This window comes from Virgibacillus profundi (assembly GCF_002287375.1).
Lineage (GTDB): Bacteria > Bacillota > Bacilli > Bacillales > Amphibacillaceae > Virgibacillus_K > Virgibacillus_K profundi.
This window is the reverse complement of record NZ_NPOA01000011.1, coordinates 1-57671: the sequence shown is the minus strand read 5'-3', so window position 1 is coordinate 57671 and position 57671 is coordinate 1. Positions and strand designations below refer to the sequence as shown.

The following is a 57671-nucleotide window of genomic DNA, read 5'->3' as shown; positions in this document are numbered from 1 at the left end:
CGCTGGCGCAAATATTACTTGGTATGATAGTTGGTATTTTTAAGTTTTTTCGGGATAAAATATGCAGCTGTGGCAGAAAGAAAAGCAATAAGTAATGTTAGTAAAAACGAATTATGATTACTTATCATAACAGTTTCCTGAGATAGATTAGCACTCATATTCCACGCCTCTGTTATATCCGGAGTATATGTATATGTTAGAATAATTCCGGACAAAATCTGGAATAATGAAAATATAAATATAAAACTAACAGCAAAAATAATATACTTTTTCACTTATGACCCTCCCCTGTCTTTTTGTTCTTATATTTTTCGTCCGTATTGGAAAGAAAAAAGTTTCACTATAAGGCCTAAATTGCTCACATTACGCACAAATATTCAGATATCTACTGAATACCAATAAATAGAGACCAAATCATTATACGATTTGGTCTCTATTTTCTATAGGATTTAGAATGTTTCTCCACCACATATTAGATTTTCATAATTTTAACTTTCTTTATTTGATATCCATCCATTTCATCAATAGTGTATTGATGCCCATCAAATTCAATGGATGTACCTTCCTTGGCATCCAGATTATTTGTAAATACCCAGCCGCCGATTGTATCAATTTCCTCATCTATTAATTCTGTTCCCAACAGATCATTGATATCATCTAAATGAACTCTTCCTGATACAATTGTTGTGTTTTCATTAACTTCCTCAATCATAGGAACTTCATTATCATCAAATTCATCACGGATATCACCAACAATTTCTTCCAGTATATCCTCAACGGTGATCAGGCCCGCAGTTCCACCATATTCATCATTAACGATTGCCATATGGATTCGTTCCTTTTGCATTTTTAAAAGAACCTTTTTTATGGGCGTTGCTTCGGATATATGAAGAATTGGTCTGATATAATCCTCAATTGCTGCATTTTTATCTTTAAGATGGCTAGTAAAAATTTCCTTCAAATTTACGAGTCCAATAATATTATCCTTATCCTCATCAGCTACAGGATATCTGGTAAACTGACCCTCGAGGATTACGTCAAGATTTGTATCAAAACTATCTTCTTTGGAAAAATAAATCATCTCAGTGCGTGGAACCATTATTTCTCTTGCTACACGCTCATCAAAATCGAAAATATTATTTACATACATCATCTCTGACTGATTAATTTCTCCACTCTTATAGCTATCAGCAAGAATCAAACGAAGCTCTTCTTCACTATGTGATTCTTCATGTCCGCTCATCGGCTTTAACCCAACGGAACGTGATAAAAGTCGAGCAGAACCGTTTAAGAACCAGATAAATGGGAAAAGCAGCCGGTAAAACCATATAAGTGGTCTGGCAGTCCAAAGTGTAACCTGTTCTGCCTTTTGAATTGCCAATGTCTTGGGAGCAAGTTCTCCGACAACAACATGTAGAAAAGTTGCAATCAAGAACGATATAGCAATTGAAATCGTTGTTACAAATGCACTGCTAAATCCAAATTGTCCGATGATCGGATGAAGCATTTTTTCAAAAGTTGGCTCAGCAAGACGCCCAATTCCAAGTGCTGTAATGGTAATCCCCAACTGGCATGCAGATAAGTATTCATCCAGATGTGTGACAACCTGTTTGGCATAAACGGCGGATTTCTTTCCGTTTTCTATGTGTGGTTCAAGTTGTGTACTCCGTATTTTCACAATCGCAAATTCGGCCATTACGAAAAAAGCGGTCATCATTATCAGTACAGCAACTGCAAATAAATTAATTATGGTACCTATGTCCAATTAAGATCCCCATGTCTATGACATAAGGATTTCACCTCCTATTTTTTTGAAAATCCAGTCATCAAAATAAACGCTCTATTCGTTGATGATTCTAGTTCAATTGTAAAAATATACTTTGAATCAAAATTGAATCGTCCATATAGTTTTACCTTCCCATTAGAACCACCCACTTCCCTAAACTAATTATATAGTATATAAAATCTTGAGTCTATATTTAGAGGAATATTATTAATAATATTTGATTTCAAGGACATGAATGTCTATTACTAATCATATTATTTTAAGTAAGCTTTTGGGACAAGGTGGGTATTTAGGTGATCAAAAAAATATGTTCTATACTGGGTGGAAGTGTTTTTATTGCAATAGGAATAAATTATTTTGTTATACCAAATCATTTATTGGATGGTGGCATCATCGGGCTGGGACTAATAGGTAAATATGCATTTGGATTTAAACCAGGATTAACAATTATATTATTAAGCATTCCTTTATATATGATTGCTTTCTATTATAATCGAACCTATTTTTACAATGGCATCCACGGACTGTTAGTATCCTCCTTTTTAATCGATTTATTTCAGCCAATTTCTTATTGGTATCCAGCCCCAATATTCGTCAGTTCACTAATAGGCGGTATTTTCATCGGTACAGGCGTTGGCATGATGCTTTTATCTGAAACAAGTACTGGTGGAACTGATCTGATAGCGTTATTGTTATCCAGACTAACTGCAGTTAATGCAGGTATTTATATTTTTATGATCGATTGTATGATTCTATTATTGGGTTGGTCCTTCATTCCTGAAGCTACCTTTATCTACTCCTGCATTATGGTTGGAATAATAGGTTTGACCACATCAACGATAATTAAACTATATGGAAAAAAGCAGCTAAAAGAATAATCTTTTAGCTGCCGAGATTTTATTTTTCATCTTTACCTTTATTAAATTCCTTTTTCACTAATCGTATGAACGCTACTACCATGATTAGCAGTATTACTGTAAACGGTAAGGCCGATATTAATGAGGCGGTTTGCAATGCTTCCAGTCCACCCGCCAGAAGTAGCACGACGGCAATTGCTGTAATTAAAACACCCCAAGTAATTTTTACAAATAGAGCGGGATTCAAACTACCTATGGGAGTCATACTACCCAAAATATAAGTTGCAGAGTCCGCTGATGTTACTAGGAAAGTAAATATCAGAAATATAGACAACAGTGATAAAATGTTCGGAAAAGGTAAATCAACAAAGGTTTCAAATAATGCTACTGCAATATCTGCATTAACAGCTTCTGCTATAGCTGTTCCGTTATTTAAATCACTGAATAATGTTGTACCGCCAAATGCTGCACACTGCAACCCTTATTTATTCCAAAGTCTATTTACCATACTTGTACCAGGAAATCCACATTCCTAAATTATTCCAGAATAAGATTAGAGGAAAAGACGAAAAATGTCAAACCTTCATTAGGTTACTTTAAATACAAAGTCTAAGACGGAATCTAATAATACCGGGGGTAATGTGGTGCTTTTTGACTTAATTAAATCTTTTGATAATTTCATCGTAGGTTGGATTAAGCTTTGCACATGAAAAAATCCATCCTAAATTTAGGATGGATTTTTAGCTTTTATAATTAATTAACGTACGCGACGTACATGTCCTGCAAAATGATCATTCCAATAACCGGAAGTCATGTCTGCCACTGCCAACCCTGTAGAATTCTGTGATCCGATAAATTTACCGCCACCAACATAAATTCCAACATGACCATTCGTTTTATATGTGTTAAAGAACACAAGATCTCCTGGCTGAATGTTGCTGTAGGATACTTGAGATCCTATACCGGATAAACCGGATGTACTTGATGGAATGGAAATACCTGCTTGTCCGAAAGCCCATGACACGAATCCGGAACAATCAAATCCACTAGGTGTTTTTCCAGCCCAGACATATGGTACTCCAAGATATTGATATCCGGCATTAATAGCCGTGCTTATATTACCGCTGCCACTGGAAACAACTGGTTTTGCTGATGCTTTTTTACTTTCTTTTTTGCTTAAAGTTGTTAGATTACTATTTGAATTATTTGAAGATGCTTGAGCAACCGATGGTGCCGGACTAGTTGCAGTAGCAATACTTTGTTTTACTTCCGACTCAAGTGATGCCAGATTACTATCTTCAATTTGTAACTCTTCTGTTAATGCAAGCAAATCTTTTTCTTTTGTTTTTAAGGTTGATTTCTTTTTTTCATTTTGTTCTTTTTGTTCCATGATAGTTGCTTGCATACCTTCAAGTTCTACCTTCATTTCTTTCAATTCATCAAGTTTCGCAATTACTTCATTTTGTTTTGCTTCTACTTCTTTTTTATCTTCTTCCTGTTTTTCCATTAATGCTGTATCTGATGCAGCAATTTTATTTACCGCTGTTACACGACTGATAAAGTCACCAAAGCTCTTAGCACCGAACACTACTTCCAGGTAACTAATATTCCCACCACTTTTTTGATAGGAAACAATTCTCTCTTTTAAAATATCGTAACGTTTTTCTATAGCTTCTTCTAGTTTAACAATATTTTCTTCCAGTAAATCGACTTCTTTTTGCGTATCAGAAATATTATTTTCTGTATCAGTCATCATTTTTTCATTTTCTTTCAAGGCTCCATCTACACGATCGATTTCCTTATTCAATTCTTCCAGGTCTATTAAAATATCAGCAATTTCGCCCTCGGCTTCTGATAGATTCGCTTTAATATCTGAACGTTCATTTTCAATTTGTGTTTGTTTATTATGTAAGTCGTCTAATGTATCTGCATGGGTTGTTGTTCCAAAAAAGGTACTGCCTAAACCTACCACTGTAACTGTGGCCATCGTAACTAATGTTTTTTTCAACTTTTCGTTCCCCGCTTTCCTTCACAACTGCTATATTTTTCTCTATGTATATTTCATGGTATCATTTAATTTTGCAGTTCAGTGATATGTATATATTTTATAATATGTACCCTATCAATCTAGGACAATTGTAGTATAACATTGAAAAGTTTCACCCATGTTAGAGTAATATTACAATTATATTTCAATAATGACATTAAACCCCTTTTTTCATTAAAAAGTTCATCATCGTAGTGGAAGATATTATACTTTTTTGGTGAATAATAGGCTACTTATGATAAGTTGCGAATTAGTCGACCCCAGTTAATCCCTTTAGAGCGGTGGTAGACGAAGGTTCGCTTCAGGTAATCCGGGTTATTGTTGGAAATTATAGCTATTTGGACATAATGTATAGAGTGGGAGGTGCGGTTTTTTTGAAGAAATTTGATTTATTTGGGGGACGTGTTGTAAAAACGGGGGTTTCCATTTTTCTTACGGCATGGATTTGTGAGTTACTGAATTGGCCCCCGGTCTTCGCCGTAATCACGGCAATTGTAACATTGGAGCCGACTGTTGCCGATTCAATTAAAAAAGGATTCGTCCGTTTTCCGGCATCTGCCATTGGCTCAGCCTATGCTGTTTTCTTTATTTCTATTTTCGGAAATTCTCCACTTACGTATACACTTGCAGCTGTATTAACAATTGCAACATGCTTTAGACTAAAATTACATGCCGGACTACTTGTCGCTACACTTACTGCTGTAGCAATGGTAGAGGTAATTCACAGCAATTATTTAATTTCATTTTTTATTCGACTTGGAACAACAACTGTCGGACTCCTCGTATCAACAGGAGTCAATATGTTTGTTTTACCACCTGATTATACTACCGACATCATAAAGAACATTCAAGGGATAAGTAAAAAAACAGGATCAGCTGTTGAAAAAGTATTTCGTGATATTCTAAAAGATAATCATGAGCACGATGTTGCAGAAAAAGAAATGATTAAACAACTGGATGAAAGAATTTATCAAACGGAAACATTAATTCGTTTTCAAAAAGACGAATCAAAATTCCATCCGCTTGTTGGAAGTGAAAAACAGCAATTCAGCTATGCCCAGGATCAATTGATGAATTTACGTTTAATCAATTATCATATTGACAATTTAATTAATACACCACTAAAAACCATTTCATGGACAAAAAACGAAAAAGAAATAATTTTACTTGCTGTAAAGGATTTAGCGGAGAGTCTGCAAAAACCGGCATACTATAACCCCGAAGAACATAAGCAGCAATTAAAACAATTAACAGAAATTTTTTGGGAAGATAATGAAAGTATTATTAGAAAACTTGGCATTCGCCAATCCTTTGGGCGATGCCTTAGTTGCACTTATGCAGAAAGAAATTTGGATACAATTTCTTTACTGCCTAAAAATAATGAGAAGCATCCGACTAATTTCATACCTGAATTGATTGTCTTGTATGAATTATTGTCGATTTATAATCTTGTCGAAAAGTTTTATGGAAAATAAAAAATAAGGCTATCCCATAGACGTTTGACCTTCGTCTATAGGACAGTCTTATTTTATTAGATCATGCTTAAACGCATAAATAACAGCCTGTGTACGATCCTGTACTTCCAGTTTTCCTAAAATATTGCTCACATGGACCTTCACTGTTTTAAGTGCAATAAATAATTCATCTGCAATTTCCTGATTTGTTTTACCCTGTGCCACAAGCATTAAAATTTCCATTTCTCTTTCTGTTAATTGGTCATGCAGGTTTACTTCTGGTTGCTTACGCATTCGATTCATTATTTTCCCTGTTACTTCTGGCTCTAAAATGGATTGTCCTTCATGGGTGGAACGAATTGCTTTTGCTATTTCACTGGCTTTTGAAGTTTTCAGCATATAGCTCGTTGCACCAGCTTCCAAGGCTGGATATACTTTTTCATCATCCAGAAAGCTTGTGACTATTATGATCTTAGCCTCTGGCCACTGTTCAATGATTTGCCTGGTTGCTTCAATTCCGTCCATTTTTTTCATCACCAGATCCATAAGTATGATATCCGGTTTTAATGATAATGCCATTTCCACGGCAGGTCCTCCATCATCAGCTTCTGCTATAACATCAATATCAGGTTGCGCTGACAAATAGGAAGAAACACCGATTCGCACCATTTCATGATCATCTGCAAATAAAACTTTAATCAATCGCCTCATCCTCTTTCTTCAGGTTAGGTACCTTAACTTCCAAACGTGTACCTTCATTTGGTAAACTGATCACCTTAAATACTCCACCAACTTCATAAGCTCTCTCACGCATATTTTGCATACCATAGGAGCCTGTTTTAACTTTTTCTATATCAAATCCGATTCCGTTATCGACTGTTCTTAAAATTACCGTATCATCCCTTTCGATTAACATCACATGAAAGGAGGTTGCATCGGCATGTCTCAGTGTATTTGAGACAGATTCCTGCAAGATTCTAAAAAGCTGATCTTCCACCCCTTTATCCACTGTAAAAGGTTCAACCTTCCAGTCAATATCCATGGGCACCTTTTGGGTAAGCTCAACCAATAATTCCTGGACACCCTCCTGCAGTGATTTTCCCTTTAGTGCCACAGGGCGCAGGTGGAGCAATAATGCACGCATTTCAAGCTGTGACTGATGAATCATTTTTTCCACCATTAACAGCTGCTTTTTCATACCTGCATCCTTCGGTGGATTTGATTCATTAATTGCTGACATCATCATGGATGCAGCGAATAACTGCTGGCTAACAGAGTCATGTAATTCCCGTGCAAGTCTATTTCTTTCCTGAACGACAATTTCCTGTAGACTTTTTTCACGTTCATTTGCCCTCTCTGTAGCTAAACGTTGCGCATTTTCCGTTTGTAATCTAATTTTTTCCTGTATTTGCTCTAAATAGTTTTGAATATTGTCCAGTTCTTTATATGTTTCATCATCTGTTGTTAATTTTTGTCCTTTAATGATTTCATCCATTTGTTTTTCAATTCGATGCAATCGCTGGCGCCAATAAACTCCTGTGACGATGCCTACAATAAGTCCTGCAGATAGGGGGACAATTATAACCACTAATAAAAAAGGAATTTCTCCAATTTTATATGCCAATACGCTTGACCAGTCATCCCCTAGGAATAAGGCTAATGTTATTCCGACCATTGTTATTGAAATCATAATGCTGAATAATACTGCGGTAAATACCTGACGCAAAATTGTATTCATATCCGCTTCACCTCGATATCTCCGGATAACAATGACGTAATAATTTTTACCCGTGGTAAAGCCGAATCATATTTTTCTGTTTGGTAAAATAGTGATTGATTCATCAATTTCCAATTTTGTTCACCCAAAATATGTGCACGGCCAAAGATGGAACTGTGGTGAATACTCACTTCCACCTCGTATGGTACGTATATTTCAATGTTTCCAACAAGATGACGAATAGAAATCACGGCAGTATCATTGGGAAGAACCGTATTACTTAAATCTATTACCCGATCACCAAATGCTCCATGTATATTAACATCCCGCCATTGATAGGCTGTATCTTCCGTCTTTTGATCATCAAAAATTTTATGATCAAATAATGGTTTCACCTGTACAACCGGATCAATAATAACTTCCTGGTCGATTGAAAGAGTCGGTTTTATAAATTCTGCTTCTTTTTTTGATTTAGAGTAGTTAATGATAAATAAAACAATTGCTGCAATGATTAGAAAACGTACGGCAAGCATATTTAATACAGCAAATACCGCACCAACTACACCGAGCCAGAAAACAATTTTACCCCATAGGCGATTAAACTTTTTCCAGCCAACATAAATAAGAATTCCTGAAAACAAGGCCGATGCAATCATGCCACCATGGAAAAATGCAAGCTCAATAACAAAGAGGATCACTCCAATTATCAATATCCAGTTTAATGTATCTGTGTTTAATCGCTTGAACATAAGAATGATCCTCCTTTCTTTTTTATGTAAAACAGACGCAATTAAATGCGCCTGTAAATTATAACATTATTTAATTTTTTTCTGTAGAAATTTAACAAGTTAAGCCTGGTTTCCTTTTTCATTCATTTCTTTTTCCAGTTTCGCAATCTTGCTATCGAAGGTGCTGCGATAGAAAGAACTGTTCACTTTATACTCCAATCCTTCGATATATTGCTCCATTTCAGCAAACTTAGAGAATGGCTTGTCAGATGCTTCCTCAACTACTTTATTAATTTGATGATTTGCATGGGCAATGTTTTCACGTCCCATTAATTCCATACGACGCAGGTGCATGTCCTTCAATTTATGTTTCATATCTTCATATTTTTGTTCTAGCAATTCAAGTTGCTCCACCGCTTCTTCACGTGAAGCTTTCATCCGATCTGCTCGAACCTGATATTCCTCATGTTCCTTCACAGCAAATTCATGCATTTGCTCTTCTCCTGCTTTTTCCGCAATTTCAGCTTGTTTCAGGCGCTTGTCAGCAAGATCCTGTGCTTTATGGTATTCTCTCGTAAATTCATCTTTCAGTTTATACTGACGATCAACCAGCTTTCTTACTTTTTCTTTTTCCTGCTCACTTTGACGTAAATAGTGATTTAAGGCTGCGATCGGGTTTTTTTGTTCTTTTCTATCCATCATTTCATGAAGATCACCTGAAATGGATTCTTTCATACGTGTAAATACGTTAGTCATTTGTATCTCTCTCCTTTTAATTAATTATTTATTTCTGCCCACTGACGTTCAAAGTTTTTAAATGGGTCATCATCATCCATTTCATATACAACTGGATCACTATCATCCTTTTTCCAGCTTGTAAAAATTAAATACAATACATATGCTGCAGCAACACCTATCACGGCAAATATGTTAGAAAAAGTAATGCTGAGAACAATCAATCCTAATATGACCCAGCCGATTTTCCCAGAAGTTGAATCACTTTTTACGAATTTCTTGAAAATCACATACAGTAACCAGATGCTGAGGCCTAACAGGATCATTGGTCCGAGGTTGGCCAACAAAATGAACAGGGCGATTAACCCTCCAACAAACAACATGAATTTTTTCATTTATTCCGCCTCCTTTCTTTATCTTGATTCCATCTTACCTGGAAAACGAAGACGCAGTAATGAGCCTGAGTTATATTTTGTACTAGGCCTTGGGGCTTATTGGGGTGTAGGTACGGTATCTCTATTGGAAGTTTTGTACCTGATTTTGATTCGTTTGGTCGTAAAGATGCGTGCTATGCGACCGTTTGCTTCTCATTTTTGTTAGTTCGGGCGTAGAGAGAAAGTCTATTGGACAGTTCGAGCTTGGCTTTAGGCAGTTTTGTCCTTGAGAAGCTCTATTGGACAGTTCGTACTTGGATTAAGTCTGTTTTGTCCTTGAGAGCTCTAAGTTCTGCGTGATTTTTCCGATCCCTATCTTGTGTCGCAATTTATATCCAATTTGATGTTTATAAAGCAACTAAAATTACATATGTGCCTACATTTACAAAAAGAGGCTTAAATTTCTATTAACACTTAGCAGGGATAATATGATTTATGTCGAATCTTTTAAGAATAGGGGTGAGAAAATGAGAGCATTACTAGTTATTGATGTACAAAATGGAATTGTTGAATTTGGTGATTTTAATGAAGAAATATCTTTAATGGAGAAAGTAATTCAGGATTTCAAGGAAAATGATGAGCCAGTAATTTTCATTCGGCATTTGGATGATGAGAAAGAAAGCCCGCTTTATAAAAAAGGTGATGGCTCAGAACTGCATAATTCGCTTAGCCAATACCCTGATCATGTGATTGAAAAGCAGACACCGAGTGCTTTTTTCAAAACAGAGCTCAGTTCGTTACTTGAAGAATTGGAAGTGGATCATCTTTTTATAACAGGATTTAATACAGAATTCTGCTGTCAGTTCACAGCTATTGCAGCATATGACCGCGGCTTTAAAGTAACATTTATTGAAGATGCTACCGGAACTGTTAATAATGATGAAACATATGAGATGAAGGGACTGGATATTAGAGATTTTGTTGGCACGGTACTGCATTGGTCTGATGTGATTGAAGTATTGGATTTTGAGGAATATGAGGACGAATATTAGAAAACTAAGTATCTGTTAAAAGAACTCCAGAAAGCGTATTTGCTTTCTTAGAAACCCTTGTACTCTGTAGCACAAGCATCCTGAGCAATGCAATAGAAAGAGAAAAATATTTTCGTCTGCTATCGCATTTGCTCCGAAGTATTACTTATGCACTTATTTTATGGCGAATAAAAAGAATCCATTTTTAAAAAAGATTGATAGGGATTCGAAAGTGTATGCATCAAAGACTATCCTATGAATCTCAGATGGATAGTCTTTCTCGTGTGCCCGGATTAACCTTTAATTGCGGACCACCATTTGATCTTTCCTTACTTATTAATCTTCCTTTATAAAAAGGAGAACATCTCCACGAACTACTTTGTCACCAACTTTCACAGTTAATTTCTCGACTATTCCGCTTATCCCAATCAGAATTTGCTTCACATCTCCCTGTTCTGCTCGAATCATTACTAACAATTGCTGTTCTCGAACTTTTTCTACTGATTCGACATTGATACTTTCCACACGTCCTTTAATTGGGCTTGTAATAATTTGTCCATAACCCCAGCGTCTTGGGAATACTTCATAGTCCATCTTAAATTCATCTCCTTTATTTAATCCATTTTTCAAAGAGTTTATAACTTTTTTGTCTTGTTCGATGCAGGTCTAAAAATTCTTCATGTAGATAAAGACAGAAAATTTCAAGATACATGTAAAATATCCATTCTTAACCAAACAGCTATTAAAAATGAACTCATCAGTGAGTCTGAATTGTAAAACTTGGTCAAGTTTTTGTGTATATGCTTCAGTACTTTCACCAACAATTATCAATCAATTCTATATTTACTGTGTATTAGTAATTATAAATCTTCTGATCAATCTAAACAATATATAATTTGCATTAAATTAATCTGATTTTGATAAGTATTGGGATGATAGGAATGGTACTGCGTCAATTACGCTATTTTATGGAAGTGGCAGAACGGGAACAGTTTCCTAGGCATCTGCCAATTTTACATGTTGCCCAATCAGCAATAAGCAGGCAAAATGCCAACCTGGAGTGCTAGCTTGAAGTCGAATTATTCGAGCGTGAAGAAAAAATATTAACAAACCCATTACTTCCTGTTCTATCCTTCCTTCTACACTATAACTCCTTATTAGCTCACTATCTCTATCCAATAAAACCATAATATTCAAAAAACATTGTCCAAATAAAAAGACCTCGTTATCGATCGCCTTGCAATCCGACAGTTAACACAATTAGAAACGAACTACTATTAGCTAATTTAGTAAAAAAAACAATTTTTATCCCTTATGTCCACTAACATTTCTATTACCCGTGTATTTTGATCCTCAATAGTATTCAATCTTTTTTCACGCAGTCCAGGGTGTCTACAAATTTAAAAAAATAAAAGGATGTTTCCGCAAAGTGAATAACTTTTACAGCAACATCCTTTTATTTGATTTCCTTTTCTTTTGTTCAAAGTTTAAATATTCTTAGCTTTTTCACTGGTGGAGCTGATCAGACTTAAGAATTTTTAAATAACGCTTTAAATTTCAAGACAATTTTCATAAATTCTTCATAGGAGGAATAATGTTTATTCCTCTGATTATACCATTTTCGGATCGTTTCCATTAACCAAAACGGAACTGATTTTCCATCAATAATGTGATAATGCTCTTCATACGCCTTTTTTAAATGCTCCCATCGAAAATCATTACCTGGCTGTATATATTCCGAAACATCCAATATTTTTGCTCTTCCGTTTTGCAGCAAAATATTTTTCAAATGGATATCACGGGGATTTAACCCCTTTTCACGCACATATTCCCTAGCATGCTCCACGTCTTTTATAACCTGCTCTGGAATATGAACGCCTTGTAGCAGGCAATCAAAGAGCGTTTTTCCTTCCTCATAATTTAATACAAGGAAATTATCGTAAGAAGCAAAACATGTGGAGAAGAACGCTGATTCTCCTAACATATTATAAACTTTTGATTCTGCTTTTAGTTTGGTTAATTTATCTTCCGCATATAATTTAAATGCATAATCAGGAGCGAGAAAAGATTGAAATACTGCTGCATCTGTCCCAACACCAATGAACTTTAGACTTTCATGATCCCCATAAATGGTTACAGGTTCATTGTTGCGGTTTGAATTAATGCTAATTTGAGAAAGTGAATCAATTGCTGCATCCCATTCGTTTTCCATAATTTCCTCCCTTCGTTCACATTCATTGCATTACTTTATCAGTGCTCCATTAAATGGAGGATTGTTCTAATGATTTAAGCTTTATTCTAAATTCATTATGTCATAATATACAAAATTTGTAATAAGAAAGTTCTTTACTGTTGTTCCACAAGCGTGCTTCGTTAATGTAATAGATGTTTTATCTAACTTTTTTATGAATTATACGACTATATTATTTTTTACACAACTTTATTGTCACTATTCTGCTTCGTTTATAGCAAAAAACCCATAAAAAAGGATAGCTCCCACAATTTCGAAGCTATCCTCACTCTATTAATCCGCCTGCATTCCGCCATCAACATTATACAGCGAGCCATTAACAAATGATGCATTGTCCGAGGCAAGGAAAAGAACAACCTGTGCAACCTCGTCTGGTGCACCGAAGCGTCCAGCAGGGATTCCCTGTTTAATTGCTTCTCCGGATTGTTCCGGTTCACCTGGTGTAATATTGTTTTGGATGTCGGCAAGCATTTGTGTATCGATTGCTGCTGGTGCGACCGCATTTACACGAATTCCATTACCCGCAGCTTCAAGAGCAGCTGTTTTTGTAAGTCCGGCTACCCCATGCTTCGAGGCAATATAGCCCGCCATACCAGCTGAACCTATATAGGCCGCGTTTGATGCTGTGTTGATGATGCTGCCATTACCCTGGGCCTCCATTTGCCTAATTACGTGCTTCAGCCCAAGGAATACTCCTGTCACGTTAATACTCAGGGTTTGCTCGAATTTTTCTTTATCCAAATCTTTAATCATTTCAAACGGACCATTGACCCCTGCATTGTTGAAGAAAACATCAATCTTTCCAAATTTATCTACTGTCTCTTTTACATAATTTTTTACATCATCTTCATCAGTGACGTTTGCTTGTACAACATGGATACGGTCTTCGTTAGCATTCAAAGTATTTTTAGCATTATCCAGAGCTTCCTGATTAATATCTACCAGTACCACTTTCGCTTCATTGTCTAAAAATAGCTGTGCAGTTGATTTGCCAATACCGCCAGCACCTCCAGTAATAAGTACTACCTTGTCTCTCATTTCATTTCCTCCTTTTTGTAATCAACTTACATTTTGTAATCACTTATTATTTTACTGTGATTTCTTTTAATTATCAAACTATTTGATTGGTTATTGTTACACTGTGGACATTGGGGATTATTACAAATAGATATCAGGAAGGAGAAAGATTCGGTTATTCCTACTTGCAATAGATTCAAGTACTATTCCCGTAACATAATTGAAAAATGTAAGTTGACTAATTGTTTGCCTCCCAAGAGACGTGTCATCACCAATAAGAAGATTCTGAACATGCCGATGAAATGTTTGCTGTATTTCCAATGTACACTTGCCATAAATGGGCTTGTTAGTTTAATTTTAAAGCAATAGATATTTCAGCTAGTTGACGTATTTGATGTTGGAATACAAAAGCATTATATGTTAATAAATGGAATGAAAATTTTATTGCTTTTCCGGGTTTGTGGTTAGTGAATATTTATTTCCACGAGCCACATATCACTTCTAATATCAACGATCTAAACCTATAAAGAATAAATATTCTCTAAAAGTGATTCAATTGCAGCTAGCCCAACTTTTGTCTCCGTCTGATCTTCTACATCAATAGCTGCAATCAGCTTATTTATATTGTCATGTAATCCTTCATACTCTGTCTCATCACCCAGTAATTGAAGTTTCCACTTATTATCTGAATACATATTTTTCAATTTACTAGCCTCTTCCGATAATAATACCCAGTTGGTCTTTTCCAACTGATTCTCCATTGCGGTAATATGCTCAAAGAAATAGTCACCACCAATTCGATTTGTACAACCGGAAAGAATTACTAATATTAACAAGAAAAAAACACTTCTTTTCATCATATTTAATATCTCCTCCTAAATCATGAATGTTTATCTTATTTTATCCAATAATAAAAAAAAGATTTCTTACTTGTATTTTCAATGAACTGGGGGAATTTGTTATGCCTGAATATTTATTAACATTGATTCGTTCAATCGGTGCTTTTATTTTATTATTGATTATGGCTCGCATCATGGGGAAAAAGCAGATTTCTCAGCTAACTTTCTTTGATTATTGTGTTGGAATTACCATTGGTTCTATTGCTGCTAGTATGTCAGTTGATCAAAATATCAAAATATCAAACGGCGTCGTTTCATTGATTATATGGGGGATCTTTCCAATTACTTTATCGATTATTGGGCTAAAATCAAGACTGTTTACTCGTATTACGGATGGTAAACCATCAATAATGATTAAAAATGGCGAGGTATTAGAGAAAAGCCTGAAGAAAAGTCAAATTACAATTAATGAATTAATGCTTTTATTAAGAGAGAACAACGTCTTTAAAGTATCCGATGTTGAAATGGCGGTACTTGAAACGAATGGACAGTTAAGTGTGATGAAGAAGACGGACCAGCAACCAATCACTCCCAAGATATTAGGTTTAGCTGTGGAAGAAGAACATAGTCCAACAATCGTGATTGTAGATGGAAAAGTCCTTGATAAAAATCTATCGACATTGGGATATTCGAAACAATGGTTATTGGGGGAGATAGAAAAACAAGGCGCTTCAAGTGTAAAAGATGTATTCCTGGCCCAAGTTGATTCAAAAGGAAATATATATGCAGACTTTTATGATGATAATACAAAACAGCATGTAGTAGATCAACGTCCATTAATGGCTGCGGTGTTAAAAAAAGTACAAGCAGACTTAGAAGGCTATTCTCTCCAAACCAAAAATAAAGAAGCAAAGGAAATGTATTCCAAACAAGCAGCCAATCTACAAGATACTATTAATGCTGTATTACCATATTTAAAATAAACACTCCATTTTTGTATTATTATATATTTCGCTAAGTCAAAGTTAGAAAACTTGGTTGTCGCCAAGGTTTTGGGTGACAACCTTAGTAGCACTTATGCAAATAGGAAAGTTTTTATACTTTCCTATTTGCCAAAAAAGCCCCAATACTTGCTTGAGGCTAAAAGGGAAATTACCATCTTTTATTTTTATCTGTCATTATTTTCACTTGGAACAGCATTATTTCTTTCATTACGATCTAGGGTAGCTATTTTATCCATATCTGCCTCGCTAAGTTCGAAATCAAATACATTTAAATTTTCTTTCATCCGTGATGGTGTTACTGTTTTCGGAATTACAACAACATCTGATTGAAGATGCCAGCGAAGAATGACTTGAGCCGGTGTTTTTCCGAATCGTTCTGCTAATTCTTTTATCACGCTATTTTCCATCACCTGGGTACCATTCATTAATGGACTGTAAGCTTCTACTTCAATGTCATGTTCCCTGCAAAATGCTTTTAGCTCTTTTTGTTGCAAATACGGATGACACTCCACCTGGTTAACAGCAGGTTTCACTTCACACTCATCCATGATTCGCTGCAAATGTTCGATATCAAAATTACAGACGCCGATTGCCTTTGTGCGCCCATCCTTATATAATTTTTCCATTGCCTTATAAGTTTCTACATATGTATCAAACTTTGGTGTTGGCCAATGAATCAAATATAGATCAACATAATCGAGACCCAGCTTTTCAAGGCTTGCATCAAATGCTCTTAACGTATTTTCATAACCTTGATCAGCGTTCCATACTTTTGTTGTAATGAAAAGATCTTCACGAGGCAGGTTGCTACCTGCAAGCGCCTTTCCAACCCCAAGTTCATTGCCGTAAATTTTCGCAGTATCTATCAACCGATAGCCTGCTTCAAGTGCTTGTTCTACTGCAATAGTTGCCTTATCATTAGGTACTTTCCATACACCATAGCCCAATTGTGGTATACGAAGTTCATTGTTCAATGTTTTAAATTGCATAAGATCGCTTCCTTTCATGGTTTAATAATTAGTCTATCATAAAAGCTAAAGTAGTTTAAATTCTCTGGCAATCAATTCATAAGATTTTCTTCTGGCCTCATAGCTATGTGTAATCGTAACGATCATAAACTCATCTGTTTGGTATTTATCCTGGAGTTCTTCAAGCTGATGCTTTACCTCGCTTGGATTACCAATTATTATGTTTTTCTTTATGTCTTGTACCATTGACTTTTCCTCGTTGGAGTAATCAAAAGCTTTAGCTTCTTTTATAGAAGGAACGCCACTTTTTCCTTCTCCCTTTGCTTGTTGAACCTTCCATAGCTGACTGCTTAAAGCGAGTTTTTCTGCTTCCTCGGTTGTTTCTGCACAAATAACCGAAACTGCGATAAGTGATTGTTTTGCATGAGAATCCTTCAAGTATTTTTTCACAATGGATGGCCCATCCTGATCTGTCATAAAATCACCAAATGCATAGGCTATTCCTTTTTCCGCTGCTAATATGGCACTCTTTTCACTTGTTCCGAGCAACCAGGGAACCGGTGAAGTTTCTGGAATAGGTGTTGGTTTTATTTTAGAAAACATATGCTCCTTCTGGAAACTATGATGAAAAAATGCTAATAAATCATCCAGTGTTTCCGGCATTTTACGTACCTGTTCAAGAAAATTATCCGATAAAGCCATCGTTGCTTCAGCAGAACCACCGGGTGCACGCCCTATTCCAAGGTCTACTCTTCCTGGAAATAAAGTTGCCAGCATATTATATCTTTCTGCAATATTAAAAGCTTTATAATGTGGCAGTAATACGGCACCTGATCCAATCCGAATAGTATCAGTTTGCGTACCGATTATACCTAGAATGATGTCAGGTGCGGGACTTGCCAATCCGGGTAAATCATGATGCTCAGCAACCCAGTACCTCGTATATCCTAATTTATCAGCAACTTTTGCAAGCTCAATTGTAGCTGTCAGAGCCTCTTTTGGAGTTGCTCCGGTAGATATCGGTGCCTGATCCAGAATACTTAACTTCATCTCATATACCTTCTTTCTATTGATCATCCTTATCTGTTGTTCCTAGTTCATCAATGATATTCTCTGCTGCCCTTCGGTAAAAATTACTCATGCTTGTAAACGTTGCTGCTAATAAGAATTGTTCCAAATACTCTTCATCTTTATCTTCCAGTTTAACTACTTTTTTAGTTACTTCTTTTTTATGTTCCTGAAGATCCTTTTTAAACATTTCAATATTTATATCCAGCAGCTGAAGATAACTGCTATAGAGGTTTCGCAGATCAAATTCATTATCCATCATTTTCGTATTCAATTTATCCAATGTCTGTTTTACATCATTTATCGACAAAGCACCTTTCATCTGGTAAATCAAGCTTATAAGTATTAAATGGTCTTTGGAGTATTTTTTGTTTTCGATTGGGAAAAATAATTTTCCTTTTGAATAGTTATTGATCATTGTTTTTGTTAAAACTTTATCATTTTCATTGCGTTTAGTGGCTGAAAACCTTTTTTCAAATAGTTGTATCACCTGATCCATATATAAATCGAGATCTGGTATATCTTCTAAGGATAAACGGGTATCAAGGTGTAATTCTTCAATAAGCTCATTTATGTTTTTCACTGTAAAAACTCCAATTGGTTAATTTGCATCTATTATACGTCAAATTCTTTTCCCGGTAAAACATTGACTACATGTTAAAATGAGTATATTATTATCATATAGTTTTAATAACTACATGCCAACAGAAAGGTGTTGATAAATTGGGAGCTTATATTCGAGAACCTATTAATGGATTTACCCATTTGTTTGGTGCAGTTCTATCTGTTCTTGGGCTAATAGCTATGATAATGAAGGCATCCGCAGAATCAGCACTCGCGGTTACTGCTGTCGCCATTTTTGGTGTCAGTATGATCCTGTTGTACGCGGCTTCGGCCACGTATCATATGGTTGTTGCAAAAGATCATGTGATTGCGTTTCTCCGCAGAATTGATCACTCGATGATTTTCGTGCTGATTGCAGGTACGTATACACCACTATGTCTAATCAGCTTAAATGGCGTAACAGGCTGGGTTTTATTTTCGGTGATAAGCGGCATTGCTTTAACTGGGGTTACATTTAAATTGGTCTGGTTCCATGCACCCAGATGGTTATCAACGGCATTATATGTCGCAATGGGTTGGATCGTAGTTTTCTTTAGTTCTTCCCTTGCACCAATTTTAGGAACCAATGGAATGCTTATGCTTATTCTTGGTGGGTTATTTTATACGGTCGGTGCACTTATCTATTGGTTAAAACCAAAGTTTTTATCTTTTAAACACTTTGGCTTTCACGAGATATTTCATATATTTATTTTGATTGGGAGCTTGTTTCATTTTCTATGTGTATATTTGTATGTACTCTAATAAAATGAACTTACCAGAATTTTGGTAAGTTCATTTTTTATTTAATAAGAAACCATATCTGACAGGACATAATGATATAGTAATTGTTCCGTGAAATCTAGTGAGCTTTCATGCGTTCTTTCATAGGCATGAGATGAATCAATCCCAGGTCCAATTAATCCATGAATAATATCATGGCCTGCCCGGATGGCTGCTGAAGCATCTGATCCGTAATAAGGATAAATATCCAATTTATAATCAATCTTATTTATTTCCGCCAGCTCGGTGAGATGTTTTCTGAGTCCATAATGATATGGCCCGCTTGCATCTTTAACACAAATGGAAACTGTATATTCATCTGTTGACTGGCCGTCCCCCATTGCTCCCATGTCTACAGCCAGATATTCAACTGTTTCCGGAGTAATATTGGAATTACCGCCATAACCAATTTCTTCGTTGTTTGAAATAAGGAAATGAGTCGTGTATGGCAATGTAGTATTTTCTTCCTTCAATCTTTTTATAAGCTGTAGTAGAATGCCTACACTTGCTTTATCATCTAAATGACGGGATTTAATAAAACCATTATCTGTCTGTTGTACACGAGGATCAAACGAAACAAAATCCCCTACTTCAATACCAAGTTCACGAATTTCTTCAGCATTTTCTACCTTCGCATCAATTCGGACTTCCATATTTTCCTGATTGCGTTTTGCTTCTCCGGCATCTTTATATACATGAACAGATGTTTGATGCATCAAAATAGTTCCAGTATACACCTTGCCGCTGGTGGTGTGGATCTCACAATACTCCCCTTCAATCGCATTATATTTAAATCCACCAATCAAATCGAGGCGAAGTCGACCATTCGATTTTACTTCCTTCACCATGGCACCAAGTGTATCTACATGTGCTGTTAACATTCGATGTTCATTATTATTTGCACCAGGTAATGTAGCAATTAAACCGCCTTTGCGATTACGTTTTGTTTCCACTTTTAATTCCTTTAAATAATCCTCTACAAATTGAATTACTTTTCCAGTATTGCCTGAAGGACTTGGTATCGAAACTAATTGCTTAATAAGCTCCTTCGTTTCATTAATATTTGGATATGTACTCACTGTAATTACTCCTCTCTATATCTTGGACATGTCTATTTTAACGTTTATGAATAGTGATTAACAGTATAATGATGATTTATTTTGAAAATATAGAAACATAAAGTTTATCTTTAAATGATAATGTTTCCAAATTTCCTAATAGTCCTATAAATTTAAAGGTAAATCACACACAGATGTTGAACTAATTATATGGGGGTGATTTTGTTGGGAAGTGAAGCCGTAACAACCGAAAAAGCCTATTCAACAAGTGAGATTGCAGTAATGCTCGATATAGCTGTACCTACCGTCAGAAAATATGCACGACAATTGGAATCATCTGGTTATGAAATTTTAAAATCAAAAAGCAATGCGAGACTGTTCGTTGAAAAAGACATTATGGTATTAAGGTACCTGAAAGAATTACGGGGAAAATCAAACATTACAGTGGAACAAGCTGCAAATGTTGTTTTAAAGCGGTTTGACACAGAGCCGATACAGACTGTAGCGCCAAGCGATACACCTGATACAGAGCAATACAGTAAGCAATATGATGAGTTAAAAAAGTTAATCATTCATCAAAATGAACAAATTGAGCAATTGCATAAAAAAATCGATAAGCAGCATGAATATATTGAATTCCGTCTGAATGAGCGTGATAAAGTTTTAATGAAAACAATCAGTGAACGTCTGGAAACTCAAAAACAAATTGCAACTGCAGAGGCTAAGGAAAAAGCAAATGAGAAAAAATCATTTTTCAATAGATTATTTAAAAAATAACGAGTGCCTCTTTTCGCTTCCGGTTATGGAGCGAATTTTATTTTTGTTTTTGCTACTTTATTGAACAATACTTGAACAATGAAATGAATTATGTATTGTTCTATCTAAAATCAAATAATATACCTGAGGTGCTAAGCAGATATAAATCCTTCAGATAAAGAGGGAATTTTACTTGTTCAATCATCAAAAGGGTAATGAAATCGATTATCCCTTATTTCGTACATTCCACCATACTTTTGGGCGAAACAAAATGAAAAATTAAAGGAACGTAAAAGTTAAAGATGCCTTGAGCGTCCTTTTTTTATGTAGGGGTGTTAATTTATAAAATAATGCTACATTGTATTAGCAAATGGCATCTCTTATTCTGTTTATTTCCATTAGAATTGGGATTGGCTTAAAGGGATTGTATTGTTATTTAGACAAAATCTCTCCTATTTCTCTGGAACGCTCAGTACCTCGTTTGATACCCTCAATTATCGATTCCTGAAATTTATATTGTTTTAGTATTTCAAAGCCTGCTTCCGTCACACCTTGAGGAGACATAACCTGTTTATACAATGTAGATGTTTCTTCTGATGAGGACTTGATTAGATGTGTTGAACCAATTAACGACTGAACAACTAATTGTTTAGACACTTCTTTTTCAAGCCCAAGCGCTTCTCCTGCCTTTTCCATTGCTTCAATTAAATAGAAAATATAAGCAGGAGCGCTACCCGCTAATGCAGTTACAGCATCTATCTCCTTTTCTGTTACGGTTGTCACAGATCCAATGGCATCAAAAAGATACGTAGCAATAAGTATATCCCTATTCTTTACATAGTTTCCTGGGGCTAATCCTGTTGCTGACTCACCAATAGCGGCAGGTGTGTTAGGACAAGCACGAATAATTGGTGCTTTATGTCCTAGTAGCTTGGAAACAAAAACACTAGAGATTACTGAAACTAAAGAAAGAAATAATTGATTCTCATAGGTATATGGTTTTATCTCTTCCATTGCTTTTGTAAAATTCTTTGGTTTCATGGCCAATATAACGATATTTGCATTGGAAAGTAATACTTTACGATCATATGTAACGTTAACATCATATTTTTTTTGTATTTTTTGAAGACGCTCTGCATTCCTGTTATTTGTTATCCATATTAGCTCGGGATCAACCAATTTGCCTTTAAGGAGTCCAGATATAAGTGATTCTGCTATTGTACCTGCTCCAATAAACGAAATTTTTTTGTTTGTTAACATATTAAACATGCCTCCCAGATCTTATTACTCCTTCACAATACCATTTTAACCTCTTCTTCCCTAAGCTTATTTTTTCTCGACCGATACAATTCTCCAATTGCTGCACCTCCTAAAATCAACACAGCTCCGACTATTTGCACAAGGCTTAACTTTTCTCCTAAAATGGCCGCTGAAAAAATCAATGCCGAAAACGGCTCCAAATATCCGAGGATTGAAACTGTCTGCACGGGCAAACCACCAATGGAAGAAAAATAAAAATAGCAGCCCATTCCAGTACATACAATGCCTAGTAGCAGTACTGGTATTAGATTTCCTTGTGTAATGTTTACTGAAAATCCCTGCTTCAAACCTATAAAAATTGCAACCGTTATAAAGCTCATAGTTAACTGGCACATAGCATTTTCAAGTCCTGTTATGCTTTTTGCTTTTTTATTAAAAATCACCATAATGGCATACATGAATGCTGATAATATTCCAAAAATCAATCCCCAAGAAGTTCCTTCCTGTGACAAAGCTTGCCCGTTTACAAAGAGCATTCCAATTATTACAGCTAGAAATCCGAGTAGTTTGCCGCCAGTCATCTTTTCCTTGAATATAAAGGGAGAAAGGACCATGACGATCACAGGCCCGCAATAATAAGCAAGGGTTGCAATGCTTACACCAATTTGTGCGAAAGCTTCATATAAAAGTATCCAGCTTACACCCATCGCTACTCCAGAGATCACTAAAAACAAAAAATGTGATTTGTTTTTCCAAAACTGTACCTTCTGCTTAGACAATGCAAATACTATAATCAAAAATATACTACCAATCAAAGTACGCAAATAAACAATTTCATAGCTGTTCAATAAAATATAACTTGCAACAATTCCGTTGGAGCCGAACAGGATCAATGCAGCTATATATTTGAAATATCCACCTTTCACTTTAATCACCATTTTTCCGATGTTTTACATTTCAATTATAGTAGGAATGTGCTTTTCATATGGCAGGAAATCATTTACAATCTGCTTTATTTTAACCTTCATATATCCGAAACTTATAGCTGTCTGGTGCCTTTTCCAACTTGAATTCTTATTAGTAATAACATATCATATTCATATATATTACAAAAACGAATGTTTGTCATGGTGTGCATGATAAAACCAGATGAGGAAGGAAAAGAGATATGAATATTCAAAAATATATGGCATTTGTCAAAGCTGCAGAATTGGGTAGCTTTACAAAAGCTGCTCAAAGTTTGGACTATACACAGTCTGGGATCAGCCGTATGGTTAACGATTTAGAAAAAGAATGGGGGGTTTTCCTTTTTGAAAGAGGAAGTGCCGGTATCAGTTTAACCTCGGATGGGTTAAAGTTACTGCCACAATTAAAGCGAATTTGTAATGAGCATGGAATCTTAACGACACAGATTGGAGAGTTACACGATATGCAGTCTGGTATGATTCGTATTGGGACATTTTCCAGTGTAGCAACCCACTGGCTTCCTAACATGATTAAGATTTTTAAGAAGGACTACCCAAAGATAGATTTTGAACTTCTACTTGGAGATTATACAGAAATTGAAAGCTGGATTTTAGATGGTCGTGTTGACTTCGGATTTGTGCGGCTACCCTCAAAAGCAGAACTTGAAACTATCTTTTTGGATCAAGACCGTTTGCTGGTAGTGCTTCCACAAGATCATCCGCTTGCTAATTACGAAAAATTTCCAATCAACGACTTATTGAACAATCCGTTTATGCTATTGGAAAAGGGAGCAAAAGCAGAAATCTCTGAAATTTTTAAGATGCACCATATTTCACCGCAAGTTCATTTTACAACATGGGATGACTATGCAATTATGTCTATGGTGGAAAACGGGCTAGGAATCAGTATATTACCAGAATTGATTTTACAGCGTATTCCTTACAAAATTATAGCAAAAGAGCTTGAAGTTCCTGCTTTTAGAAATTTTGGTATTGCTATGAGAGAGCAAAAGTCACTTTCCCTTGCGTCCAAGAGATTTTTAGAATATTTATCATATAAAAACCGGAATTAATCACATTGCTAAAACACTACATCATTTTAATCCTGATTTCTACTTCCACTTACTTAAACACATATGACAGTCTGTTTAAAATATCTCAAATCAGTGGTTTGCGCTTATATAAGGAACCATAAACACAAAAAAACCACCAACATATGTATTGGTGGAGACGGTGGGACATGCTATTCCATGCTTTCGTCATGGCACTGACTATATCTTTTTTCAATCCACGCATCTATTAAGGGTCGACTGTAACACAATAATGAAAATTCGATTTTATTGGCAATTCACTCCATACACAGACCAAAAGATGCGACAACTTTTATCTAAAGCGGTGTAATTTAGTTCATTCAATCTAGAATAACACTTTACTTTAAATTCCAGAAACATATATCTCTTAAAAAATGGAGCATAAAATTAATAAAAAAACCACCAACTTATGTATTGGTGGAGACGGTGGGAATCGAACCCACGTCCAGAGATATCGCCACTCAGGCTTCTACACGCATAGTTGGTATATTATCATTCGCTAACCTCTAGGCCTACCAACAGGCTTTGGAGTAGCTAGTCTGATTAAATTCAGCGACCATCCTCAGACGGTGGATTGCCGCAAATAGCCCGCTTCATTTGAGACCCTTCAGTACTGCTTCACGGGCGAAAGCAGGAAGGATCGCTTTAGGCTACTTACGCAGCTGCTAAAGCAGGTTGATTATTAGTTTTGCCAGTTATTAGGCGAGTAACGTTTAACGAGCCGTAGCCTCGACGCGCAACCTGAGCTCAATCTATCCCTGTCGAATCCGTAACGCCCCCATATAAAATGAGTAACGCTCGGTGGTAACTGAGCATTTATTAAAGTTCATCTCTTACTGAACATTTCCTATTATACCAGAAATCTCACTATAATCAAGGGCTGGAAGGTTTTACAAATTCCTATTTCAAATGATCCTTAATGGCTCTATCCACATCACGTTTCATTTGTTTACGTTTGAGATCTTCACGCTTATCGTATTTCTTTTTCCCTTTGCCCAGCCCGAGTAAAACTTTGGCATATCCATTTTTAATATATATTTTAAGTGGTACAAGTGCATAGCCTTGTTGCTGTGTCAGGCCGATTAATTTATCAATTTCCTTCCGATGCAAAAGGAGCTTACGGGTACGGGTTGGATCATGATTATAACGATTTCCCTGTTCGTATTCTGCAATGTGCAGATTGATCAATTTAATTTCTCCCCGATCAATTCTGGCATGGGAATCTTTTATATTCACCCGACCATTTCGCAGTGATTTAATCTCCGTTCCCTGGAGTACAATTCCAGCTTCATATGTTTCTTCTATAGAATAATCATGGGATGCTCTTTTATTTTGTGCGATTGATTTTCCGTGTCCTTTTGGCATACGACTTCCTCCTATTGCTTACATGGAACTCTATTTTACCAAACTTCCTGCAGCTATTCCAATTAAAAAAGGACAACAATCCTCTAAATAATTAACAATAGGCTTAAAGCCATCACAGCCATCCCACCAATTACTCCGTATATGGAGAGATGTGTCTCATCATATTTTTTCGCTGCTGGCAGCAATTCATCCAGGGAGATAAATACCATAATACCTGCCACCATCGCAAATATGACCCCAAATAAAACATCATTTAAAAATGGCATTAGAACCAGGAATGCCACAACTGCCCCAACCGGTTCAGCCAATCCGGATAAAAATGAAAGACGAAAAGCTTTCTTTTTATCATTTGTTGCATAGTAAATGGGTACAGAAACTGCGATCCCTTCTGGTATATTATGAATGGCTACAGCTATTGCTATTGCCAATCCCAATCCCGGATCCTGAATAGTTGATACGAATGTTGCTATACCTTCTGGAAAGTTATGGATACCAATCGCCAGTGCTGTAAAGACACCCATTTTTAATAGCTCCGGATCTTTTATTGCTGCTTCGGATTTTTTCATATCTTCAACCTTTTTAAGCTCATGAGGGTTCTTGCTTTTAGGAATAAACTTATCAATTAGAGCAATTAACAGCATTCCTGCAAAAAATGAGATAACCGTTATCCAGTATCCCACTTCTTCACCAAGATCTCCAACTAGTGCATCCTGTGCTTTCGGAAAAACATCAATTAACGAGACATAAATCATAACTCCTGCTGAAAATCCTAAGGCAATTGATAAAAATTTCGTATTTGTTGTTTTTGCGAAAAAAGCCAATAAACTCCCGATCCCTGTAGCAAGGCCAGCGAACAGAGTAAATACAAATGCAAGAATGACTTCATGTGTCATGCGCGGCTCCTCCTCTCTTGACTATAAACCGGATTATTTGAGGTAGATGTATTCTATATTATTTATGTGATATATAAATGCAACTTGTTTATATTAATCTTACTTTTATATTAGCTAATTTGTAGTATAGATAACAAATAGTTAGATGTCAACAATAAAGTTGGTTTAAGGCAAATTAATTTAATTAAATTATATGCATTGTTTTTTAAATGATGCATGTTTTATTTTAATTAGAAAACTTGCATTCGCCAAGCTTTTAGGCGAATGCCCTAGTTGCACTTATGTCGATAAGAAAGTTTTATACTTTCTTATCGACCAAAAAATCGCTGATCAGTTTATTATAACTGACCAGCGGTTTCGGGATCGCTTTTTGTTCAATTTTATTTACGTTGTTGTTTTGCTTTCCCTTTTTTAGGTTTTTTCTTCGGCTTCTCAGCACGGATCATTTCAAAGTCAACAGCGCGCTCATCTGTATTTACACTAATTACTCTTACTTCCACTTCATCACCAATCCGGTAAATATTGCCTGTTCTCTCACCGATCATGGCATGACTTCGTTCATCATGATGATAATAATCATCTGTTAAATGGCTGACATGAACAAGTCCTTCAATTGTATTTTCCAATTCTACAAACAAGCCAAAGTTTGTCACAGAGCTAATAACACCAGTGTATTCCTCACCAATTTTATCTTGCATAAACTCTGCTTTTTTCAAATCATCTGTTTCCCGCTCTGCATCCACAGCAGCGCGCTCCATCTCAGATGTATGTCTAGCAATCTCAGGGAGATTTTCTTTCCAGTGATTGATTGTTTTTTTATCCAATTGTTTGTCTATCAGATAGGTTCGAATTAATCGATGAACAATTAAATCCGGATATCGGCGTATTGGCGAAGTAAAATGTGTGTAAAACTCTGTCGCTAAACCAAAGTGTCCAATACTTTGCGGATCATATTTTGCTTGTTTCATTGAACGCAGCATAAGCTTGGATACAATCATTTCTTCAGGTTTCTCTTTCACTTCTTCGATCACCTTTTGCAATGCCTGTGGATGTATCTCATTGGCAGTTCCTTTAACTGCATATCCTAGTCCTGCTAAAAATTCGAAAAAACTATGAAGTTTTCCCTGATCCGGGTCTTCATGGATACGATGAATGAATGGAACATCCATCCAGTGAATATGTTCAGCTACCGTTTCATTGGCTGCCAGCATAAATTCTTCAATTAACCGCTCTCCAACTGACCGTTCACGCAGTACCACATCTTCAGGCTTTCCACTTTTATCTACAAGCACTTGTGCTTCTTTAAAGTCGAAATCAATGGCTCCTCTTCCCATTCGTTTTCCATTTAAAACAGAAGCGAGCTTTTCCATTTGTTCAAACATCGGCACCAGGGCTTTGTACTTGTCCCGTAATTCCTCATCTTTATCGACCAATATTTTATTTACATCATGATAGGTCATTCTTTCCGTAGTTTTAATTACACTTTGGAAAATATCGTGATTAACAACCTCACCAGCGGATGTAATCTCCATTTCACAACCAAGTGTGAGCCGATCCACATGAGGATTCAATGAACAAATACCATTGGAAAGTCGATGTGGAATCATTGGAATAACTCTATCCACCAAATACACACTTGTCCCACGTTCATATGCTTCCTTATCCATTGCGGAATCCTGCTCCATATAATAACTAACGTCAGCAATATACACACCAAGTTTATAATTTCCATTATCAAGCTTTTTCACCATTACAGCATCATCCAGATCCTTGGCATCTGCACCGTCAATGGTAACGATAACCTCATCCCGCAAATCTTTGCGACCAACCAGTTCGTCTTCGGAAATAGTTTCTGGTGTGTTTTTCGCCTGATCAAGCACTTCATCAGGAAAGTCAATTTTGATTCCGTGCTTATGAATAATTGAAATTATATCAATGCCGGGATCATTTTTATGGCCAAGAATATGGATGATTTCCCCTTCAGCACTTTTTCGGCCTTCAGGATATTTGGTAATATGTGCAATGACCTTATGACCGCTTACAGCACCGTTTGTCATACTTTTAGGGATGAAAATATCATTTGGAATCCGTTTATCATCAGCAATTACAAATCCAAAAGACCGATTATCTTCAAATGTGCCGACAACCTGTAATGTAGCCCGTTCCAGAATCCGAATTACTGTACCTTCCGGGCGATTCCCATTATCATCTTTCTTTTCCAGACGAACTAATACTTTATCTTTATTCATTGCTGAAGCAAGATCGGAATGATGTATATAAACATCTGTCTGGTTTTCATCATCTGGTATCAAAAATGCAAAACCTTTTGCATGCATTTGAATCCTGCCACGGACCAGGTTCATCTTCTCAGGCAGGCCGAAGCGGTTTTTTCTTGTTCGTACAAGTTCTCCACCGTCTTCCAGTTCATTTAAAGCTTTTACTAATTCTTTAAAATCAACTGCGTCCTCTATTTCAAGTACCTCTTCCAGCTCATCCACAGATAATGGCTTTGTTCCATTTTCTTTAAAAAACTCCCGTATCTTATCTATCATTCGCTCACCCTCTTTCCTTCCTATTGTTGACTTTTTTACCAAAAATAATCATTCATTCCAGTGAAGTGTTTCAAGGAATTGAAAAATATCTTCATGTAACTGTTCCTTTTCTTTATCCAAAGTAATCACATGTCCGGAATTTTCATACCACTTTATTTCTTTCTCGTCTGATTCGACATTGTCGTAAATGTAATCAGCACTTTTTGTGTTGATCATTTCATCTTTACGTGCCTGAACGACCAAAGCTGGTGTGTAAATTGTATCAATTTCATTTTTCACCTCTGTAATGAATGCAGCCAGGTGCTCAAATACATCTGTTGAATTTTCCATAAGTTCCTTTACTTCTGCCTGAATCGTCTCTTCGTCTTTACCTTCAAGCTGCTTGTACTCTTTTGAAAAAGATTGAAACCCTTCCGTTAATTGTGTTTCATTGTCAAAAAACATTGGGGAACACATGGTAATAATTGCTTTAGTTTCTTTAGAATAGGCAAGCTTTAAACCCAAAACACCGCCAAGGGAAAGCCCCGCTACAGCAATCTCCTCATAGCCAAGTTCCTTTAAATGCTGATATGCAGTCTGCACATCTTCCCACCATTCATCAGGGCTCGCTTTTATTAATTCCTCCGGTGGCAGTCCATGCCCTCTGTAAATCGGTGCATGGCTTGTATAGCCTTTCTTTTGTAAAAATCTCCCAAGCATACGCACATCTGCAGAATGTCCTGTGAACCCATGTAATAATAATACCGCACGTGGGCCCGCTTCAAACGTAAAAGGTTTTGGTTGTACTACTTTCATTAAAGTTCATCTCCTTAGCTGTTACCTACTATTTAAATTACCCTTTATTTTAGATTGTACATCATTTCTTAAACTAAAAACCCTTATCACGCTTTTGTGATAAGGGTTATTTTCCATTAAACGATATATCCACTTAGAAAAGCAAGTACGAAGAACAATACACCGGTAACTATTGTACCCCGATGTAAAACCAAGTCTAAGCCTCGTGCTTTTTGTTTTCCAAATAATTGTTCCGCTCCTCCAGAAATAGCTCCTGAAAGGCCAGCACTTGCTCCTGATTGTAATAAGATCAGTACAATCATTATAATTGAATTAATTACTAATAATATGTTTACTAAACTAGTCATGATTACGAAAGACACCCCCTGATCCGTTGAAAAGCACATGCCCTGCTTCGACCCCTGCAAGCTCTGCTTCAAGGGTGATTCGCTCAGAAACCTGACATACAAATACCTATAAGTTACTTTAGCATAATACTGTTTTATAAAGCAAGCTATATTTTTAGACTTTAATAATACCTTATACAAATTGGACGTTTCTACCATTTAATTTTATCATAATAAGTAAGACTTTGTACAGGATAGGATGGATAATAATATGGAGAAGACTTTTTGGATGAAGATGGATGATGACGTCGAGATTTATGTAAAAAAGTGGTTCACTTCGGTTGAAAAACCAAAAGCAATTGTACAGCTTTCTCATGGAATGGTTGAGCATATTAATCGTTACAAAGAATTTGCGGAGCATTTATTGGAAAAAGATATTTTCGTTTATGGAAACGATCACAGGGGACATGGCAATACCGGTGAAAAACAAGGATTACTTGGTTATTTTGCCGCAGAAGATGGTTTCACAAAAACAACAGAAGATTTATATGCCATCACGAAGCAAATTAAATTAGATCATCCACACACCCCTATATTTCTGATGGGACATAGTATGGGTTCTTTTATGGTGAGAAATTACCTGCAGGAATATAGTGGCGCTATTGATGGAGCTATATTGTCCGGAACCGGTTATTTTCCAAAACTAAAATCGCTTGCCGGTAAAAAGTTAGCAGAAATACTACCACCCAGGAAAGAATCCAAGCTTATGAATTCACTTGCATTTGGTACTTATAATAAAAAAATCAAACAAAAAAACACAGGCTTTGACTGGCTATCCGGTGATGAAAAAGCAGTTCAAATCTATATAGATGATCCGCACACGGGATTTATTCCTACTTCACGATTTTTCTATGATTTAATGTCAGGATTAATAACCATGAATAACCAGAAGCTGAATCACTCCATTCGAAATGACCTTCCATTATTAATCATAAGTGGGGATGCTGATCCAGTTGGGAATTATTCAAAAGGGATTTGGAAAACAGCGAATCTTTATGAAAAGATAGGTCTTGAAAACATTACAACAATGCTTTTCACAGATGGCCGTCATGAATTATTAAATGAATTGAATAAAGATGAAGTATATACTGCAATTTATCGGTGGATGGAGAATAATTTCTAAAAGTGAATTCTTTGTTTCAAGTCTTGTGCTTTCCTTGAATCTACCTGTAAATACGTATAAAATAGATGAGGAGTGTAATCATTGAAACTCATACCTTGAAAGGCGGAATAATCATATGAAGAATATCCAAGGAATCGCAGCATCATCAGGGATTGCCATTGCAAAGGCATACCATTTGGCTGCACCAGATTTAACATTTGAAAAAGTAGCTATAGATAATCCAAATACTGAAATTGAAAGATTAGATAAAGCTTTAGAAATTTCAAAGCAGGAACTGGAAAAAATTAAAGCACATACAAAGAAAGAACTTGGTGATGAGCATGCAGAAATTTTCTCAGCACACCTTCTTGTCCTGAGTGACCCTGAACTAATCAATCCTATTAAAGATAAAATTTCCTCCGATAATGTAATGGCTGAAGAGGCGCTTCAGGAAGTAGCCGATATGTTTATCGATATGTTTAAAAATATGGATAATGAATACATGCGCGAACGTGCTGCAGATATTCAGGATGTGACAAAACGGGTAATGGCGCATTTACTTGGGGTAACTTTTCCGAATCCCGCATTAATTGACGAAGAAGTAATCGTGCTTGCAAATGATTTGACCCCATCTGACACAGCACAATTAAATCGCCAATTTGTAAAAGGCTTTGCAACAGATATTGGTGGTCGTACATCACATTCAGCCATTATGGCGAGATCTCTTGAAATTCCGGCAATTGTTGGAACAAAAGAAATCACTACATCAGTTTCACAGGATCAAATCGTCATTGTTGATGGAAATGAAGGTATCATACTAATTGATCCATCTGATGAAGAACTAACAACATACCGCGGGAAACAGGAGGAATTTGCCAAGCAAAAAGAAGAATGGGCAAAGCTGAAAGAAGAACCAACCTTCTCAGGCGACGGTGAACAGGTTGAATTAGCCGCTAATATTGGTACACCGGAAGATGTTGAAGGTGTATTAAATAATGGTGGTGAAGGTGTCGGGCTGTACCGTACAGAGTTTTTATATATGGGTAAAAATGAATTACCTACAGAGGACGAGCAATACGATGCATATAAATCTGTACTGGAACAAATGGGTGATAAACCTGTTGTTGTACGTACATTGGATATCGGTGGAGATAAAGAATTAGATTATCTGGATTTACCAAAAGAACTGAACCCATTTTTAGGCTTCCGTGCTATTCGTTTCTGTTTGGAAAATGAATATGTCTTCCGTCCACAATTACGTGCACTACTACGTGCAAGTGTACATGGTAATTTAAAAATTATGTTCCCAATGATTGCGACACTTGAAGAATTCCGTCAGGCAAAAGCAATTTTATTGGATGAAAAAGAAGCATTAAAAAATGAAGGTGTGAAGGTTTCTGATCATATAGAAGTTGGAATAATGGTAGAAATTCCATCAACAGCTGTCATTGCAAAACAATTTGCAAAAGAGGTTGACTTCTTCAGTATCGGAACAAATGATTTGATTCAATATACAATGGCTGCTGATCGTATGAACACACAGGTTTCTTACCTATACCAGCCATATCACCCAGCAATTCTGAACTTGGTAAACAATGTTATTGAAGCAGCACACAGTGAAAATAAATGGGCTGGCATGTGTGGCGAAATGGCTGGCGATCCAATTGCAATTCCAATTCTTCTCGGACTTGGACTGGATGAATTCAGCATGAGTGCCACTTCTGTTTTACCTGCACGCACACAGATACGTGGGCTTTCCAAAAAGAATTTAGCAGCAAATAAAGATAAAATGCTGGCAATGGGAACTGCAGAGGAAGTTGTGGAATTTGTTAAGGAATTAACAGAATAACTGTATGGAGCGCTTAGTCCGAGGAGGGCTGAGCGCTTTTTTATGCGTATGGTGCGGGTTTGTGTGGGCTGGTGCGTGACTCACCTTAATCCACTATAACTTCCATCTTCTCCTCTATCGGAGTTCTTTCTTTATCACGTGGTACTCTTTCCGGATAGCCTATCTGCATAACTGCTGCAATCTGCATTTCATCAGAATTCAACCCAATAGCCTGTAGAAATTCCGGGTCATGCATGTATGGTGTGATTGTCCAAAGCATTCCAACACCATACTCCCATGCTGCCAGCTGAGTGTTTTGGATAAATGCACAAACAGCAGCGTATTCCTCTTCATAGCGAACAGGATCATCTTCTCTCTTCAAATATATAACAGCATGATGTGGAATTGCTAATAAAAACTTTTCCATCGACTCTATCATATGCAGTGTCTTTGGATCATTATCTTTTTTTATCATTCCAATCCGCTGATAGCTTGATATAATCGCATCTACAAATTTCTGCTTCCCCTTCTGCTGATACAATTTAATATTCCAGGGCTCTTTCATATAATGTGTGGGGGCATAGGAGCCATATGTGAAAATTTCCTTTATTATTTCCGGTTCAACTTCCTGCTCTTTAAATGTATGTATGGATCTTCGCTCTTTTATTGTTTTTAAAATATCGATCGTGCTCACCTCTCTCTAAAAATAGAGTAGCACATTTATCGATAAACTATAAAGAGTGATAGCATATTTTGCTATCACTCTTAAACTTAAATCCCTTTATTAAAACCTCTGTCCTGTCATGATCGTCATGAAATCAGTATAGAATTTTTTATAGTCCATATTGAAAGCGATGCGATGTCTTCTTACTTCTTCCTCAGTCTCTTCTTCTGTCTCGGCGAGTGTAACATATGGCCTTAAATCTGCAATACTTTGCCCGCGTTCTATACCTGTCTGGCCCTGAACAATAACAACAGGCAAGTTTTGAAATGTAAACATATCTTCATGGATGGTTGCCATTACTGTCAGAACATCGTGAAGTGGACTCCCTTGAACATTGGGATTTCTCTTTTTATAAAAATCATAATAATAATCAATTAACGGCTTCACTATATCTATTTCTCCAACACTATCAATATAGTCTACCATTTGAGGCGTAGCAATTGCCTTTTCCGTAACATTCAGAGGAATGATGGTAACATTTTCGGCATAGGTAAGAACCACTTGAGCTGCTACAGGGTCACCGTGAAAGTTTGCTTCAGACACTGCCGTTACATTTCCCGGGACCCAAAACGCACCACCCATAATGTAAAAAGCATTTACCTTACTCATTAATTCACGGTACAAAATAAACATAGTAGCAAGTGATGTCAGTCTGCCAATATTAACAATAATTAATTCATCCTGATATTGCTTTATAATATCAACTATTTCAAAAAAATTCTCACTTATGTCTTCCATCCCATCGGTGGGGGGAATAATTGGCCCCAATCCATACTCCCCATGTATCTCAGGAACGTATTCCGGAAGTTCCCCTGTCATAGGGATTTCAGCACCTGATATAATTTTTATATCTTCCGTTGCCTCCGCTTTAAATAAACTTTTCACATAACGGATATTAGCCAAAGCATTCTCCCTTGAGATATTTCCATAGTCTGCAACAACACCAACTACATCAACATCTTCATTAAGATAAGCATAAATAAGCGCAACAGTATCATCAATTCCTATATCACCGAATAACAGTACCTTTTGTGCCAAATAATCCCCCCTGTGGTAGATCTCTTTACAGTATATTAAACAATTGATTTGTCCTATACCATTTGGGGCGATAATTTGCTTCATGTATTATTAGTAATCGGCTCTTTATGAAAATTTTGGGACTGCACATCGTTCACCTCACCAAAATACTGGGACTGCGCACTACTCGCCCCATCGAAACCATTTGTTACTTTTTAACCTTCACAGTTGATGTAAAGTGCGACGTAACTCGAGATTGATTCCAATAACATGTGCTATTGCTGCCGTCCGGGATCGCTCCGGGCGGATGCTTTCCGCGGGCACGGCCTTAGCCTCCTCGAGAAACCCACTCTGCGGGGTCTTCGGACACGTGCTATTCCCGCAGGAGTCACCGCCCTTCTCTCACCCGAACTGGTGGGGTGGTTTGATGTTTTGTTTATTGTTTATTAATTCAGTTCATCGATATTAACCGGAATACCAGCGGAGGAAACACATTGAAGACTCCTGCGGGAGGAAAGGCATAGGTGAGACCCCGGAGTGCGTAGCACGAGGAGGCTCACCAGCCGCCCGCGGAAAGTGAAATGTGTTTCCGTAGCGAATCCCTGCTCTCAACCAGCGTTTGCAAATGAATTTTCACTGTGTCGCACTTTCTATCGACTACGAGGTAGATAACCACAAGTCTTTTGATAGGGCGAGTAATCGCAGTCCCAAATCACTTCGGAGCAGTGCGCAGTCTCAATCTGCCAAAACAAAAAGAGACAGATCACTCTGCCTCTTCTTATCAAAAGTTTTATGAAATTTATTTTTTCAAGTTATAAAATGCAGTTTCACCGGCATATTCGCCCATACCTGCAAGTTCGTCTTCAATACGTAGTAACTGGTTGTATTTTGCTACACGGTCTGTACGTGATGGTGCACCTGTTTTGATTTGGCCAGCATTTGTTGCTACAGCGATATCGGCAATGGTAGCATCCTCTGTTTCACCGGAGCGGTGTGAGATTACTGCTGTATAGCCAGCACGTTTTGCCATTTCAATTGCTTCAAATGTTTCTGTAAGTGTACCAATTTGATTCACTTTAACCAGAATTGAATTTCCTACGCCTTGCTCAATACCTTGAGAAAGTTTTGCAGTGTTTGTTACAAATAGGTCGTCACCTACTAATTGCACTTTATCTCCAAGACGTTCTGTCAATAATTTAAAGCCTTCCCAGTCGTTTTCATCAAGTCCATCTTCAATTGATATGATTGGATATTTTTCTACCATATCAGCATACCAATCCACCATTTCTGCAGATGTGCGGACAACCCCTTCTCCTTTAAGGTTGTATTTACCATCAGCATAAATTTCAGATGCGGCAACATCCATAGCCAGTTTTATTTCTTCGCCTGGTTTGTAGCCGGCTGCTTCAATTGCTTCAACAATTGTTTGAAGTGCTTCCTCGTTTGACCCCAGGTTTGGAGCAAATCCGCCTTCATCCCCAACTGCAGTGTTATGACCTTTGGATTTCAATACATTTTTCAATGAATGGAAAATTTCTGTACCTGTACGCAATGCTTCCTGGAATGTTGGTGCTGCCACAGGCATTACCATGAATTCCTGGATATCTACGTTGTTGTCAGCATGTTCCCCACCATTTAAAATGTTCATCATTGGTGTTGGAAGTGTCTTAGCATTAAAACCACCTAAGTAGTTATATAAAGGAATCTCAAGATAGCTTGATGCTGCATGAGCTACTGCCATGGAAACACCCAGAATTGCGTTTGCACCCAGATTTCCTTTGTTTTCTGTCCCATCAAGTTCAATCATCAGATTATCAATGATGTTTTGACGAGTTACGTCATGGCCAAGTAATTCCGGAGCAATTACTTCATTTACATTCTGAACAGCTTTTAGAACACCTTTGCCTAAATAGCGTTCTTTATCCCCATCACGCAGTTCAACAGCTTCATATTCACCTGTTGAAGCACCACTTGGAACTAATGCTGCACCAAATGCACCTGATTCTGTAAATACTTCTACCTCTACTGTCGGGTTCCCGCGGGAGTCCAATACTTCACGAGCATAAATGTCTGTAATATATGGCATTAAAATCTCTCCTTTATTTTTAGTGGCTATGCACTTAATTGTATAATGGTTTCACAGATAAGAAAAGCTCGGGCTTCCATTTAGTCAAATTTTCTATTTAATTAATGATGTCCCGGTCATTTCTTTCGGTTTTTCCAGTTGCAATAAATCAAGCAATGTCGGGGATAGATCTGCTAATTTCCCTCCATCACGTAATTCAATACCTTCTTTCGTTACGATAACAGGAACAGGGTTCGTCGTATGTGCTGTCATCGGATTCCCTTCAAGGGTAACAACCTCATCTGAGTTACCGTGATCAGCTGTAATAATCGCATTCCCGCCAAGTTCTTCAATCTTATCAACAATTTTCCCAAGACATTCATCAACAGTTTCGATTGCCTTAATTGTTGGTTTTAACATACCTGAATGTCCAACCATATCCGGGTTTGCAAAGTTTAATATAATTGCATTTTGCTGACCTGAATCAAGCTCCTCAAGTAGTGCATCAGTAACTTCATATGCACTCATCTCCGGCTGCAGGTCGTATGTTGCAACCTTTGGTGAGTTGATTAATATCCGTTTTTCACCAGGAAATTCCTGTTCACGCCCACCACTCATGAAAAATGTCACATGTGGATATTTTTCTGTTTCCGCGATGCGTAATTGCTTCATTCCATTTTGCGCGAGTACTTCACCAACGGTATTATCTAGATTTGCAGGTTCATATGCGACATAGCCATCAACTGTTTCACTAAAGCTTGTCAGCATAACAAAATCCAGATCTTTGGGAACATTCTCTCCACGGTCAAAATCACGGAAGTCTGCGTTTGCAAATGTACGAGAGATCTGAATGGCACGATCGGGACGGAAGTTATAAAAAATAATGGAATCATTATTCTGTACTTTTCCAACAGGATCGCCATTTTCATCTGTAATCACAGATGGAATTACGAACTCATCATAAATTCCATTTTCATAGGAATCATGAATTACTTCCATTGGTTCCTGGTATTTCGGACCAGCACCATTCACCATTGCATCATAGGCTTTTTTCACACGATCCCAACGCTTATCACGATCCATTGAATAATAACGTCCGGAAACTGTAGCGATTTTACCAATGCCCAATTCCTTCATTTTATCCTCAGTTTGTTTAATATAATCGCCAGCCGTTTGCGGGCCAACATCACGACCATCTAAAAACGCATGGACATATACATTTTCCAGTCCACGATCTTTCGCTAATTTTAGTAATGCAAATAAATGATTAATATGGCTGTGGACACCACCATCTGATAATAAACCAAAAAGATGTAATGCTTTATCATTCGTTTTTGCATGATGGATTGTTTTCAGAAATGCTTCCACTTCAAAAAAGTCGCCTTCTTTAATTGATAAATTTACACGGGTCAAGCTTTGATAGACCACGCGTCCTGCGCCGATATTTAAATGGCCAACCTCTGAATTACCCATTTGTCCTTCAGGAAGTCCAACAGCTTCACCACTTGCTGTTAATTGACTATGCGCATATTCATTCCATAATCGATCAAAATTCGGTGTATTTGCTTGCTTGACTGCATTTCCACTTACTTCATCACGGAAAGCAAATCCGTCTAAAATAATTAATGCAGCTAAATTTTTTTGATTCATTTCGTACCTGCCTCCACAAGCTGCAGGAAGGATTCTGCTTCAAGACTTGCGCCTCCAACCAATGCACCATCGATATCGGATTGTGTTAGTAATTCTTCAATATTCGCCGGTTTCACACTGCCACCATACTGAATAACTACTTTTTCTGCTGTCTCAACTGTTGATACTTCTTTTACAACGTTACGAATATGACTGCAGACCTCATTAGCATCTTCACTTGATGCTGTTTTCCCAGTACCGATTGCCCAAATTGGTTCATAAGCAATAATTGTTTCTGCCACTTGTTCATTGGATAGTCCTTCTAATGCATTTTTCACTTGATCTCCAACATGATTCATCGTTTCATTTGCTTCACGCTGCTCAAGTGTTTCACCTACACATACAATCGGAGTTAATCCATGGTTAAATGCTGCATGTGTTTTCTTGTTTACCGTCTCATCTGTTTCAGCAAAGTATTCACGGCGTTCGGAATGTCCCAGTACGACGTGTGTTACACCAATATCTTTAAGCATAACCGGACTAACCTCACCAGTGAAGGCACCGTTATCTTCAAAATGCATATTTTGTGCACTGATTTTCACATCTGATCCTTTTGATTTTTCAACCAATGAAGCTAAATAAGGAAATGGTGCACAAACAATTGCTTCTACATTGTCACTTTTAGGTACTTTAATAACTACTTCTTCAACAAAACCATTTGCTTCAGATAATACTTTATTCATTTTCCAATTTCCTGCAATTACTTTTTTACGCATGGTATCACCTCTCCATTAAAATTTTTATTTATTATTTAAAGCTTGTACACCTGGAAGGACCTTACCTTCCATAAACTCAAGAGAAGCTCCGCCACCTGTGGATACATGATCCATGTCTTCAGCAAAGCCAAACTTTTCAACAGCTGCAGCAGAATCTCCGCCACCGATTATGGAATAGCCATCCGTATTTGCCAAAGCTTCAGCTACAGCTTTTGTTCCACCTGCGAATGCATTCATTTCAAACACACCCATTGGACCATTCCAAAGGATAAGCTTTGAATCTGCTACAATCTGACTGAATTTCTCGCGGGTTTGTGTACCAATATCCAATGCTTCCCAGTCGGCTGGAATTTGATCAATTGGAACAATTTTTGTATTAGCTGTTTCGGAAAAATCGTCTGCAATAACTGCATCGACCGGAAGAACAAGATTAACATCCTTTTCCTCTGCCTTTTTCATGAATTCCTTGGCCAGATCAATTTTATCCTCTTCCAATAAGGACTTACCAATTTCGTGACCTTGTGCTTTGATGAAGGTGTACGCTAATCCACCGCCAATAATTAAGTTATCTACTTTATCCAATAGATTATCAATAACATTTATTTTATCTTTAACCTTCGCTCCACCAATAATTGCGGTAAATGGACGCTCCGGATTTTCCAATGCTTTTCCTAAAACATCGATTTCCTTTTCCATCAGGCAACCAGCAGCTGAAGGTAATTTTTCTGCAACACCTGTAGTTGATGCATGTGCTCGATGTGCTGCACCAAATGCATCATTCACAAAGAAATCAGCCATATCTGCAAAACTCTGTGCTAATTCCGGATCATTCTTTTCCTCACCAGCTTCAAAACGAACATTTTCAATTAATAATAGATCGCCATCACTAATTTGAGATAAAGCTTCATTTACTTCTTTACCATATACAGCATCTGTTTTCACTACATCTTTTCCAATTAATTCACTTAATCGCTCAGCAACAGGATCCAGACGTAATTCTTCAACTACCTGACCTTTTGGCCTGCCAAGATGACTTGCCAAAATAACTATAGCACCTTGTTCTGATAGATAATTGATTGTTGGTAATGCTGCTTTGATCCGTGTATCATCTGTAACTACCCCATCTTTCATCGGTACATTAAAATCAACACGGCAAAAAACTTTCTTTCCTTCTACATTAAGGTCTTGAAGTGTTTTTTTATTCATTTGTACACCCTCCCAAATCTAAGGCTTATGTAACTCAGATACCATATTAGGTTTTCCCTGAATTGTATTCTTTTAATCATTATAACCCATCAAAGGCCTAAGAACCTTTAAAGTATAAAATTAAAGCGGAGGAGGAATGTTATCCTCCTCCGCTTGCTATAAAATCCTATAGTCCTTTTTCTTTCATAAATACTGCTAAATCTACACAACGAGATGAATATCCCATTTCGTTATCGTACCATGAAACAACTTTAACCATATTGTCTTCCATAACCATTGTAGATAATCCATCAACAATTGAAGAATGTGGATTTCCAACGATGTCAGTAGAAACAAGTGGCTCTTCACTATACTCAAGAACACCTTTCAATTGGTCTTCTGCAGCTTCTTTAAATGCTTTATTTACATCTTCAGCTGTAACATTTGTATCCAACTCAGCAACTAAGTCAACTAGAGAACCGTCCGGTGTAGGAACGCGAACTGCCATACCGTTTAGTTTGCCGTTAATTTCAGGTAGTACCAGTCCAACTGCTTTAGCAGCTCCGGTTGTTGTTGGAATAATATTTTCTGCTGCTGCACGTGCACGACGATAGTCTTTATGCGGCAGGTCCAGAATTTGCTGATCATTTGTATAAGAATGGATTGTTGTCATTAGTCCACGTTTAATTCCGAAAGAGTCATGCAATACTTTAGCGAATGGTGCTAAACAGTTAGTTGTACATGATGCATTGGAAATAATATTGTGTTTGCTTGGATCGTATTGGTTATCATTAACACCCATAACGATTGTTAAGTCTTCGTTTTTCGCAGGTGCTGAAATAATTACTTTTTTCGCTCCGGCTTCAATGTGTTTTTGAGCATCTTCACCGCTTGTAAAACGACCAGTGGATTCGATAACTACTTCTACTCCAAGATCTCCCCAGCCAAGGTTTGCTGGATCACGTTCTGAAAGTACTTTAATTTCACTACCACCTACAACGATGTTAGAGCCATTTACAGATACTTCTTCTTCCAGTTTTCCATGAACTGAATCATATTTTAATAGGTGTGCAAGCATATTTGCATCTGTTAGATCGTTTACTGCTACAATTTCCACTTCATTATTCTTAAGTGCCTGACGAAATACATTACGTCCAATTCTTCCAAAACCATTAATACCAACTTTTACTGCCATGTATATTCCTCCTAAATTTTTACTTTATATTTTTGTTTAAATTTATTTAAAGGGATCTTCCCTTAAAATCTGTTTCGCTGCTGCCTCATCTGTGATAAGCAGATCACTTTTGCCCTGCTGAAAATAAGAAGCTATTGCTTTTCCTTTGGATTCTCCACCAGCTATTGTAATGACATAATCAATCGAAGCTAAATCTTCCAGTTGAATACCAACTGTTCTGACCTTATGAACAATAGATCCCATAGCGTTAAAATAATATCCAAATGCTTCACTAACCGCTTTATTTTCTTTCAGCTTCTTAGCAATGGATTCCGGCGTCTTCCTTCTTTCAGCCATTGTAAAAGCATCACCAATCCCGTGCAAAATCACATTAGCACCTTTAATCTGGTTTAACGTTTCATTAATGGTTGGCTCGTTGATAATCGTTTGATAAGCAGATTCACTTAGCGGATCCGGCACATATAACAAACGATAGTCTCCTTTTGCTCCTTTGGCCATTTCAGCAACAATTGTATTTGCCTGATTTTCTGCCTTCTCACCAATTCCTCCACGTGCAGGTACAAACAAGTAGCTGTCTTCTTTGGTTAATGGTGTCATCGCTTCAGCTACAGCAGCCATTGTGGTGCCACCTGTTACAGCAATCGTATGATTTGCCTTGATAACTTTTTTCAAAAAAGCTATACATGCTTTTCCCATTTCCTGTTTTACCCATTCATATCTATCACTGTTTCCCGGAACAATAATAATATCCTTCACATGTAATTTATCCTTGATTTGCTTTTCTAAAACATTTAATCCAGCTATTTCACTCATAAATTCCGCTAGCTGATCAAGAATTATTTTACCCTCTTTTGTAATATACATTCCTTTTGTCGTTACTAAGATGAGACCTTGTTCATTTAAAAAATCGATCTCACTTCTCACATTGCGTTCTGTTAAATTTGCATTCTCTGCAAGTCCCCTCCTGCCAATTGGCTGAAAAAGATCTACACTATGCAAAATAGAATACCTCTGCTGCATAACTTCCAAAAGGTCAGGTACTAGTTTTTTCTGCAAATCAATTAAAGCTCTCATGAAAAGACTCCTATTCGATGGACACGAAAAGTCCCGGATGGTTATATTATGTCCCAGTTAGGATAAAAAAATAAGCTTTCTTACAAATTAATTATAGCATAGTACAAATATTATTCAATTTATTTGCATGTGTTAAATATTTATATGCTGTATAACAGCGAACTTATAAAAACACCTTATTCGAAATGCTTCATATTTTCTTCTTACTTACGCTTTAATCGTCTTAATTTTTTTAATGAAATAGTAATGTTTGTAGAGGGCGAGTGCCACAAGGAGAATTTGCACGATAAGGATATCCACAAAAAATACTGAAAACAAGATAAAAAAATCAGCAATTAAATTAATCCGGATTTTCTCTTTAAGTAGCATACCTCTTTTTTGGCGAAATCCTACGATGTATTTTTCGTATACCCAGGTACTTTTAAACCATTTATCGATGCGTTTGGAGCTTTTGGCAAAGCAAAAAGATGCGAATAAAAGAAACGGACCGCCTGGCAGCACAGGTAACACAATACCTGCAATACCTATTCCGAATGATATAAAACCAAGGGTAAAGAATAAGATGTTTTTCATTATTTCAATCCTTTTATTTATTTTTCTAATTCAATTTAAGATTAACCTCCCATTTAGTATTATAATCTCATTATAAATCAAATCAATTTACTTATCACCTTTTTATCTTAATAAAACATCAGAAAAAGATAGTTTATCCTCTGTAGATAAGCATGGTAAAATGAAAGTGGGAATATAGTCGAGAGCTATACAATGAAGGAATAGCTGTAGACCATTTTAATATGAAGAAGGTGTTGTTTATGCCAGATTGGTCTTATCATCCATTAAAGAAACTTTTATTAGATAAAATAAGTCCGAAAACAAGCCGAGAGTTTATACATAAATCCATGAGCACAATTGCATCTATTCCTGGTGGCAGACATATTATTGGGTTTTTGGGACATATAAAACCCCCACTGGAATTTCAAAAAGAAATGAATCATATGAAATTTCCTTCCCCAATTGGGTTAAGTGGTCATATTGATCCTAATTTGTCAGGTGTTAACGCCTTCCAGGAGTTAGGCTTCGGATTTGTAGAAATTGGGCCCATCGTCTTAAACGAACCAAAAGAACAAAGAGAACCAAAAAAGTCAGAGAGTCATATTCTGTTTTCCAATTATCAGGAGAAGGTTCCTCTTAAACTAGCGATTAAAAAATTAACTAAGCTGAATATCCAAATTCCCATATTGGCCAGGATAGATGAACAGATAAAAAGAAATGAATTGGACATAATTGTGCAACATTTAACACCTTTTGTGGATGGGTTTATCGGAACAAATGGGCAAATTAACTCATGTCAGGAAGATAATCTTATAGGGTTAGAGCGTCCTTTTTATGTATCTTTATCTACTGAAGAAATTCACAATAAAGAATTCAAAATGGAGGAAATCATACAGCCTACATGTATTGGCGGCATAGTCGTAAATGCTCCCCGTCAAACGGAGGGCAGCTATTGGTATGAGGCTACAAATGCAAATATGTGTCTAACTAAAACGGTTAAACAGGTTAAGGATCTTTATCCAGAGCTAAGGCTTATCACTTCTGGTGGTGTGGAGACACCAGAGGACGCTTATGCTTTATTTCGTGCTGGTGCGGATTTGTTAATGCTAACAGATGGCTACGTGAAAGCTGGACCAGGGTTACCAAAGCGAATACATGAACGATTATTGTATGAAGAAGTCCAACCTATTAAAAACCAAAACTGGTTCTGGTCGTTTTTATTCGGCCTTTCCATCCTAATCGGAGGAATCGTAGCCTTATATTTTGCGTTTACAAGTATTATACTCCCATATGATGAAACTTTTATCGGGTTAACAAGAGCTGAAATTCTACAGGTAAATCCACTTATTTTATCATTTATGTCACATGATAGAATGGCGCTGGCTGGAACGATGATATCTGGAGGAATATTGTATATCCAGCTTGCACGACACGGGATTAAACATGGCATGCATTGGGCTAAGGTTGCATTCCACAGTGCAGCAATTGTAGGATTTCTTGGGATTTTACTTTTTATCGGCTTTGGTTACTTTGATTGGCTTCATGGTTTGTTTTGGCTCTTCTTATTGCCAATATATTATTTTAGCTTTAAGGAAGGTAAAAGTGTTAAAGAAACCCCATATTCCAGTCATGGAAAGAATGATAAAGCGTGGCGATACGGACTCTATGGACAGCTCATGTTTATTATGCTAGGATTTTTGATCGTCGTTGGCGGTATAGTTATTTCGACAATAGGTGTATCCACAGTTTTTGTGTCAACTGACTTAAGCTTCTTATGTATGACCCCAGGGATGTTAGACAGTATTAATGAAAATTTGATTCCTGTTATCGCACATGACCGAGCAGGATTTGGCAGTGCCCTTGTAAGTGTTGGTTTGCTTGTTCTAATGCTTTCACTATGGGGTTTTAGAAAAGGGGAACGCTGGATTTGGAATACACTTGCTATAGGAGCATTACCTGCGTTTATCGCGGGAATTGGAACACATATATACGTTGGATATACAACTTTTATACATTTACTTCCCGTTTATTTTTTAGTAGTTTTATATTTGCTAGGATTAGTATTCTCTTATCCTTTCTTGAAAAAGAAATAGCCGTATCGACTAATGGGTACGGCTTTCGTATAAGAAATTTATAGCATCACCAAATTTTTTACACATTCTCCTTCAAAGCTTCTTCCAATGAAACTATATTAACTTGTTCACAATCCAGTGTCGTATCATTTATTTTGACAAACGGGATCAATAGCTGGTATTCCTCAAGCCAGGCATCATTTGTATAAATATCACGTTCTTCCAGTTCAAAGGGATAATCATGCTGAAGCATTAATAATAACGCCTTTGCATCATCACATAATGAACATACTTCTTTCGTATAAAAAATAACTTTTAACATGGCTTCCTTCACTTCTTTCTTTTCCAGGATGAGGGAATATTTAATTGTTCGCGGTATTTCATGACAGTACGGCGGGCTATTGTAATCCCAAACTCATCATTTAATTTCTTTTTTATTGCTTCATCTGATAAGGGCGCTTCTTCATGTTGAATCATTTCAACGATCAGCTGCTTTATTGCAAAAGCTGCAGTCTGCTTGCCATTTTCCTGCCTAATTCCTGATTGCAGAAAAAACTTGATCGGCAGGACGCCGTTTTTTGTCTGTACATATTTATGGTTAATTGCTCGGCTGATTGTGGAAATATGCAAATCAAGGTCAACAGCAATTTCGCGTAAAGTCAATGGCTGCAGCATAAAGGTTCCATGCTCAAAAAACATATATTGCTTTTCAACTATTTTCCTTATAACCAGCTCCAATGTATTAGTACGATAGGAAATAGCCTGATTTAGCCAATTGATTTGCTTATATTTTTCCTTCAAATAATCTGCTGCTTCTTTTTCGAAATCTTTGATGCCGGCATATGCCTGATTAATTTCAATCGTTGGCGAATTCCACTTATAAAAGGAGATTTTCCACTTTCCTTCTTCCTTATAAATAGATGCCTCTGGTATGATGTATTCAGCTTTATTTTCTGCCAAAAGCTGTCCAGGCTTTGGATGACAAGATTTAATATGGCCAATGAGCCGCTCGGCATGTTCTTCGGTGATACTATAATGATCGGCTATCTCGGCAATATTTTCTTCAGCGATCCATTCTAAATGTTCTGTGAGCAGATTTTCTATAAATTGATCATGGTGATCTTGCGCTTTCAATTGTAAGATAATACTTTCAGTCAGGTTCCTTGCACCAATACCAATCGGGTCCAGTGATTGAATCATATGTAATGCTTGTTCAACAGTTTCCATTTCCGCATCAAACTCAGCTGCCCAGAGCTCCATGTCAATTGTTAAATACCCGTCTTCATTTAATGAATCAATCCCATAATTAACGATTGGTTTGATATCCTCAGGAATATCCAATGTATATAGTTGATTTTTTAAATGATCATACATGGTTAGTTCAGCTTGGTTTATCTCTCCAATAGAAGTCTGATTGGATTGTGAAGATTTGTACTGTGCAATATCATAATCATAATTTACTTCTTCAATCAATGGATTTTCCTTGGAGATCTCCTGGATGTATTCAATTAACTCAACACTCGAAAATTGCAGAATATGAATGGCCTGAAGTAGTGATTGATTCATTTTCTGTTTAAGTGTCTGTTCTTGTACGAGTCTCGGCTTCATTGTTTTACACCCCTGAAAACATGTTCTCCTTCCTATTTTGCCATTATTTTATCCACATGTCACCTATTGTAAGTACAATTGACCATTTTTAAGATAAAACAGGGAAGGTTTTGCTACTTCTTATTTTCAGTTATACTAGGATTAAGATTATATTATAGGAGTGTTACAAATTTGATAGAAGTATATACAGATGGAGCTTCAAGTGGGAATCCCGGCCTAAGTGGTGCCGGTATTTATATAAAGACGGGCGGTCGTACGCATGAATATTCATTTCCACTCGGGATATTATCTAATCATGAAGCGGAGTTTCATGCAGTTATCAAAGCACTAGGGATCTGCAGGAGGCATTTTCCTGCCGAAATATTATCCTTTCGTTCAGATTCAAGAGTAGTTGTAGACGTCATTGAAAAGGGTTATACGAAAAACAAAACATTTCTTCCCCTCCTTGAAAAAATAAATGAAGAAGCTGATCATTTTCCTCACTTTTTTATCAAATGGATTCCTGAAAAGAAAAATGGTAATGCAGATAAATTGGCAAGAAAAGCAATACATCTATAGAGAGATTTACTTTTAACTCAAGAATTACTTCGATGTATGGAAGTTAAGGGAAAGTATACATAAAAAAATCCAAATTCCTCTAAGTTAATACTGAGAAATTTGGATTTTCACTATTTAAAATAAATAAGGTGATTACAAATCAGAAATCATACCACCATCAACAACGAATTGCGATCCAGTTGAATAACTTGAATCTTCCGAAGCAAGATAAATAACCAGATTTGAAACTTCTTCTACTTTTGCTCTTCTTCTTAAAGGAATGTCTTTTTCAAGTTGTTTAATATATTCAGCTACATCACCTTGTTCAGCCATTGGTGATTCAATTACTCCAGGATGTACAGAGTTAACACGAATGTTAAACTGGCCAAGTTCAGCTGCAGCACCCTTAGTCATCCCTGTAACAGCATGTTTTGATGCACTGTAAGCAATTGCTGTTGGAGCACTTACCAGACCGTCAACTGATGAGATATTTACGATTGACCCAACTTTTGCTTCCTTCATTGATGGTAATGCGGCTTTCATACCCAAGAAGACACCCAATTCGTCAATTTCAAATGTTAATCTGAAATCCTCTTCAGTTAGTTCTTCCAGTGGTTTAAAAATACCAACTCCAGCATTATTGACTAATACTGTAACTAATCCGAATTTTTCCTCTGTTTTTTCTATAACTTCTGACCAATTATCCGCTTTTGAAACATCAAGTTTTAATGCAATAGCATTTTTACCAAGCTCGTCTGCTAATTTTGCAGCAGCTTCCAGGTTAATATCAGTAATGGCAACTTTTGCACCTTCTTCAACAAATTTACGGGCATGCATAGCACCCATTCCTTGTGCTGCTCCAGTAATTATTGCGACTTTATTTTTGAGTTTTTCCATGATGAGCTCCCCTTTACTATTTTAATTTAATTTAGAATACATAACTCATATATACTTAATTAAATATATCTGAATTACATATAATATTACTCCTTTATTTTCCTTTAGTCAATTAGAAAGCTCAGACCTAAACATTATTCATATAATGTTCAGTTTATGGGAAGAAAATACAAGTACCATTTAAAATGAAGTAATATCAATGTTTAAATTGATTTTTTTGAAATAAAACAGGATACGACCACACCATGCCACGTCGTCTCGGAAATATTATCTCATATTCCACTAATGACAGCGGGTTACTGATATTGCAGGTATTATAAAAAGAATGTCGAATTAGTTACTGTACAGAGAATAATTCAACAAGCTTGGAACTATCATATCGTAACAAGCGTATTGAATAAACAGGAATTTCCGCAAAATATCGAAGTATATTAATAATGGGGTTATAGATTTATGGAATTTTTAATATTTTATTCTGATAACAAAAAGCAATACGAAATACGGTGCAATTTTCAGGAAGATTTATTTTCCTAACAGTTAATTACGGGAGCAGCATTATTAATTAAGAAGTTGGGGGATTGAATGTGACTAATACAACAAAAAGAATCATGACAGGTTTCCTTGTGTCTATTGTAATTTTTATTCTGATAATGACTTGGTTTTATCCTTATTCTTTTTTCAGTGTTCACAAAAGTTATTCTTACACACCTGACCCTGTCATTGTCGATGGATATATTAATGATTTAACAGAATTTAAAAGTTCATATGAAAAAGCTTTGGAGGGGTTAACAACTGATAAAACGATAGATTTGACAATTGACCGAACACAATATGTACTTCCATTGTTTGAGCAAGAATGGTTAATCAGTAAGGATCCCGTAAATATGAAAAAAGAAGATTTAAGCAATATATTATTTGAGGTAAAGAATACAAGAAACACTTTATTGAACCTTGTTGCCCGAGGGGATTATTCAAGTGAACAAAGACAATATTTAGTTGATAGCATAGAGAGTTTACTATTATTAGAGGAATCCATTGCTGAAATAAAATCAGGAAAAGCTGAATCAAGAAGAACATTAAAAACTCAATTTCATAATGTTTATGGGGATTTCATAGGCAACTTTATGATGTTTGAGATTTTTTATGAAAGGTCACAGAATGAGTAGTTTTTTTATTAAAGTCATCAGAAGAATCAATCGGTGCCAGCCTCCATTGCTTTCATGCTTTAAAGTAATGGAGGGAGAAAACCGAATACGATATACCTATGTTCCTTTTGAAAAAAGTCTAAATCCTTCTTATTACAGATTTACGTGAGTATATCATTTTATGTTGACTGAAAGTAAATCAAGTTTCAATGACTCCTCCAGAAAACGCAGCATTTCAGGCCATGACTCCGATGCTGCCGAAGCATTTGCTTCTCGACTCCCCCCAAACGTCATTGTCATTCCTCCGCCTACCTCCATCAGCACATTTGACGGGAGATTAGGCAGGCTATACGGAAAACAGAGAAAATGTCCGGCATTTTCATAGTTTACATGGACATCATTGTAAGGGCGATCCTCCTTAGAAAGACGCTCCATGACAAGATTTGCAAATGTAGTGGAGGGCCATAATTGATCATCCCCACCTGACAGAAGCATAACGGGAGCTTGAATATCCTCAACAGGAATACGTGCTACTTCAACTTTCTTTCTATTTTTTAATGTATTCTTCCAAATCGATAGAAAAGAAGCCGGGCGGCGGGCAATCCAGCTAGCGAACATGCCCAGCATGCTGGAAGGGCGATATGCAAATTTTAAATATGTCAAAACTTCCCCACCGTATGTCCAGGAAGGATCAGGTGAAAAAATATTGTTGCGCATGCCTGGTGTAATGACAGCACTTGGCGAGCCAGCAATAACCGATTTGATTTGCGAAAACTTTGCACCTAGTAAAAGTGCTAGCTCACCACCCCGGGAGAAGCCGATTACCGCAATCTTTTCTTCGTTCACCTCAGATTTCTGCTGAAGCCAATGAATGGCAGTTTCAAAATATTCCAGCGGGATATTAACTAAATCCTTAGGACGGTTTTCCACTCCAAAATAGGCTAGAGAAAAAGCTGCATAACCCCGTGAAGCCAGAAGTGCTGCTGCATTTTCCTGTGATCCTCCATCAGATCCACCAAGAATCAGTACACCAGGATGTGGACCAGCGGTTGAAGGCTGATAAAGCGTTCCAACAAGCCCTTTTTCAGTCACTTTCTGGCTGATAACATCCTCACTTGCAAATGAACGCTTCAGGATTGTCTGTGCAATCACTTCCTGTTCCAATTTCGCTGTGAGTTTTACCTTCATTGGTGTGGAGTCCATTTTTGTAAAAAAAACCTTTTTCTTCGAGTTCTTCAATTCCATCGACCAAAACAGACCCATTCCATCTACACCATCATACGAGCCAGTTAGCGGTTTTTGATTGCTTATATCAACTGTTCCATTGTCATCCGCTTCGAAAACCGCATAGGATGTAAATGTTCTATTTGCCTCATCATTCATTTCTGCATAAATAGTAACTGCCTTGTTAGGGATGCATCCAGTTAACTGAATTCGGATCATTTCATCTACGAGCGCATTTTCCGGAGTGACTGTGAATTGAGGCATGTCACCTATATTGCTGATCATTAATAAAATACCTCCAATTTCCTTTTTAAGTAAGAAGTTTTATACATTTTTCATTAAAAAATCCTTAATTCCTGCACCGCTCGTTCCACCGCTATATCATTGGCCTGATGAAATGCGGCAAAAGATTCAAGTGCCTCTCTTAAATTGCGAAGGAGCCGTGGCGTGACTTCCACCCAAGGCTCTATTTGAAGCAGTCGAATGTTAAGTTGCTGGTTTTCCCTGTCCAGACCTGGATCGATCCTGCCAATAAGACGGTCACCTGTAAGAATCGGCATGGCGTAATAGCCGTAGCGACGTTTTTCTTTTGGAGTGTAAACCTCCCACTTGTAGTAAAAATCAAAAAGGTCCACTAGCCGCTCCCTACGCCAGAGCAAATTATCCAATGGTGGAAGAAACCGGATCTGGGTCTCTTCCATTGAAAATTGCTCTTCCTGCAATTGTAGTTCCTGTACTTTCAATTGATTCAGATCCTCTGCCAGTATATAATACTGCCTTCGGATGCCTTCTATTTCCAGCGGGATTACGCTACCGGCGTCCACACGTTTTCCGATTGCCTCCCTCCGCTCTTTAGCACTCATTTTTTGCCAGCCTAGTCGGGCATCTCCCAGATCAAATACACGATATGCCCGCAAATATTTTTCCATAAGTACCTCACTTGAAGCAGCTACATCCATTTGTTCAGCTCGCTCCAGCAATTCTCCAGGTATTGTTTGATCAGTCAAATCAAAGTAACGCTCACTGCTTGTCCGTCTTACAACACGGATAGCAGCCGTATCAAGGAGTAGGTTTAGGGCATGGGAAGTGGCCTTTGTTTTCGGAAGCTTGTTATCCCAGGCACCATGCACACGGTCTTCAGTGCGAAAAGCACGTGACGCCAGTGGTCCTTCAGCCTGTAGTCTCTCAAGTACTTCGTCTGCAATGGGGCCAAGCTTATCTATTTTTTCCTGTACCTTATTTTGAAACCTTATGCGGGTTGATTCAAATAACGGATAATCCTCCATTGGAATCGCACAGGCAGCATTCGCCCAATACTCAAATAATTCCTTCTCTGCCAGTAGCTCATTTAACATCTCCGGGCGATAGCCGTCCATACGGGCCGCCAGTACCAAATGCTGATTACGTTCAACTGAAGCAACTGCGTCAAGCTGAACACATTCCAGCTTCCGGATCAGTTCAAGAGCTTTCTCTTTTGTAGAGCAATTCTCCTGATTCTTATCTTGGAAAAGCAGCTGCTGTGTATCCAGCAGAAAACGCCTTGCAGCCTGTTTATTCGTTTGGTAAGAATTCATCAGTCACACCTGCTTTCTGGGGGACAGAGGGGCAGGTTCCTTGTCCCAAACTTTGTTCGCCACCATAGGAAAAGATTCTATTACCTTTATAATTAGACAAAAGTTAATGAAATCCTTTTTTACCATTTATATAGTATATACTCAACAAAGTCAGTTGAAGCGTTAAGTATAGGATTGAAAAGGTTAAAACATTATCTTGGGTAATATATATCTGTTAGAACTACCTTATTTATACTGCTTTCCAAATAGATTTTCTAACACTATTAAAAATTCCTGCCGAATCACCATATGTTATACTACTTTTATAATAATTAATCTGAACAGGAGTTTGAATGAATGGCACATTTTACAATTAATCAGGAGATTATAAAAGGTGAGTCTCTCCCCTCATTTTCCCTTACCATCGATGATTCGTATGCGACGGCTATTTACAGTGATACAGATATGCAGGTTGAGTTGGTGAAAGCTCTCCTCGGTAATGCCAAGATCCCGGTTTTTGATCAGCAGGAAGGATTATACAGCCGTCTAACTGTGGAGAACAATATCGCCTTTTTTCATAAATGGTTTGGATGTCAGACACCGTTGCCAGAAATTCTTGTGCAGTTTGATCTGCAAGGCTGTGCAAAAAAACCATTGCATAACTGTTCGGAATCTGAAGCACGCCGTGTCTACTTTGCCAAATATTATATGAGCGGTATTAATCCGATAGTGTTCCGTGAACCGATACATGGTGTTGATGTCAGGACAATCAATACCTTTATCAATATGCTTCAAAAAATAAAGGGTCATCAAATACCTGTACTTATTTTAGTATCTAACCTGGAACATGCGCTCTTGCTTGGAGACGATGCATACAAGCTTCAGCAAAATGGCATACAGCAAGTTGAAATTGATGAAGAGGACGCAGGCAAACCCGAATTGAAGAGCTCTGAGCGGACCAGCCCAGCGACGGTAAATCTATTCAAAATCCCGGCAAAAGTAGATGATAAAATGATTCTTTTTGACCCGCCTGAGATTGACTACATCGAAAGCCAGGATGGAAAGGCGATGATTGTCATCAATAATGAAGCCTATGCGATGGATTCCACGCTGGCGGAAATCGAGAAAAAATTGGAGGTTTACGGTTTTTATCGTTGTCATAGGTCCTATATCGTGAACCTGCAAAAGGTACGTGAAATTATTACATGGTCAAAAAATACATATTCACTCAGAATTAATAATAAAATACAGTCAACCATTCCGCTGTCACGAACCAAGATTCAGGATATCCAGGAGAAATTCAGCTTGAAATAGGTACAGTTCAGCCCGAATAGATGGAACAAGCCAGCTTTCACATGTAGTTTTTTAACTTAAATCCGGTACAGTTCACTCAACTTATGATACATTCCACTCCAATATGACTGCATCCTTAAGCCCCATCAGCTACGATTAAAGCAGTTCATCGAAGGAGGTTTTCAATTGGAAAATGCAATTGAAGTAACAGGAATGCAAAAAGTGTTTGGCAAAAATACCGCCATTAAACAGGTCAGTTTCAATGTAAAAAAAGGTGAGATTTTCGGACTACTTGGACCAAGTGGATCTGGCAAAACAACTACTATAAAAATTTTAACTGGAGAGATGGCTCAAACTGCTGGTGACTTGAAAGTGCTTGGTATGGAATCGGCAAAGTTTGGAACATCAGAGTTTAAATCCAAGATTGGTATATTATCAGATAACAGCTCACTGTATGAGCGGCTGACCGTCTATGATAACCTGAAATTATTTTGTAAATTATACAATGCACCACTGAATCAAATCGATGTGATGCTTCGTGAGGTAAATTTGTATGATGAGCGTTCTAAAACAGTCTCGAAGCTGTCAAAAGGGATGAAACAACGTGTACTGCTGGCCAAAGCTCTCATTCATAAGCCCGAGCTGGTATTTCTGGATGAACCGACATCTGCTTTGGATCCTGGAAATATGGTACACATTCACCGCGGGCTTCAGAAGCTGAATGAAGCCGGAACAACAATTTTTCTAACAACCCATAATATGGAAGAGGCAAATGAATTATGTGACCGTGTTGCATTTCTGCATAATGGCGAGCTGCAGGAATTGGACAGTCCGGCAGCGCTTCGCTACAAATACTCGACACATGCTTTTCATGTGGAAACATTTGAAGGCGAAAGACTGGTGATTGAAAATCAACCGAAGAAAGCCGATCAAGTCAGAGAATTGATCGCAAGCGGACAAGTGAAAGCAATGCATACAGATAATCCAACACTTGGTCAGATCTTTTTAAAAGTGACTGGAAAGGAGCTGGTATAATGAATATTCAACGTATAAGTGCCATTTTTGAAAAAGATATCAAAGATTTCATGAAAAACATGATGCTGTTGACGATGCCGCTGATTCCTGTCGCACTGGCGTTAATGTACACTCGAATGGGTGATGGAGAATTTCCGCTTTCTCTGCTCTATTTTATTGTCGGGGTGACTTTTTCAGCGGTTACATCAGCTATAATGATGACCATGATGGCAGAGGAGAATGAGAAGAAGACATTGCGCGGACTAATCCAGTCACCTGCTTCGTTTTTGGATATCATTATTGGTAAAAGTCTTGTAACAGGACTTATAACGCTCGTATCTCTTGTTGTATCACTAATGATCATTGGCATTGATCCATTTCTGAACTTCAGGGTCATCATGGGACTAATCTTGCTGTTTTTGTTCTTTCTATTGCTTGGCATCGGTATTGGACTATTTTCAAAATCGATTGCTGCAACATCCGTTTACCTGATGCCAGTCATGTTTCTGTTTGGTTTTACGCCTATGATTGGACAGCTCGGATTTCCTGAAGACAGTATCGTCATGGCAATTTTTGATATATTTCCAGTCATGCAGGCAATCGAAATACACGAAACCAGCTCCTGGCTACCACTTGGTATTATAGCTGTTTGGGTCATTGGCGCAGCTTTGTTTGCGTATGTTTGTTTTAAAAAGACAACAACAGATGATTAACTATATCCCCCAGCCGCATTTTCAAATGAGAATGTGGCTGTTTTTTAAAAAATATTGTTTGATTAAACTACACAGTATCGGAACTAGTTACTCCAATTAAGTTGTGGACTTTCTTATTCAGATACCCATATCAAAATATTCTTCAACCAGTTTATAATGATGGTTTTCATGAATTGCCAGTAAATGTATACACTGAATCAGATTCGGATAATGTGCAATTGGATCCGGATAATAGATTTGTCCTGCAATCCTCTCATCAACATGACTAGTTAAAGAAATAAGCTGGTTTGTTTCCTCTTCAAGCATTTTTTTAATTTCTTCTATACTCCTTTTATTTTCCAGTTCAGCTGGTGGGTCAATTACAAATGGAGCTTTCATCGGCTTTCTTTTTTTCTGGTTATATTCCTTATAAATATCATGTATTTCCGTTTGATAAGCTTTGTTTTTCCGCAAATGAGCTACCGGAGTCATGACAGGTATATAAAGACCCGAAAATCGCCTAAACATACGAACCATCAGAACAAGATGGTACAGCGTTTCACCTACTGACCACTTATCTGGCTTTGGTTTTACCCAGGCGCCAATTTCATTAATAGATAATTTATGATAAAACGCTTCTCTTTGTTGTTGTAATTTATGAAAATAAAAGTCTATCTTCTCGCTTTTCAATTAACAAACAACCTTTCTTAAGCACTTTAAGCACACCCGTTTAAAAAATATTGTCTTAACTACATCCACGTTCATGACCTAAATCTAATAGTTCCAGGACTCTGGTACCTTATCCTGCAAGAACTTAATTAACTCTTCCTCATTATTTGTTTGGAGCACTATATTATTATTATCAAAAGCAAGATAAGCTGGAAGTTCTTCTAACTCTAAGAATTTGAATCGTTTTTTAGCCTCCTCAGGAGTGAGTTTCGCAAAATTAAATGTATTTACATTTCTTATATTATTTTCTTCTTGCCAATCAAACCAGTCTATCTTTCCCACATTTTCGTCTCCTAAAATCAATAGGGAGTAATGGTCCTTTTCATCAGAGTAATATCTTTCTTCAACAGAAAAAGAAGCTTCCGACGAAAATACTATTTCATTAGAATTTGAACACCCTGCTAATAATACAAAGCCTACTACAAAAAACGATAGGAGTACTTGCTTCAAAATGAATTACCTCCTTTTTATAAATTTATTCAACCAAGGTTAGAATAGGTGAACTACCCACCACTTACCACCCCTAGGGATTGCTTGAAGTGGGGGCTTCTTGGGTAATCGCCACTTTTACTAGCTGACGAAATTGACCAAGCTAACCCTCTTGTTCCAAAAGTTTATATTTTTATTAGGCAGTCGCTAATAAGCGAATACCTTCTTTTTTGATATTCAGCGCGGAGTTATAATCTCTATCAAGATGTAGTCCGCACTTGCATTGATAGATACGTTCTGACAATGTTATATCTCTTTCTGAACCACAACTCGAACACGTCTTTGTAGAAGGATACCATTTGTCTATTTTGACAAGTTGCTTCCCTTGTTCTTTTAGTTTGTATTGTAGAAAAGAGGTGAACATTCCCCAGCCATTGTCAGCAACGCTTTTCCCAAATTTTAGTGCTTGCGACATCCCTCTCATATCCAAATCTTCAATGATAACCGCATCGAAGTTCGTCGCTAATTCTCTTGATTTATGATGAAGGAAATTCTTGCGTTGATTTGCAACCTTTTCTTGAATTATAGCCACTTTGATACGTTGTTTATTCCTATTAGAAGAACCTTTTTTCTTTCGAGAAAGTTTCCGGTTTTCCATGGCTAATTTATCAAGCATTTGTCGATAAAAACGAGGGTAATTGGCTTTCTCACCTGTTTCACTATCAACAAATAGACCATTCATGGCAAAATCTAATCCTACAACGCTTTGAATTTCTTTATCTTTTATATCTGTCTCATACTCTGTCAAAATTGAAATATAGTACTTCCCTGACGCAGTCATTGAGATAGTGCATGACTTAATTTTATGTTTAGCAGGAATCTGTCTATGCTGCTTCATCTTTACCATTTTAAGCTTAGGTAACTTGATATGACTATCCACTAACTCAATAT

The 57671-nt window shown here is 37.0% G+C and carries 55 protein-coding genes, 1 other RNA gene and 2 pseudogenes; 16 read left to right on the top strand and 42 right to left on the bottom strand.

What is annotated here, in order from left to right:
* Positions 1 to 14 precede the first annotated feature (14 nt).
* Both CIL05_RS15275 and CIL05_RS15270 read right to left on the bottom strand, forming a co-directional pair.
* Complete coding sequence (locus CIL05_RS15275) at positions 15 to 275, bottom strand: hypothetical protein (protein WP_095656415.1); 261 nt, start codon at positions 273 to 275, stop codon at positions 15 to 17.
* A 197-nt stretch (positions 276 to 472) separates the two neighbouring features.
* A complete protein-coding gene (locus CIL05_RS15270; RefSeq protein ID WP_095656414.1) occupies positions 473 to 1765 on the bottom strand; it encodes a hemolysin family protein in 1293 nt (430 codons plus the stop codon).
* 314 nt (positions 1766 to 2079) lie between these two features.
* On the opposite strand from CIL05_RS15270, the gene CIL05_RS15265 reads away from it, so the two are divergent.
* On the top strand, positions 2080 to 2664 hold the full coding sequence (locus CIL05_RS15265; protein ID WP_095656413.1) for a YitT family protein: 585 nt from the start codon (positions 2080 to 2082) through the stop codon (positions 2662 to 2664).
* A gap of 19 nt (positions 2665 to 2683) precedes the next feature.
* On the opposite strand, the pseudogene CIL05_RS15260 reads toward CIL05_RS15265, so the two are convergent.
* A pseudogene (locus CIL05_RS15260) lies at positions 2684 to 3121 on the bottom strand (BCCT family transporter); the annotation flags it as partial.
* 279 nt (positions 3122 to 3400) lie between these two features.
* Positions 3401 to 4651, bottom strand: a complete 1251-nt coding sequence (locus CIL05_RS15255) for a C40 family peptidase (RefSeq protein ID WP_240510210.1) — start codon at positions 4649 to 4651, stop codon at positions 3401 to 3403.
* 413 nt (positions 4652 to 5064) lie between these two features.
* On the opposite strand from CIL05_RS15255, the gene CIL05_RS15250 reads away from it, so the two are divergent.
* Entirely contained in the window at positions 5065 to 6165 is a 1101-nt protein-coding gene (locus tag CIL05_RS15250; protein WP_095656412.1) for an FUSC family protein, read from the top strand.
* Between the two features lie 48 nt (positions 6166 to 6213).
* Here CIL05_RS15250 and CIL05_RS15245 read toward each other — a convergent pair whose 3' ends face one another.
* The 5 genes from CIL05_RS15245 to CIL05_RS15225 form a co-directional block, all read right to left on the bottom strand.
* Positions 6214 to 6846 carry a response regulator gene (locus CIL05_RS15245; RefSeq protein ID WP_095656411.1) on the bottom strand — a complete coding sequence of 211 codons (633 nt, stop codon included), beginning with the start codon at positions 6844 to 6846 and terminating at the stop codon, positions 6214 to 6216.
* Positions 6839 to 7882: a sensor histidine kinase gene (locus tag CIL05_RS15240; RefSeq protein ID WP_095656410.1), complete on the bottom strand. Its 1044-nt coding sequence runs from the start codon at positions 7880 to 7882 to the stop codon at positions 6839 to 6841. Before CIL05_RS15240 ends, CIL05_RS15245 begins: the two co-directional genes overlap by 8 nt.
* Complete coding sequence (gene liaF, locus CIL05_RS15235; RefSeq protein WP_095656409.1) at positions 7879 to 8610, bottom strand: cell wall-active antibiotics response protein LiaF; 732 nt, start codon at positions 8608 to 8610, stop codon at positions 7879 to 7881. Before liaF ends, CIL05_RS15240 begins: the two co-directional genes overlap by 4 nt.
* Before the next feature lie 99 nt (positions 8611 to 8709).
* Positions 8710 to 9345 carry a PspA/IM30 family protein gene (locus CIL05_RS15230; protein WP_095656408.1) on the bottom strand — a complete coding sequence of 212 codons (636 nt, stop codon included), beginning with the start codon at positions 9343 to 9345 and terminating at the stop codon, positions 8710 to 8712.
* Positions 9346 to 9365: 20 nt separating this feature from the next.
* Positions 9366 to 9719 carry a lmo0954 family membrane protein gene (locus CIL05_RS15225; protein WP_095656407.1) on the bottom strand — a complete coding sequence of 118 codons (354 nt, stop codon included), beginning with the start codon at positions 9717 to 9719 and terminating at the stop codon, positions 9366 to 9368.
* Between the two features lie 506 nt (positions 9720 to 10225).
* On the opposite strand from CIL05_RS15225, the gene CIL05_RS15220 reads away from it, so the two are divergent.
* Positions 10226 to 10750: an isochorismatase family protein gene (locus CIL05_RS15220; protein WP_095656406.1), complete on the top strand. Its 525-nt coding sequence runs from the start codon at positions 10226 to 10228 to the stop codon at positions 10748 to 10750.
* A 315-nt stretch (positions 10751 to 11065) separates the two neighbouring features.
* On the opposite strand, the gene CIL05_RS15215 is transcribed toward CIL05_RS15220, so the two are convergent.
* Positions 11066 to 11323, bottom strand: coding sequence for a biotin/lipoyl attachment domain-containing protein (locus CIL05_RS15215; RefSeq protein WP_095656405.1), 258 nt, complete (start codon positions 11321 to 11323; stop codon positions 11066 to 11068).
* Between the two features lie 347 nt (positions 11324 to 11670).
* On the opposite strand from CIL05_RS15215, the pseudogene CIL05_RS22665 reads away from it, so the two are divergent.
* Positions 11671 to 11793: pseudogene (locus CIL05_RS22665) on the top strand (LysR family transcriptional regulator); the annotation flags it as partial.
* Positions 11794 to 12257: 464 nt separating this feature from the next.
* Here CIL05_RS22665 and CIL05_RS15205 read toward each other — a convergent pair.
* From CIL05_RS15205 to CIL05_RS15195, 3 genes are all read right to left on the bottom strand, one after another.
* The gene (locus CIL05_RS15205) at positions 12258 to 12941 is read right to left on the bottom strand and encodes a serine/threonine protein kinase (RefSeq protein WP_095656404.1); all 684 of its coding nucleotides are present in this window, start codon (positions 12939 to 12941) and stop codon (positions 12258 to 12260) included.
* Between the two features lie 312 nt (positions 12942 to 13253).
* Entirely contained in the window at positions 13254 to 14018 is a 765-nt protein-coding gene (locus CIL05_RS15200) for an SDR family NAD(P)-dependent oxidoreductase (protein ID WP_095656403.1), read from the bottom strand.
* Positions 14019 to 14518: 500 nt separating this feature from the next.
* A complete protein-coding gene (locus CIL05_RS15195; protein ID WP_095656402.1) occupies positions 14519 to 14857 on the bottom strand; it encodes a membrane lipoprotein lipid attachment site-containing protein in 339 nt (112 codons plus the stop codon).
* Positions 14858 to 14958: 101 nt separating this feature from the next.
* Between CIL05_RS15195 and CIL05_RS15190 the strand changes: the two genes are divergently transcribed.
* Positions 14959 to 15819, top strand: a complete 861-nt coding sequence (locus tag CIL05_RS15190; protein WP_095656401.1) for a DUF421 domain-containing protein — start codon at positions 14959 to 14961, stop codon at positions 15817 to 15819.
* Positions 15820 to 16004: 185 nt separating this feature from the next.
* Here CIL05_RS15190 and CIL05_RS15185 read toward each other — a convergent pair whose 3' ends face one another.
* Genes CIL05_RS15185 through CIL05_RS15175 form a run of 3 tightly spaced genes read right to left on the bottom strand, consistent with a single transcriptional unit; the run spans position 16005 to position 18459 of the window.
* Positions 16005 to 16829 (bottom strand): aldo/keto reductase, encoded by an 825-nt coding sequence (locus CIL05_RS15185; RefSeq protein ID WP_095656400.1) that lies wholly within the window; start codon positions 16827 to 16829, stop codon positions 16005 to 16007.
* A gap of 45 nt (positions 16830 to 16874) precedes the next feature.
* Positions 16875 to 17858 carry an LLM class flavin-dependent oxidoreductase gene (locus tag CIL05_RS15180; RefSeq protein ID WP_095656399.1) on the bottom strand — a complete coding sequence of 328 codons (984 nt, stop codon included), beginning with the start codon at positions 17856 to 17858 and terminating at the stop codon, positions 16875 to 16877.
* Between the two features lie 16 nt (positions 17859 to 17874).
* Positions 17875 to 18459: a DUF1836 domain-containing protein gene (locus CIL05_RS15175; protein ID WP_095656398.1), complete on the bottom strand. Its 585-nt coding sequence runs from the start codon at positions 18457 to 18459 to the stop codon at positions 17875 to 17877.
* A 140-nt stretch (positions 18460 to 18599) separates the two neighbouring features.
* Here CIL05_RS15175 and trhA point away from each other — a divergent pair, with 140 nt between their 5' ends.
* Entirely contained in the window at positions 18600 to 19241 is a 642-nt protein-coding gene (gene trhA, locus CIL05_RS15170) for a PAQR family membrane homeostasis protein TrhA (RefSeq protein WP_095656397.1), read from the top strand.
* 41 nt (positions 19242 to 19282) lie between these two features.
* Here trhA and CIL05_RS15165 read toward each other — a convergent pair whose 3' ends face one another.
* A complete protein-coding gene (locus CIL05_RS15165; protein WP_095656396.1) occupies positions 19283 to 20338 on the bottom strand; it encodes a M42 family metallopeptidase in 1056 nt (351 codons plus the stop codon).
* 204 nt (positions 20339 to 20542) lie between these two features.
* Here CIL05_RS15165 and CIL05_RS15160 point away from each other — a divergent pair, with 204 nt between their 5' ends.
* Positions 20543 to 21094, top strand: a complete 552-nt coding sequence (locus tag CIL05_RS15160; RefSeq protein ID WP_095656395.1) for a DUF3967 domain-containing protein — start codon at positions 20543 to 20545, stop codon at positions 21092 to 21094.
* Between the two features lie 411 nt (positions 21095 to 21505).
* Here the strand turns inward: CIL05_RS15160 and proC are convergent, their stop codons facing one another.
* Together proC and CIL05_RS15150 are read right to left on the bottom strand one after the other, a co-directional pair.
* Positions 21506 to 22333 carry a pyrroline-5-carboxylate reductase gene (gene proC / locus CIL05_RS15155; RefSeq protein ID WP_165769143.1) on the bottom strand — a complete coding sequence of 276 codons (828 nt, stop codon included), beginning with the start codon at positions 22331 to 22333 and terminating at the stop codon, positions 21506 to 21508.
* Between the two features lie 32 nt (positions 22334 to 22365).
* Positions 22366 to 23259, bottom strand: a complete 894-nt coding sequence (locus tag CIL05_RS15150; protein ID WP_095656393.1) for a DMT family transporter — start codon at positions 23257 to 23259, stop codon at positions 22366 to 22368.
* Positions 23260 to 23501: 242 nt separating this feature from the next.
* On the opposite strand from CIL05_RS15150, the gene CIL05_RS15145 reads away from it, so the two are divergent.
* A complete protein-coding gene (locus CIL05_RS15145; protein ID WP_095656392.1) occupies positions 23502 to 24371 on the top strand; it encodes a LysR family transcriptional regulator in 870 nt (289 codons plus the stop codon).
* Positions 24372 to 24804: 433 nt separating this feature from the next.
* On the opposite strand, the gene ssrA is transcribed toward CIL05_RS15145, so the two are convergent.
* The 6 genes from ssrA to secG form a co-directional block, all read right to left on the bottom strand.
* Positions 24805 to 25169: a transfer-messenger RNA gene (gene ssrA / locus CIL05_RS15140) on the bottom strand.
* 120 nt (positions 25170 to 25289) lie between these two features.
* Positions 25290 to 25754, bottom strand: coding sequence for an SsrA-binding protein SmpB (smpB, locus tag CIL05_RS15135; RefSeq protein WP_095656391.1), 465 nt, complete (start codon positions 25752 to 25754; stop codon positions 25290 to 25292).
* A gap of 83 nt (positions 25755 to 25837) precedes the next feature.
* Positions 25838 to 26647, bottom strand: coding sequence for a zinc transporter ZupT (gene zupT / locus CIL05_RS15130; protein WP_095656390.1), 810 nt, complete (start codon positions 26645 to 26647; stop codon positions 25838 to 25840).
* Positions 26648 to 27027: 380 nt separating this feature from the next.
* Entirely contained in the window at positions 27028 to 29199 is a 2172-nt protein-coding gene (gene rnr / locus CIL05_RS15125) for a ribonuclease R (protein WP_095656389.1), read from the bottom strand.
* A 48-nt stretch (positions 29200 to 29247) separates the two neighbouring features.
* Positions 29248 to 29994, bottom strand: a complete 747-nt coding sequence (locus CIL05_RS15120; protein WP_095656388.1) for an alpha/beta hydrolase — start codon at positions 29992 to 29994, stop codon at positions 29248 to 29250.
* A 116-nt stretch (positions 29995 to 30110) separates the two neighbouring features.
* The gene (secG, locus tag CIL05_RS15115) at positions 30111 to 30341 is read right to left on the bottom strand and encodes a preprotein translocase subunit SecG (protein ID WP_095656387.1); all 231 of its coding nucleotides are present in this window, start codon (positions 30339 to 30341) and stop codon (positions 30111 to 30113) included.
* Between the two features lie 250 nt (positions 30342 to 30591).
* Here secG and CIL05_RS15110 point away from each other — a divergent pair, with 250 nt between their 5' ends.
* Both CIL05_RS15110 and ptsP read left to right on the top strand, forming a co-directional pair.
* Positions 30592 to 31503: an alpha/beta hydrolase gene (locus CIL05_RS15110; protein WP_095656386.1), complete on the top strand. Its 912-nt coding sequence runs from the start codon at positions 30592 to 30594 to the stop codon at positions 31501 to 31503.
* Between the two features lie 115 nt (positions 31504 to 31618).
* A complete protein-coding gene (gene ptsP, locus CIL05_RS15105; RefSeq protein WP_095656385.1) occupies positions 31619 to 33331 on the top strand; it encodes a phosphoenolpyruvate--protein phosphotransferase in 1713 nt (570 codons plus the stop codon).
* An 85-nt stretch (positions 33332 to 33416) separates the two neighbouring features.
* On the opposite strand, the gene CIL05_RS15100 is transcribed toward ptsP, so the two are convergent.
* From CIL05_RS15100 to CIL05_RS15060, 9 genes are all read right to left on the bottom strand, one after another.
* On the bottom strand, positions 33417 to 34004 hold the full coding sequence (locus CIL05_RS15100) for a nitroreductase family protein (protein ID WP_240510209.1): 588 nt from the start codon (positions 34002 to 34004) through the stop codon (positions 33417 to 33419).
* A gap of 90 nt (positions 34005 to 34094) precedes the next feature.
* Positions 34095 to 35072: a nucleoside hydrolase gene (locus tag CIL05_RS15095; protein ID WP_095656384.1), complete on the bottom strand. Its 978-nt coding sequence runs from the start codon at positions 35070 to 35072 to the stop codon at positions 34095 to 34097.
* Positions 35073 to 35850: 778 nt separating this feature from the next.
* A complete protein-coding gene (eno, locus tag CIL05_RS15090; protein WP_095656383.1) occupies positions 35851 to 37137 on the bottom strand; it encodes a phosphopyruvate hydratase in 1287 nt (428 codons plus the stop codon).
* A 93-nt stretch (positions 37138 to 37230) separates the two neighbouring features.
* The gene (gene gpmI / locus CIL05_RS15085; RefSeq protein ID WP_095656382.1) at positions 37231 to 38766 is read right to left on the bottom strand and encodes a 2,3-bisphosphoglycerate-independent phosphoglycerate mutase; all 1536 of its coding nucleotides are present in this window, start codon (positions 38764 to 38766) and stop codon (positions 37231 to 37233) included.
* Positions 38763 to 39521, bottom strand: coding sequence for a triose-phosphate isomerase (gene tpiA / locus CIL05_RS15080; RefSeq protein WP_095656381.1), 759 nt, complete (start codon positions 39519 to 39521; stop codon positions 38763 to 38765). Before tpiA ends, gpmI begins: the two co-directional genes overlap by 4 nt.
* Positions 39522 to 39545: 24 nt before the next feature.
* On the bottom strand, positions 39546 to 40727 hold the full coding sequence (locus tag CIL05_RS15075; protein WP_095656380.1) for a phosphoglycerate kinase: 1182 nt from the start codon (positions 40725 to 40727) through the stop codon (positions 39546 to 39548).
* A gap of 166 nt (positions 40728 to 40893) precedes the next feature.
* Positions 40894 to 41901: a type I glyceraldehyde-3-phosphate dehydrogenase gene (gene gap, locus CIL05_RS15070; RefSeq protein WP_095656379.1), complete on the bottom strand. Its 1008-nt coding sequence runs from the start codon at positions 41899 to 41901 to the stop codon at positions 40894 to 40896.
* A gap of 42 nt (positions 41902 to 41943) precedes the next feature.
* The gene (locus CIL05_RS15065; RefSeq protein WP_095656378.1) at positions 41944 to 42975 is read right to left on the bottom strand and encodes a sugar-binding transcriptional regulator; all 1032 of its coding nucleotides are present in this window, start codon (positions 42973 to 42975) and stop codon (positions 41944 to 41946) included.
* A gap of 207 nt (positions 42976 to 43182) precedes the next feature.
* Complete coding sequence (locus tag CIL05_RS15060) at positions 43183 to 43548, bottom strand: YbaN family protein (protein ID WP_095656377.1); 366 nt, start codon at positions 43546 to 43548, stop codon at positions 43183 to 43185.
* Between the two features lie 239 nt (positions 43549 to 43787).
* On the opposite strand from CIL05_RS15060, the gene CIL05_RS15055 reads away from it, so the two are divergent.
* On the top strand, positions 43788 to 45620 hold the full coding sequence (locus CIL05_RS15055) for a dihydroorotate dehydrogenase (protein WP_095656376.1): 1833 nt from the start codon (positions 43788 to 43790) through the stop codon (positions 45618 to 45620).
* 58 nt (positions 45621 to 45678) lie between these two features.
* On the opposite strand, the gene CIL05_RS15050 is transcribed toward CIL05_RS15055, so the two are convergent.
* Positions 45679 to 45921, bottom strand: coding sequence for a glutaredoxin family protein (locus CIL05_RS15050; RefSeq protein ID WP_095656532.1), 243 nt, complete (start codon positions 45919 to 45921; stop codon positions 45679 to 45681).
* Between the two features lie 8 nt (positions 45922 to 45929).
* Positions 45930 to 47207: an RNA polymerase factor sigma-54 gene (rpoN, locus tag CIL05_RS15045; RefSeq protein WP_095656375.1), complete on the bottom strand. Its 1278-nt coding sequence runs from the start codon at positions 47205 to 47207 to the stop codon at positions 45930 to 45932.
* A gap of 171 nt (positions 47208 to 47378) precedes the next feature.
* On the opposite strand from rpoN, the gene CIL05_RS15040 reads away from it, so the two are divergent.
* The gene (locus CIL05_RS15040) at positions 47379 to 47765 is read left to right on the top strand and encodes an RNase H family protein (RefSeq protein WP_095656374.1); all 387 of its coding nucleotides are present in this window, start codon (positions 47379 to 47381) and stop codon (positions 47763 to 47765) included.
* Between the two features lie 132 nt (positions 47766 to 47897).
* On the opposite strand, the gene CIL05_RS15035 is transcribed toward CIL05_RS15040, so the two are convergent.
* Positions 47898 to 48641, bottom strand: a complete 744-nt coding sequence (locus tag CIL05_RS15035; RefSeq protein WP_095656373.1) for an SDR family NAD(P)-dependent oxidoreductase — start codon at positions 48639 to 48641, stop codon at positions 47898 to 47900.
* A gap of 584 nt (positions 48642 to 49225) precedes the next feature.
* Here CIL05_RS15035 and CIL05_RS15030 point away from each other — a divergent pair.
* Positions 49226 to 49807, top strand: a complete 582-nt coding sequence (locus tag CIL05_RS15030) for a hypothetical protein (protein ID WP_095656372.1) — start codon at positions 49226 to 49228, stop codon at positions 49805 to 49807.
* A gap of 153 nt (positions 49808 to 49960) precedes the next feature.
* Here CIL05_RS15030 and CIL05_RS15025 read toward each other — a convergent pair whose 3' ends face one another.
* Positions 49961 to 51295 (bottom strand): acyl-CoA thioester hydrolase/BAAT C-terminal domain-containing protein, encoded by a 1335-nt coding sequence (locus CIL05_RS15025; protein ID WP_095656371.1) that lies wholly within the window; start codon positions 51293 to 51295, stop codon positions 49961 to 49963.
* A gap of 53 nt (positions 51296 to 51348) precedes the next feature.
* On the bottom strand, positions 51349 to 52584 hold the full coding sequence (locus CIL05_RS15020) for a winged helix-turn-helix domain-containing protein (RefSeq protein ID WP_095656370.1): 1236 nt from the start codon (positions 52582 to 52584) through the stop codon (positions 51349 to 51351).
* 336 nt (positions 52585 to 52920) lie between these two features.
* Between CIL05_RS15020 and CIL05_RS15015 the strand changes: the two genes are divergently transcribed.
* The 3 genes from CIL05_RS15015 (at position 52921) to CIL05_RS15005 (ending at position 55583) form a co-directional block, all read left to right on the top strand.
* Positions 52921 to 53877 (top strand): response regulator transcription factor, encoded by a 957-nt coding sequence (locus CIL05_RS15015; protein WP_095656369.1) that lies wholly within the window; start codon positions 52921 to 52923, stop codon positions 53875 to 53877.
* A 165-nt stretch (positions 53878 to 54042) separates the two neighbouring features.
* Positions 54043 to 54891, top strand: a complete 849-nt coding sequence (locus tag CIL05_RS15010; protein WP_095656368.1) for an ABC transporter ATP-binding protein — start codon at positions 54043 to 54045, stop codon at positions 54889 to 54891.
* Positions 54891 to 55583, top strand: a complete 693-nt coding sequence (locus tag CIL05_RS15005) for an ABC transporter permease (RefSeq protein WP_095656367.1) — start codon at positions 54891 to 54893, stop codon at positions 55581 to 55583. The genes CIL05_RS15010 and CIL05_RS15005 overlap by 1 nt, the downstream gene beginning before the upstream one ends.
* Before the next feature lie 117 nt (positions 55584 to 55700).
* Here CIL05_RS15005 and CIL05_RS15000 read toward each other — a convergent pair whose 3' ends face one another.
* The 3 genes from CIL05_RS15000 to CIL05_RS14990 form a co-directional block, all read right to left on the bottom strand.
* Positions 55701 to 56252, bottom strand: a complete 552-nt coding sequence (locus CIL05_RS15000; RefSeq protein WP_095656366.1) for a DinB family protein — start codon at positions 56250 to 56252, stop codon at positions 55701 to 55703.
* 84 nt (positions 56253 to 56336) lie between these two features.
* Complete coding sequence (locus CIL05_RS14995; RefSeq protein ID WP_095656365.1) at positions 56337 to 56741, bottom strand: hypothetical protein; 405 nt, start codon at positions 56739 to 56741, stop codon at positions 56337 to 56339.
* A 175-nt stretch (positions 56742 to 56916) separates the two neighbouring features.
* Positions 56917 to 57671, bottom strand: a 755-nt coding sequence (locus CIL05_RS14990; RefSeq protein ID WP_108721310.1) for an RNA-guided endonuclease InsQ/TnpB family protein, incomplete at its 5' end; no start/stop codon positions are given.

Coding starts and splice junctions, on each gene's coding strand:
- CIL05_RS15120 (WP_095656388.1), bottom strand. CDS start 29,994: ATGAAAGTAGTACAACCAAAACCTTTTACGTTTGAAGCGGGCCCACGT.
- CIL05_RS15180 (WP_095656399.1), bottom strand. CDS start 17,858: ATGAAGTTAAGTATTCTGGATCAGGCACCGATATCTACCGGAGCAACT.
- CIL05_RS15035 (WP_095656373.1), bottom strand. CDS start 48,641: ATGGAAAAACTCAAAAATAAAGTCGCAATAATTACTGGAGCAGCACAA.
- rnr (WP_095656389.1), bottom strand. CDS start 29,199: ATGATAGATAAGATACGGGAGTTTTTTAAAGAAAATGGAACAAAGCCA.
- zupT (WP_095656390.1), bottom strand. CDS start 26,647: ATGACACATGAAGTCATTCTTGCATTTGTATTTACTCTGTTCGCTGGC.
- liaF (WP_095656409.1), bottom strand. CDS start 8,610: ATGTTCAAGCGATTAAACACAGATACATTAAACTGGATATTGATAATT.
- CIL05_RS15060 (WP_095656377.1), bottom strand. CDS start 43,548: ATGAAAAACATCTTATTCTTTACCCTTGGTTTTATATCATTCGGAATA.
- CIL05_RS15075 (WP_095656380.1), bottom strand. CDS start 40,727: ATGAATAAAAAAACACTTCAAGACCTTAATGTAGAAGGAAAGAAAGTT.
- CIL05_RS15220 (WP_095656406.1), top strand. CDS start 10,226: ATGAGAGCATTACTAGTTATTGATGTACAAAATGGAATTGTTGAATTT.
- CIL05_RS15225 (WP_095656407.1), bottom strand. CDS start 9,719: ATGAAAAAATTCATGTTGTTTGTTGGAGGGTTAATCGCCCTGTTCATT.
- tpiA (WP_095656381.1), bottom strand. CDS start 39,521: ATGCGTAAAAAAGTAATTGCAGGAAATTGGAAAATGAATAAAGTATTA.
- secG (WP_095656387.1), bottom strand. CDS start 30,341: ATGACTAGTTTAGTAAACATATTATTAGTAATTAATTCAATTATAATG.
- eno (WP_095656383.1), bottom strand. CDS start 37,137: ATGCCATATATTACAGACATTTATGCTCGTGAAGTATTGGACTCCCGC.
- CIL05_RS15025 (WP_095656371.1), bottom strand. CDS start 51,295: ATGATCAGCAATATAGGTGACATGCCTCAATTCACAGTCACTCCGGAA.
- CIL05_RS15230 (WP_095656408.1), bottom strand. CDS start 9,345: ATGACTAACGTATTTACACGTATGAAAGAATCCATTTCAGGTGATCTT.
- CIL05_RS15190 (WP_095656401.1), top strand. CDS start 14,959: ATGCCTGAATATTTATTAACATTGATTCGTTCAATCGGTGCTTTTATT.
- CIL05_RS15195 (WP_095656402.1), bottom strand. CDS start 14,857: ATGATGAAAAGAAGTGTTTTTTTCTTGTTAATATTAGTAATTCTTTCC.
- CIL05_RS15145 (WP_095656392.1), top strand. CDS start 23,502: ATGAATATTCAAAAATATATGGCATTTGTCAAAGCTGCAGAATTGGGT.
- rpoN (WP_095656375.1), bottom strand. CDS start 47,207: ATGAAGCCGAGACTCGTACAAGAACAGACACTTAAACAGAAAATGAAT.
- CIL05_RS15005 (WP_095656367.1), top strand. CDS start 54,891: ATGAATATTCAACGTATAAGTGCCATTTTTGAAAAAGATATCAAAGAT.
- CIL05_RS15185 (WP_095656400.1), bottom strand. CDS start 16,829: ATGCAATTTAAAACATTGAACAATGAACTTCGTATACCACAATTGGGC.
- CIL05_RS15065 (WP_095656378.1), bottom strand. CDS start 42,975: ATGAGAGCTTTAATTGATTTGCAGAAAAAACTAGTACCTGACCTTTTG.
- CIL05_RS15110 (WP_095656386.1), top strand. CDS start 30,592: ATGGAGAAGACTTTTTGGATGAAGATGGATGATGACGTCGAGATTTAT.
- CIL05_RS15015 (WP_095656369.1), top strand. CDS start 52,921: ATGGCACATTTTACAATTAATCAGGAGATTATAAAAGGTGAGTCTCTC.
- CIL05_RS15215 (WP_095656405.1), bottom strand. CDS start 11,323: ATGGACTATGAAGTATTCCCAAGACGCTGGGGTTATGGACAAATTATT.
- smpB (WP_095656391.1), bottom strand. CDS start 25,754: ATGCCAAAAGGACACGGAAAATCAATCGCACAAAATAAAAGAGCATCC.
- CIL05_RS15200 (WP_095656403.1), bottom strand. CDS start 14,018: ATGAGAGACAAGGTAGTACTTATTACTGGAGGTGCTGGCGGTATTGGC.
- CIL05_RS15205 (WP_095656404.1), bottom strand. CDS start 12,941: ATGGAAAACGAATGGGATGCAGCAATTGATTCACTTTCTCAAATTAGC.
- gap (WP_095656379.1), bottom strand. CDS start 41,901: ATGGCAGTAAAAGTTGGTATTAATGGTTTTGGAAGAATTGGACGTAAT.
- proC (WP_165769143.1), bottom strand. CDS start 22,333: ATGTTAACAAACAAAAAAATTTCGTTTATTGGAGCAGGTACAATAGCA.
- CIL05_RS15050 (WP_095656532.1), bottom strand. CDS start 45,921: ATGTTAAAAGTTATTTTTTATACGAAAGAAGTATGTTCATTATGTGAT.
- CIL05_RS15240 (WP_095656410.1), bottom strand. CDS start 7,882: ATGAATACAATTTTGCGTCAGGTATTTACCGCAGTATTATTCAGCATT.
- gpmI (WP_095656382.1), bottom strand. CDS start 38,766: ATGAATCAAAAAAATTTAGCTGCATTAATTATTTTAGACGGATTTGCT.
- CIL05_RS15055 (WP_095656376.1), top strand. CDS start 43,788: ATGCCAGATTGGTCTTATCATCCATTAAAGAAACTTTTATTAGATAAA.
- CIL05_RS15020 (WP_095656370.1), bottom strand. CDS start 52,584: ATGAATTCTTACCAAACGAATAAACAGGCTGCAAGGCGTTTTCTGCTG.
- ptsP (WP_095656385.1), top strand. CDS start 31,619: ATGAAGAATATCCAAGGAATCGCAGCATCATCAGGGATTGCCATTGCA.